49 protein-coding genes (1 of these 49 cut by a window edge) are annotated in these 57,671 nt (G+C 60.2%); 31 read left to right on the top strand and 18 right to left on the bottom strand.

All coding sequences use genetic code 11. The features are described from left to right. From F6V25_RS13065 to F6V25_RS13085, 5 genes are all read left to right on the top strand, one after another. Positions 1-1,478: the 3' portion of a porin family protein gene (locus F6V25_RS13065; RefSeq protein ID WP_151128991.1), read on the top strand. Its footprint begins 577 nt before the window's first position; only the last 1,478 of its 2,055 coding nucleotides appear in the window; the start codon falls outside the window, past its left edge; it ends in the stop codon at positions 1,476-1,478. An 8-nt stretch (positions 1,479-1,486) separates the two neighbouring features. Continuing rightward, the gene (locus tag F6V25_RS13070) at positions 1,487-2,437 is read left to right on the top strand and encodes an ABC transporter substrate-binding protein (RefSeq protein WP_151128992.1); all 951 of its coding nucleotides are present in this window, start codon (positions 1,487-1,489) and stop codon (positions 2,435-2,437) included. A 64-nt stretch (positions 2,438-2,501) separates the two neighbouring features. Beyond that, the gene (locus F6V25_RS13075; RefSeq protein WP_149307711.1) at positions 2,502-2,888 is read left to right on the top strand and encodes a response regulator; all 387 of its coding nucleotides are present in this window, start codon (positions 2,502-2,504) and stop codon (positions 2,886-2,888) included. A gap of 144 nt (positions 2,889-3,032) precedes the next feature. Continuing rightward, positions 3,033-3,884 (top strand): OmpA/MotB family protein, encoded by an 852-nt coding sequence (locus F6V25_RS13080; protein ID WP_151128993.1) that lies wholly within the window; start codon positions 3,033-3,035, stop codon positions 3,882-3,884. Beyond that, on the top strand, positions 3,884-4,741 hold the full coding sequence (locus F6V25_RS13085) for a Smr/MutS family protein (protein WP_246167042.1): 858 nt from the start codon (positions 3,884-3,886) through the stop codon (positions 4,739-4,741). Before F6V25_RS13080 ends, F6V25_RS13085 begins: the two co-directional genes overlap by 1 nt. 123 nt (positions 4,742-4,864) lie before the next feature. On the opposite strand, the gene F6V25_RS13090 is transcribed toward F6V25_RS13085, so the two are convergent. Beyond that, the gene (locus F6V25_RS13090; RefSeq protein ID WP_151128994.1) at positions 4,865-5,566 is read right to left on the bottom strand and encodes a cytidylate kinase-like family protein; all 702 of its coding nucleotides are present in this window, start codon (positions 5,564-5,566) and stop codon (positions 4,865-4,867) included. Positions 5,567-5,745: 179 nt separating this feature from the next. On the opposite strand from F6V25_RS13090, the gene F6V25_RS13095 reads away from it, so the two are divergent. From F6V25_RS13095 to F6V25_RS13110, 4 genes are all read left to right on the top strand, one after another. After that, positions 5,746-6,036 carry a Dabb family protein gene (locus F6V25_RS13095; protein WP_149307708.1) on the top strand — a complete coding sequence of 97 codons (291 nt, stop codon included), beginning with the start codon at positions 5,746-5,748 and terminating at the stop codon, positions 6,034-6,036. A 261-nt stretch (positions 6,037-6,297) separates the two neighbouring features. After that, positions 6,298-7,893, top strand: a complete 1,596-nt coding sequence (locus F6V25_RS13100) for an acetyl-CoA hydrolase/transferase C-terminal domain-containing protein (protein WP_149307707.1) — start codon at positions 6,298-6,300, stop codon at positions 7,891-7,893. Between the two features lie 164 nt (positions 7,894-8,057). Then, the gene (locus F6V25_RS13105; RefSeq protein WP_151128995.1) at positions 8,058-8,762 is read left to right on the top strand and encodes a DUF4388 domain-containing protein; all 705 of its coding nucleotides are present in this window, start codon (positions 8,058-8,060) and stop codon (positions 8,760-8,762) included. 12 nt (positions 8,763-8,774) lie between these two features. After that, the gene (locus F6V25_RS13110) at positions 8,775-9,470 is read left to right on the top strand and encodes a roadblock/LC7 domain-containing protein (RefSeq protein WP_151128996.1); all 696 of its coding nucleotides are present in this window, start codon (positions 8,775-8,777) and stop codon (positions 9,468-9,470) included. A gap of 159 nt (positions 9,471-9,629) precedes the next feature. Here the strand turns inward: F6V25_RS13110 and xerC are convergent, their stop codons facing one another. Genes xerC through F6V25_RS13125 form a run of 3 tightly spaced genes read right to left on the bottom strand, consistent with a single transcriptional unit; the run spans position 9,630 to position 12,814 of the window. After that, entirely contained in the window at positions 9,630-10,529 is a 900-nt protein-coding gene (gene xerC, locus F6V25_RS13115) for a tyrosine recombinase XerC (RefSeq protein WP_151128997.1), read from the bottom strand. 33 nt (positions 10,530-10,562) lie between these two features. Beyond that, on the bottom strand, positions 10,563-10,985 hold the full coding sequence (locus F6V25_RS13120) for a hypothetical protein (RefSeq protein WP_151128998.1): 423 nt from the start codon (positions 10,983-10,985) through the stop codon (positions 10,563-10,565). Continuing rightward, positions 10,982-12,814: a bifunctional homocysteine S-methyltransferase/methylenetetrahydrofolate reductase gene (locus F6V25_RS13125; protein ID WP_151128999.1), complete on the bottom strand. Its 1,833-nt coding sequence runs from the start codon at positions 12,812-12,814 to the stop codon at positions 10,982-10,984. Before F6V25_RS13125 ends, F6V25_RS13120 begins: the two co-directional genes overlap by 4 nt. Before the next feature lie 106 nt (positions 12,815-12,920). Here F6V25_RS13125 and F6V25_RS13130 point away from each other — a divergent pair, with 106 nt between their 5' ends. The 16 genes from F6V25_RS13130 (at position 12,921) to F6V25_RS13200 (ending at position 37,343) form a co-directional block, all read left to right on the top strand. After that, positions 12,921-13,529 (top strand): DedA family protein, encoded by a 609-nt coding sequence (locus F6V25_RS13130; protein WP_151129000.1) that lies wholly within the window; start codon positions 12,921-12,923, stop codon positions 13,527-13,529. 101 nt (positions 13,530-13,630) lie between these two features. Further along, the gene (gene pgeF / locus F6V25_RS13135) at positions 13,631-14,431 is read left to right on the top strand and encodes a peptidoglycan editing factor PgeF (RefSeq protein ID WP_151129001.1); all 801 of its coding nucleotides are present in this window, start codon (positions 13,631-13,633) and stop codon (positions 14,429-14,431) included. A gap of 163 nt (positions 14,432-14,594) precedes the next feature. Continuing rightward, positions 14,595-16,124: a YifB family Mg chelatase-like AAA ATPase gene (locus F6V25_RS13140; RefSeq protein ID WP_151129002.1), complete on the top strand. Its 1,530-nt coding sequence runs from the start codon at positions 14,595-14,597 to the stop codon at positions 16,122-16,124. A gap of 322 nt (positions 16,125-16,446) precedes the next feature. Next, positions 16,447-17,664 carry a cytochrome c3 family protein gene (locus F6V25_RS13145; protein WP_246167043.1) on the top strand — a complete coding sequence of 406 codons (1,218 nt, stop codon included), beginning with the start codon at positions 16,447-16,449 and terminating at the stop codon, positions 17,662-17,664. Between the two features lie 132 nt (positions 17,665-17,796). After that, positions 17,797-19,509, top strand: coding sequence for an Lcl domain-containing protein (locus F6V25_RS13150; protein ID WP_151129004.1), 1,713 nt, complete (start codon positions 17,797-17,799; stop codon positions 19,507-19,509). Positions 19,510-19,568: 59 nt separating this feature from the next. Next, entirely contained in the window at positions 19,569-21,635 is a 2,067-nt protein-coding gene (locus F6V25_RS13155) for a beta strand repeat-containing protein (protein ID WP_151129005.1), read from the top strand. A gap of 155 nt (positions 21,636-21,790) precedes the next feature. Next, entirely contained in the window at positions 21,791-22,942 is a 1,152-nt protein-coding gene (locus F6V25_RS13160) for an NHL repeat-containing protein (RefSeq protein WP_151129006.1), read from the top strand. Between the two features lie 63 nt (positions 22,943-23,005). Beyond that, positions 23,006-23,578, top strand: a complete 573-nt coding sequence (locus F6V25_RS13165) for a cytochrome c3 family protein (RefSeq protein WP_151129007.1) — start codon at positions 23,006-23,008, stop codon at positions 23,576-23,578. Between the two features lie 37 nt (positions 23,579-23,615). Further along, complete coding sequence (locus tag F6V25_RS13170) at positions 23,616-25,592, top strand: hypothetical protein (RefSeq protein WP_151129008.1); 1,977 nt, start codon at positions 23,616-23,618, stop codon at positions 25,590-25,592. A 1-nt stretch (position 25,593) separates the two neighbouring features. Beyond that, positions 25,594-26,727, top strand: a complete 1,134-nt coding sequence (locus tag F6V25_RS13175) for an NHL repeat-containing protein (protein WP_151129009.1) — start codon at positions 25,594-25,596, stop codon at positions 26,725-26,727. Positions 26,728-26,769: 42 nt separating this feature from the next. Beyond that, positions 26,770-28,533, top strand: a complete 1,764-nt coding sequence (locus F6V25_RS13180) for a cytochrome c3 family protein (protein WP_191966188.1) — start codon at positions 26,770-26,772, stop codon at positions 28,531-28,533. A 674-nt stretch (positions 28,534-29,207) separates the two neighbouring features. Then, a complete protein-coding gene (locus F6V25_RS13185) occupies positions 29,208-29,990 on the top strand; it encodes a cytochrome C (RefSeq protein ID WP_151129011.1) in 783 nt (260 codons plus the stop codon). 25 nt (positions 29,991-30,015) lie between these two features. Then, complete coding sequence (locus tag F6V25_RS13190; RefSeq protein WP_151129012.1) at positions 30,016-34,764, top strand: PKD domain-containing protein; 4,749 nt, start codon at positions 30,016-30,018, stop codon at positions 34,762-34,764. 163 nt (positions 34,765-34,927) lie between these two features. Next, positions 34,928-35,080, top strand: coding sequence for a hypothetical protein (locus F6V25_RS17025; RefSeq protein WP_191966189.1), 153 nt, complete (start codon positions 34,928-34,930; stop codon positions 35,078-35,080). Continuing rightward, positions 35,077-35,373 (top strand): hypothetical protein, encoded by a 297-nt coding sequence (locus tag F6V25_RS13195; protein WP_151129013.1) that lies wholly within the window; start codon positions 35,077-35,079, stop codon positions 35,371-35,373. The genes F6V25_RS17025 and F6V25_RS13195 overlap by 4 nt, the downstream gene beginning before the upstream one ends. A 35-nt stretch (positions 35,374-35,408) precedes the next feature. Further along, positions 35,409-37,343, top strand: coding sequence for a tetratricopeptide repeat protein (locus F6V25_RS13200; protein ID WP_151129014.1), 1,935 nt, complete (start codon positions 35,409-35,411; stop codon positions 37,341-37,343). Between the two features lie 17 nt (positions 37,344-37,360). Here F6V25_RS13200 and F6V25_RS13205 read toward each other — a convergent pair whose 3' ends face one another. The 3 genes from F6V25_RS13205 to F6V25_RS13215 all read right to left on the bottom strand — a co-directional run bounded on the left by F6V25_RS13205 (position 37,361) and on the right by F6V25_RS13215 (position 40,411). Further along, complete coding sequence (locus F6V25_RS13205) at positions 37,361-38,107, bottom strand: glycosyltransferase family 2 protein (RefSeq protein ID WP_151129015.1); 747 nt, start codon at positions 38,105-38,107, stop codon at positions 37,361-37,363. Between the two features lie 111 nt (positions 38,108-38,218). Then, complete coding sequence (locus F6V25_RS13210; RefSeq protein ID WP_151129016.1) at positions 38,219-39,481, bottom strand: hypothetical protein; 1,263 nt, start codon at positions 39,479-39,481, stop codon at positions 38,219-38,221. Between the two features lie 81 nt (positions 39,482-39,562). Then, positions 39,563-40,411 (bottom strand): hypothetical protein, encoded by an 849-nt coding sequence (locus F6V25_RS13215; RefSeq protein ID WP_151129017.1) that lies wholly within the window; start codon positions 40,409-40,411, stop codon positions 39,563-39,565. A 291-nt stretch (positions 40,412-40,702) separates the two neighbouring features. Between F6V25_RS13215 and rplU the strand changes: the two genes are divergently transcribed. The 3 genes from rplU (at position 40,703) to F6V25_RS13230 (ending at position 43,633) form a co-directional block, all read left to right on the top strand. Beyond that, entirely contained in the window at positions 40,703-41,011 is a 309-nt protein-coding gene (rplU, locus tag F6V25_RS13220; protein ID WP_151129018.1) for a 50S ribosomal protein L21, read from the top strand. A 40-nt stretch (positions 41,012-41,051) separates the two neighbouring features. Next, positions 41,052-41,306, top strand: a complete 255-nt coding sequence (rpmA, locus tag F6V25_RS13225) for a 50S ribosomal protein L27 (protein ID WP_149307681.1) — start codon at positions 41,052-41,054, stop codon at positions 41,304-41,306. Between the two features lie 200 nt (positions 41,307-41,506). After that, a complete protein-coding gene (locus tag F6V25_RS13230; protein ID WP_191966190.1) occupies positions 41,507-43,633 on the top strand; it encodes a methyl-accepting chemotaxis protein in 2,127 nt (708 codons plus the stop codon). 39 nt (positions 43,634-43,672) lie between these two features. Here F6V25_RS13230 and F6V25_RS13235 read toward each other — a convergent pair whose 3' ends face one another. The 6 genes from F6V25_RS13235 to F6V25_RS13260 form a co-directional block, all read right to left on the bottom strand. Beyond that, positions 43,673-44,962 carry a M16 family metallopeptidase gene (locus F6V25_RS13235; protein ID WP_151129019.1) on the bottom strand — a complete coding sequence of 430 codons (1,290 nt, stop codon included), beginning with the start codon at positions 44,960-44,962 and terminating at the stop codon, positions 43,673-43,675. Next, a complete protein-coding gene (locus tag F6V25_RS13240; protein ID WP_151129020.1) occupies positions 44,959-45,378 on the bottom strand; it encodes an HIT family protein in 420 nt (139 codons plus the stop codon). Before F6V25_RS13240 ends, F6V25_RS13235 begins: the two co-directional genes overlap by 4 nt. A 19-nt stretch (positions 45,379-45,397) precedes the next feature. Continuing rightward, entirely contained in the window at positions 45,398-46,144 is a 747-nt protein-coding gene (locus tag F6V25_RS13245) for an acyl-[acyl-carrier-protein] thioesterase (RefSeq protein ID WP_151129021.1), read from the bottom strand. 7 nt (positions 46,145-46,151) lie between these two features. Beyond that, the gene (locus tag F6V25_RS13250; protein ID WP_338045599.1) at positions 46,152-47,324 is read right to left on the bottom strand and encodes an ABC transporter permease; all 1,173 of its coding nucleotides are present in this window, start codon (positions 47,322-47,324) and stop codon (positions 46,152-46,154) included. Positions 47,325-47,484: 160 nt separating this feature from the next. Beyond that, on the bottom strand, positions 47,485-48,174 hold the full coding sequence (locus F6V25_RS13255; protein WP_151129023.1) for an ABC transporter ATP-binding protein: 690 nt from the start codon (positions 48,172-48,174) through the stop codon (positions 47,485-47,487). A gap of 3 nt (positions 48,175-48,177) precedes the next feature. Beyond that, complete coding sequence (locus F6V25_RS13260) at positions 48,178-49,383, bottom strand: efflux RND transporter periplasmic adaptor subunit (RefSeq protein ID WP_151129024.1); 1,206 nt, start codon at positions 49,381-49,383, stop codon at positions 48,178-48,180. Positions 49,384-49,807: 424 nt separating this feature from the next. On the opposite strand from F6V25_RS13260, the gene cobM reads away from it, so the two are divergent. The 3 genes from cobM to pdxA are packed head-to-tail and all read left to right on the top strand — an operon-like array spanning position 49,808 to position 52,656. Beyond that, positions 49,808-50,587 (top strand): precorrin-4 C(11)-methyltransferase, encoded by a 780-nt coding sequence (cobM, locus tag F6V25_RS13265; protein WP_151129025.1) that lies wholly within the window; start codon positions 49,808-49,810, stop codon positions 50,585-50,587. A gap of 1 nt (position 50,588) precedes the next feature. Beyond that, on the top strand, positions 50,589-51,665 hold the full coding sequence (locus F6V25_RS13270) for a cobalt-precorrin 5A hydrolase (RefSeq protein WP_151129026.1): 1,077 nt from the start codon (positions 50,589-50,591) through the stop codon (positions 51,663-51,665). Further along, on the top strand, positions 51,658-52,656 hold the full coding sequence (gene pdxA / locus F6V25_RS13275; protein ID WP_151129027.1) for a 4-hydroxythreonine-4-phosphate dehydrogenase PdxA: 999 nt from the start codon (positions 51,658-51,660) through the stop codon (positions 52,654-52,656). Before F6V25_RS13270 ends, pdxA begins: the two co-directional genes overlap by 8 nt. 77 nt (positions 52,657-52,733) lie before the next feature. On the opposite strand, the gene flgM is transcribed toward pdxA, so the two are convergent. The 5 genes from flgM to F6V25_RS13300 form a co-directional block, all read right to left on the bottom strand. Then, positions 52,734-53,018: a flagellar biosynthesis anti-sigma factor FlgM gene (gene flgM, locus F6V25_RS13280; protein ID WP_151129028.1), complete on the bottom strand. Its 285-nt coding sequence runs from the start codon at positions 53,016-53,018 to the stop codon at positions 52,734-52,736. Positions 53,019-53,085: 67 nt separating this feature from the next. After that, positions 53,086-53,502, bottom strand: coding sequence for a bacteriohemerythrin (locus tag F6V25_RS13285; protein WP_151129029.1), 417 nt, complete (start codon positions 53,500-53,502; stop codon positions 53,086-53,088). 10 nt (positions 53,503-53,512) lie between these two features. Beyond that, entirely contained in the window at positions 53,513-54,940 is a 1,428-nt protein-coding gene (locus F6V25_RS13290) for a M16 family metallopeptidase (protein WP_151129030.1), read from the bottom strand. After that, positions 54,937-56,424: a M16 family metallopeptidase gene (locus tag F6V25_RS13295; protein ID WP_151129031.1), complete on the bottom strand. Its 1,488-nt coding sequence runs from the start codon at positions 56,422-56,424 to the stop codon at positions 54,937-54,939. The genes F6V25_RS13290 and F6V25_RS13295 overlap by 4 nt, the downstream gene beginning before the upstream one ends. A gap of 96 nt (positions 56,425-56,520) precedes the next feature. Continuing rightward, complete coding sequence (locus F6V25_RS13300) at positions 56,521-57,603, bottom strand: MlaD family protein (protein WP_151129032.1); 1,083 nt, start codon at positions 57,601-57,603, stop codon at positions 56,521-56,523. Positions 57,604-57,671: the final 68 nt, after the last annotated feature.

Consider the following 57,671-nt stretch of genomic DNA (forward strand, 5'->3'; position numbering starts at 1 on the left):
GGGGAACCGATCAACTCCGTTTTGCCGACTACTATTTCAGCGATCCGCAGAACAGGATCGTCTCCCTCAATCGGCAGGTCAACCAGGTTACGCGGGAGGGGAGCGTCGGCGCCGACGCCCATCTGGGGTTCTTCGACATAGCCTACGGATTCCGTATCCGGGACTTTTCAAACCAGGCCCCGGACACGCGCTATCCCTTTGCCGTAACCGGCAACGGGGCGCTCACGCCGGGCACCCAGGCGACCAACGTCGTCTCCGACAGCCGGGTGACGTCCCATACGGTCAGGGTTTACACCGACATGAGCGGCGGCCTGGTGGGGACGGCCGCCTATGTCCTGACCCAGAGGGAAAGCAATGCCGACCGGGGGGATGCGCGCCCCTCGTCCAAACCGTCCCAAACACTGCATTCGGTGGCGGGAGACCTGACCTATACGCCATTAAAGGAGTTGTCGTTCGCTCTTAAATACCGGCGGCTGCAAAACGACCGGGAATCGCCCTCGACGGTTTCCTCCCCCTATTCGACCGCATCGGGGGCGCTGGCGGTGCGGCCCGGCATCGACTCGGTCAAGGATACCGTTATCCTGTCCGGCACATTCCGGCCCAACCAGCAGGTGACGTACCGCCTGGAGTACCGCGCCGTCCTGGAATCCCGCGACAACGTGCCCAACAGCGACCTCTCGCCCAGCGACCCGACGGCGATCCACGACGAATACCGCCGAACCCATACCGCCCTGGCCACGGCCTCCTGGAGGCCGCTCCCCGGGTTCAGGATGAATGCCACCTATACCTACCGCACGGCGGATAATCCGGAATGGAAGGTCTCTGCGTCGGAAAGCCACAAGGGCGAGTTGTTTGCCACCTATACGAAGAACGGCGCCTGGGGGACCACCGCCAGCTTCATCACCACGTATGAGCAGAGCGAGGGAACTGCCTCCACCATCGCCCCGGCGCCGGTTGCCAGTTATGCCCTGCCTCGTGAGAACCGCTCGTATTCGGCCAATACGAGTTTGTGGCTCAGTCCCGTGGAGCACTTGACCATCACCGCCAACTATTCATACTTGGAAGCCGTGACGGACCAGTCAATGCTTTTTGCCAATATCATCATCGAGCCGGACCCGCTCGTGGCGACCACCTACCGGTCAACGGCACATGTGTACGGTATCGACGCCGTGTATGCCGTGGCGGAGCCGCTGGACCTCTCGGTCGGTGTTCAGCAGGTACGTTCGGCGTCCCGATTCGATGTCCCGGTCAGGACATTCACCCTCGCAAACGTGACGGGCAGCTACAATACCGCGGGCATCGGCGCCCTGACCCGGCTGGATACGGTTGAAACCGGCGTGACGGCCCGGGCCGACTGGCGTATCAGCAAACATGTCGGCTGCTCGATGAACTACAGTTACCGGAATTACAACTCCGGCGATGCTCTCTACGACGGCTCGGTCCATACGACCATGGTGTCGTTAACTTCACGGTGGTAGCGGACGGTATGCGTCAACGAATTCTCTCCATAACGCTGATGATCCTCTTTCTGTCGTGCTGGTGCTGGCTTCCGGATTGCCACGCCGCCGGCAAGGTCATCGCCGCTATCATGAGCAGCGACCAACCCCGTTATCGCGAGGCGCACCAGGCGTTCATCAAATCCCTGGCCGCTTTGGGCTATACCTCGGCCAACGTGGAGGTCATCCTGCAGGTGCCGAACCCCGATCCGCTCTCCTGGTCCAATACGATCAGGAAATTCAATGCCTACCGTCCCGATTTGATCGTAGCGTACGGGGCGCCGGCAGCATTCGTGGCCATGAAGGAATCGGACGGGATTCCGGTGGTTTCCGTCGATATATTCGTCTCCGACGGGCCGCATCGGGGGATGTGCGGCGTCAGTTCGCGGGTGCCGCTGGTCACACTGATAAAGACCCTCAAGGACAGCCGGGAACACATCAAGCCGTACCGGCGGGTGGGCGTCATCTACAACTCTCGTGAGAACGGCTCGCAGAGGCAGCTTGAGGAAATCAGGAAAATTGCGCCCCAGTACGACATGGTCGTGGCAGAGGCCAACGTTGGCTCATCCGCTGCCTTGGAATCGGCCCTTCCTGCCCTGCTCGACCATTCCGATGTCATCTTCGCCACGGAAAGCGGCATTGTTTCCCGCCAGTTCGCTAAGATCGTCGCCCGCGCCAGGGCACGTAACATCCCGGTGCTCTCCACCATGCCCGGCGCCGCCGAGAGGGGCGCACTCATCTCCCTGGAGATCCATCCGGAAGAGCAGGGGCACCTGGCGGCCGACATCGCCACCCGTATTCTGGAGGGTGCCCGGCAGAGCCATCTTTCCCTGATCTCGCCCCGCCGTATCGAGCTGCTCATCAACATGCGCGCTGCTCAGGATTTGGGGATCAATCTCCCCTTCACGGTCTTGAGCAATGCCACGCGCGTCATCAAGTAGCGTCCTGCGAACCCCGCGTTTTTTTACTTCATGGGCACGGTAAAATCGACTATATTGTAAAACTATGGGTAGAATATTACTGATCGATGACGACCAGGCCTTCACCGAGTTCCTGGCCGGGTACATACATGGCGCCTATCCTCTTCTGCGGGTGGATATCTGCAACAGCCCGGTGACGGCCCTGAACTCCATCAGGGCCGGCGGGTATGACCTGTTGCTGATCGACCTGGAAATGCCGGCCATGGACGGCTTGAAACTGCTTTCGTTCGCCACCCAGGCGGGAATGGACAAAAATCGGGTGGTGATCCTCTCGGGGCGTGATGCCGACTTTCTTCATGACCTCTGCCCCATGGGTACCTGCCTGGCGGTACTCAACAAGTTCGAGGCCCGGCAGAAAACGGTGCTGGACATGATCTTCAGCTCGCTCAGCAAAAAAACTGCCGGCCGGTAGCGCCGTTAATCCCTGCATACTCCCGCTCCCTGTGCAATCCTCCCCGCAAAATCATAATTGCAAAACCTGTCGAGAAGTATAAAATCGAGAAAAGCGCCGCCCAAAACAGTGGGTCGGCGCAGAGACACCCCAAGGAGGTCGCGTGTGCTGAGACGAATCATCTATCTGGCAGTGGCAGGTCTGATGGCCCTGGTGTTGAATGGCTGTGTTTCCCAAGGTACGTATCAACTGAAGGAAAACGAGGCCAAGGGGCTGGCGGGCGAGCTTGGCGACCTGAAGCAAAAATACGGGCAGCTCAGTTCGGACAACAGCACGTTGAAGGCCGAGTTCGACAAACTGAAGGCCGAGGCTGCCGGGCTTGCGCAGGAGCGGCAGGCGCTCACCAAGGACAAGAATGAGCTGGAGCAGGTACTCAAAGCCAAATCCGACACCCTTTCCAGGAATATCAGCGACCTGCGCCAGAAGATAGCCGATCTGGAAGGGGAGAACGGACGGCTCAAGGGCGAGATCGCCACCCTCCAGAAGGCCAAGGAAGAGAAGGTCAAGGAGGTCAGCAGCACCTACGAGCATCTGCTGGAGAACATGAAGAGCGAGATCGCCCAGGGGCAGGTGACCATCTCGGAATTGAAGGGGAAATTGACCGTCAACATGGAGGCCGCCATCCTGTTCGATTCCGGCAGGGCCGATGTCAAGCCGGCCGGCATCGCCATTCTGCTCAAGATGATCCCGACCCTGAAAGAGGTCAAGGACAAGTCGATCCGCATCGAGGGGCACACCGACAACGTGCCGATCAGGTCGGCCCAGTTCCCCTCGAACTGGGAGCTTTCCGCGGCCCGCGCCATCAACGTCGCCAAATACCTGCAGCAGCAGGGCCTCGACCCGGCCAGTCTCTCCGCCGCAGCCTTTTCCGAGTATAAGCCGGTGGCCGACAACACGACCAGGGAGGGGCGCGCCAAAAACCGGCGCATAGAGATCACCCTGGTGGCCAAGGACTGATGGGTAAGAAGCAACGCCACGAAAAGCCGGCAGCGGCCGCTCAGTTTCGCGCCACCCCGTTCGCTGCCCTGAAAGAGGTGGCTCTCTCCTCGAAGGAGCCGGCCCCTACTGTGGTGCCGCCTCCCCAGCCGCCCCCTCATGAAGCGCAGTCGGTCGAGGAGGCGGACGACCTGTTTCTGCGGGCCATGGCCGATGTAAAGGTTGTGCGCACCCGGGGAGGCGGTCCCGCCAAAGCCGGGACGGGACGCGAACGCCCGGTCTCCGTCGGCCCGGCCGACGATGGGGAGGCAGAACTGTTCCGGCGTGCCATGGCCGGCGTGAAGACGTTGTCCGCGCCGCCGGTGGACGCGGCAAAGCCCACAACGGCCCGGACCGGTGCCTGCACGCAGGTCCAGCCGCCACCCCCCCCCACCTCCGGCGCCGACCGGGAAGCAGCTGAACTGTTTTTGCAAGAGATCGGCCGTTTGAAGCTGGAAACGAAATTTGCCGATTCACTGCCCGCCGATGAAGAGTTGAAACCGTTATCGGGCAATCGTCTGCGCCAGGTGAAACAAGGGGTTATTGCCGTAACCCATCAGCTCGACCTGCACGGGCTGACCCGTGAAGAGGCCCTGGCGGCGCTGCCCCGTTTTTTGAACACGGCGCGCCGCAAGGGGCAGAAGGCTGCCCTGGTCATTACCGGCAAGGGGATCAATTCACCGGGGGAACCGGTGCTTCAGCAGGCGGTCGCATCCTGGCTGCGGGACGCCGGGCGCGAGACGGTTCTTGAATTTGCGCCGGCCCCGCGCGAGATGGGCGGAAGCGGCGCCTTTGTGGTTTTTCTCCGCCCCCTGCCGGAACCACCCGCCGCGGCGTGACCCCTCCACCCGGGCCGTTCCCCCCACGGCGGCGTTACTACCAACAACCCCCACATGCGAAGAGGGGTGCTTACCGGCACCCCTCTTCATTTCTTGCACCACGCCTCCTCCGCCTTGGCGCCGTTACCGGGCCCCCAGATACTCCGCAATGGTGCGGGCCATGGTTTCCACGTTGTTCTTGTCGTTATTGAATACCAGGTGGTAAAAGCCCAGGTCGTGGGCATCCCGGTCCAGAAAATCGCGGATGAAGTTATCCCGCTGTTTCTGCTGTTTGGCGATGATCTTTTCGGCCTCTTCTGCCTCAACCCCCATCCGGCGCGTTATGGAGCGCACCTTGAACCCCGGGGAGGCGAACAGGCGGAAATGGAAGCAGTTCTTCAGAGGCTGGGTAACAATCGAACTGCCCCGGCCGACGATAATCATGTTGCCCTGTTCCGCCAGGGAAAGCACATGGCGGCACAGCACCCGGAAATGGTCCTTCTCGCTTTTCCAGCGCGAAGAGAATGTGGCCAGGATCTCGTCCAGGAAACGGCTCTTCTCTCCCAGGCTGTTCAGCACGCTGGCAGACAGGTTGTGGTCCCGGGCAACCTCGTCAAGCAGCCCTTTGTCCAGCAACACCCACGGTTCCCCCTGTTTCTTCTCCATGATCTCCCGCAGACGTTCCGCCATGGGGTATGCCTCGCAGCCGAATTCCCGTGAGATAGTAATGGTCTGCCGCACCTTGTGTCCGGCGGGGGATGATGCCTCCATGTCACGCTTGCGGTTGAACTCAAGCAAAGAGCCGAGCCTCATTTCCACGGATGGTATCAAGAGTTTTTCCGGCATGGCGACCTCCGTAGCCTCAAAATGGTCTGTCTGGCATCAACTGTAGCACAGCACCGACGATCCGCAAGTGCGGCACGGATGCGTGCGATGGCGCCATTGACACGGGAAGCGCGGCGAGGTATACGGATAAACATTCCTTCGAGGCCACCGCCAGCCATCAGTCAAGGAGCTGCCGAACCATGATCACCCATATCATTTTTTTCAAGCTGTCCGATGCGAGTCCCGAGAATCTTGCCGTTACCCAGGGGAAACTGCTCAGCATGCAGGGCAAAATCCCCCAATTGCGCCATCTGGAGGCCGGCATCGATATCATTCGTTCGGAACGCTCCTATGATATCGCCCTGGTGACGAAGTTCGATTCCCTGGACGACATGCAAGCCTACCAGATCCACCCCTACCATGCCGGAGAAGTGCTCCCCCATATGAGATCGGTGTGCTCCTCCATCGTTGCCGTCGATTACCAGGATTGATCGGCTTCGAAACCTCCCGATATGCGTGCCGTGCCGGGATTGAGCGGCCATTGCGCGGTGGCGTCGGGAAAGCTGTATACATTTTAACTTGACTAAACATTCTCGCAATAGTAAAATCCAGTTCTACTCAGACTAACACTGCTGTTTTTGCTGCAATTGCCTATAATCATTATTTTAATAAGATTACCGCATGACGTTGGTAGTGGTATTTTTTCAGAACGCTATGGGGCTGTAGACACTAAATGCAAACAGGAGGTAAAAATGTCCGAGTACGGTACTTTACAAGATCGCGTGCGTCACAAGTCGCTTCTGAGCAAGGTTATGACGGCCGAAGAGACCATTCAGTTCTTCAAGCCGGGCATGAACCTGGGGTGGTCCGGTTTTACCCCCGCAGGCTACCCGAAGGTGGTTCCCATTGCCGTGGCCGACCATGTGGAAAAGAACAATCTTCAGGGAAAATGGAAATTCAACCTGTTCATCGGCGCCTCAGTAGGGGCTGAAACCGAGGACCGCTGGGCTTCCCTCGACATGATCGACCGCCGCTGGCCGTATCAGACCGGCAAGAACATCGCCGCCGGCATCAACGAGGGGCGCATCCGCATGGGGGACAAACACCTCTCCCTGTTCGCCCAGGACTTGGGGTATGGCTTCTACACCAAGGACACCGAAAGCGGCAGACTCGACCTGGCCATCATCGAGGTCTCGGCCATCACCGAGGACGGCAGCCTGGTTCCCACTTCCTCCTGTGGCGTCATCCCGGAGATCCTGATGATCTGCGACAAGATCATCATTGAGGTCAACACCGGCGAGCCGTCATTCGAAGGGATCCACGACCTGGTTTCCTGCGGCACCCCCCCGAACCGCCAAGTGCTGAACATCACCAAGGCCGGCTCCCGTATCGGCTCCACCTCGATCCCCTGCGATCCGAAGAAGGTCGTGGCCGTGGTGGAATCAAAGCTCCGCGACCAGGGGCGCGCCTTTGCCGAGCAGGACGATACCTCCGAGGCCATCGCCAACCACATCATCGATTTCTTCACCCAAGAGGTCAAGATGGGGCGCCTGCCGGACAACCTGCTGCCGATCCAGTCGGGTGTCGGTTCCATCGCCAACGCCGTAATCGGCGGCTTGGCCAAGGGGCCCTTCTATAACCTGTCCGTCTATACCGAGGTACTCCAGGACACCATGCTCGACCTGTTCGATTCGGGCAAGCTGGACCACGCCTCCTCCTGTTCGCTCTCCCTCTCGGCAACACCCGGTTTCCCGAAGTTCTTCGAGAACATGGACAAGTATTTCGACAAGATCACCCTGCGGCCGCTCTCCATCTCCAACGCACCGGAGCCGATCCGGCGCCTGGGGGTCATCGCCATGAACACCCCGGTGGAGATCGACATCTATGCCCATGCCAACTCGACCCTGGTCGGCGGTACCCGCATGATCAACGGCCTGGGCGGCTCCGGCGACTTCCTGCGCAACGGCTTCCTCAAGATGATGCATACCCCGTCGAGCCGTCCGAGCAAGACCGACCCGACCGGCATTTCCTGCGTGGTGCCGCATTGCTCCCACATCGACCATACGGAGCATGACCTGGACTGCGTGGTTACCGAACAGGGGCTGGCCGACCTGCGCGGTCTCTGCCCGCGGGACCGGGCCAAAGTCATCATCGACAAGTGCGCCCATCCGGATTACAAGCCGATCCTCACCGAGTACTTCGAAATGGCCAAGGCCGACTGTCTCAGGCGCAAAGTCGGGCATGAACCCCAGTTGTGGGATCGCGCCTTCAAGATGCATCTCAATCTGGAGAAGAACGGCACCATGAAAATCAAAAACTGGGACATGAAGGTCGATCTCTGCGAATAGCAGCGACTCCATTCCCGTAAACGACCCCGCCGGCACCGCCGGCGGGGTTTTTTCATGTTTCCCGGCTATTTGCTGCTTGAACTTGTCACGCAGTTATGCTTTAAATAACCAGATTTACCTGCCTGGCACCACTATGAAACAATTTCACTCCCGGGGCGGTAGCGATGGCTGATACGATAAACGGTTTCCAGGGCTCCGTGGCGGGTCTTTCCCTCACGGACGTCATCCAGCTCAAGGGGTACAACAAGTACACCGGCTGCATCACGGTCGAATATGGCGAGCAAAAAGGGGCCATCTATTTCGCAGACGGCGAGATCATCCATGCCGAATTGGGTGCGGAGACCGGCGAAGAGGCCATCTACCGGATCATCAAATGGCCCGGCGGTACCTTCAACATCCGCCCCGAAATGACCTCCAACGTCTGCACGATCCACTACCGCACCGATTTTCTGCTTCTCGAGGCCCTGCGCCGCATGGATGAAGAAAACGCCGGAGCGCCCGAATCGAACGGCGAACCTGCGCCGGCCGTGGCGCCGCGGCGGACCATGAGCAAGGTCGCGGCGCGGCTCCAGGACATTGAGGCGGTGACCTACGCGGTGTTGCTGGATAAAGAGGGCAACCCGCTCCAGGACAACAGCATCGAAGCCGTGGCCCTGGCCGCCAAGGGGCTCTTTCTGGCCACCGCCGGCAACCGCTTCGGCGAACTCATGGGGCTAGGAGAGATCAAGGCATCGGCCGTCCAGACGAAACAATATCACCTGCTGATGTACGATTCCAAGCAACACTATCTCAGCATCGCCGTCAAACCGGAAGCCAACCTGGACAGTGTGGAGAGAGAAATCAAAGCGGTATTGATCCCCGGCAAGTAGGAGATTGGCATCATGCAGGAAATTTTGCAGTATATTAACAGCGTCGAAGGTGTTATCGGCAGCGCCGTCTTCAGCAACGGGGGCGAGGTCCTTGCACACGCTTTTCCCTCATTGATCGATGCCGCCTCCCTCAAAAAGGCCGGAGCCTTGGCGTTGGAGTGCACCTACGGACTACAGGTCGAGCAGACCCTCGATATCATTGACCTGCGCTACGCCGATGGCCGCATACTGGTGAAGGGCTTCCCCGGTGCCATGCTCTGCCTTTTGTGCGCCAAGAATATCAATCTCCAGGTTCTGTTCATCACCCTCAACCTTGCTGCCAAGAAACTGGAATCGCTCCTGCCGGAGCAGAAGGAGTCCGGGGCGCCGGGACGGCAGAACGGGATTCCGGCCGATCAGGGCGCCGCTGCCGATATCCTCAAGCTGCGCGTCAGCCACCTTGCAAACAGGGAGGCCAGCAGCAGTTTCGATTCGTTCGGCATGATCGCCATCAGTCAGCCTACCTCCAAATATATCGGCGACTTCTACAAGGCATCGTTCAAGAAGCTGAAGCTGGTCAATGAGGCTGCGGGCACAAGCGGGACCTTCCCGGTCATGGTCATGAACGACATGGGCCAACAGTACGACGGTACGATCATCGTCGGGCCGGGCATCGAAAAGAAGCTTAAGGTGGGGGAAGGGGATCAGGTTGAGGTGGCGCTCGGCTGACGGTCGCCGGACAGCGCTGAAACGGTAAGGGGGGCGGGATTTCGCCTCCCTTTTTTTGTCCGCGGGGGGCTCGAAGGGCGTACTGCCGCCAGACGGCTGAATGGGGTGCGGCATATCGGTTGCAATTGCCGTCGCCGCGGGGGCGCAGGCGGGCGGAGGTTACCCGGGGCTCTTTGCTTTGGGATGGGCCTTGTCGTAGACCTCCATCAGGCGGTCGATGCCGACGTGGGTATATTTTTGGGTGGTGGAGAGGGAGGCGTGGCCCAAAAGTTCCTGGATCGCCCTGAGGTCGGCTCCCCCCTCAAGCATGTGGGTGGCGAAGGTGTGCCGCAGGGTGTGGGGCGAGATGTGTTTGAAGGCGGCCACGCGCAGAACGTGGGTATCGACGATGCGCGTCACGCTGCGGCGGTTGATGCGTTGGCCGCGGGTGTTGAGGAAGAGCGCTCCGCTTCCGGCCAGTTCCCCGCGCTGGGCCAGATACTCCCGGATGGCCTGAATGGCGCGGCTCCCCACCGGCACGATACGCTCCTTGCCCCCTTTGCCCATCACCCGTACCATGCCGCCGGACAGGTCGAGATCGCCGATGTCCAGGCCGGTCAGCTCGGAAACGCGCAACCCGCTGGAATAGAGCAGTTCCAGGATGGCCCGGTCCCGGAGGACGTACTTCTCGTCTGCCGTGGGGGCTTCCATCAGGGCGGTGGCCTGGTCGATATCCAGATGAAACGGCAGGCGTTGTTCCCGCTTGGGCGTGGCGGTCAATTCGGCCGGATTCTTGTCGATCTCCCCCCGACGCAGCAGGAAGCGGAAAAAGGTCCGCACGGCGGCCAGCTTCCGGCCGATGGAACTCTTCTTGGCCGTTTTGCCGAGCAGGGCCAGGTAGCGCCGCAGCAACAGATGGTCCACCTCCCCGGCGGAGACGTCATCGCCCCGTTCCTTGGCCGCAAAGGCCGCCAACTGTTCCAGATCGCGGCGATAGGCGGCCAGGGTATGGGGCGAAACGTTGCGCTCCGTTTCCAGGTAGGCGCAGAAGGCGCTTATTTGTTCGGCAAGACGTCCCATGGCATCCCCGGGTACAACAGCGAAAATCGTCTCTCACTCAAAAGGCGGCAGGCCGCTCTTCACCTTCCAGCTCTTCTGCTCGTTGAGATCGCGGTAGACCCAATCCTGCCGGTAACTCTGGGTCTTGATGCGGTTGGAGGGGAGGATGTAGTAGTCGAACTCGGCCATGACCTCGCCGGTCCCCTTGTCCGGGAGGCATTCGGAGGTCAGGATGCGGAAATCGGTGATGGTGACGTCCCGTTTTTTGATGTCGGCGGCGGCTTTTATGAACTCGTCACGTTGCTCCGGCACCATGTAGATCATACCGGCCCCCTCGATCTCATGCCAGCGCAGCATCTTGTTGTACGCCTTCATGCTTTTTTCGAACTCCTCGCGGATGGTCGAGTTCGGTACGCTGCAGGCCGTTATCATCAGGCAGCACAACAGAAGAAGCCCCGCCTTGAACATTTGTGTCATCTCTGTTCCCTTTCCCGTGCGTGAATGTAATCGATCAACTCCAGGGCCAGTTCACATTTTCCGAAGGGTGGGATCAGGTAATAACCTCCGGCGGCGGTGAAGGTGGCGTCGATGAACTCCTTGGCAATGGCCAGCCCTTCCCGTGCGCCGGCCTCCTTCTCCAACCCTTTCATGCGGGCGCGGATCGCGTCCGGGACGGTGATGCCCGGCACCTCGTTGTGGAGGTACTCGGCATTGCGTTCGCTGACTAGGGGCATGATCCCCGGCAAGAGCGGGATGCCGCAATCCCGGGTCTGTTCGAGCGCTTCCAGGAACAGGGCCGGGTCATAGACCGGCTGGGTCTGGGCAAAGCGGGCGCCGTTGGCCACCTTCTTGCGCAGCCGTTCGGCCTGAACCGCCATATTCTTCGTATTGGGATTGAACGCCGCCCCGATGGTGAAACCGGTCCCGCTGCCGATGGGGTTGCCGATGGCGTTCACGCCGTGGTTCATGTCGGAGAGCAGCTTGATCAGGGTAAAGGAGTGCAGGTCGAAGACCGAGGTTGCCCCGGCATGGTCCCCCATGGCGGCCGGATCCCCGGTTACCGCCAGGATCGTGTGCAGCCCCAGCAGACTGGCGCCCATCAGGTCGGACTGCATGCCGATCAGGTTGCGGTCCCGGCCGGTGATGTGGATGATGACCTCGACGCCGACCTCGCGCTGAATGGTGCTCCCCAGGGCGATGTTCCCCATGCGGGGGCGGGCCAGCGGGTTTTCGGCCAGGTTGATGGCATCGACCCCGGCCTCCTTCAGGCGCCGGCTGCTCTCGATGATCCGGCGGCAGTCCATCCCCTTGGGCGGGTCGAGTTCAACGGTGATGACCTTGCGGCTTCCCCATGGGGCCAGAAACGAAGCCCTGTCGGGCCGGGAGCCGGCCTGCGCCCCTGCCGCGGCACGGGATGCCACGGGGTGGCGCGGGGCGGGCCGCTTCCCCGCCAGGGTGCGGGCGAGGGCGGCGATGTGTTCCGGCGTGGTCCCGCAGCAACCGCCGATCAGGTTGGCCCCGGTGGCGGCCAGCTCGTCCGCCATGGCGGCGAAATAGTCGGGGGTGGCGCGGTAGATGTAGCGCCCTTCGTGGTACTCGGGGAAGCCGCTGTTGGCATAGGCGGAGATCGGCTTGGCGGTCAGGGCGGCCAGGCGGCGTACCACCTTGACCAGTTCCAGGGGGCCGGCGCCGCAGTTGGCACCCAGCATATCGGCCCCGGCCGCCTCCACGGCGGCGCAGAACGCCTCCACCGTCGTGCCGTCGCCACTGCGTCCCCCCTCCAGAAAGGCCATGGAGGCGCAGACCGGCAGGCCGGTTTCCCGGGCCGCCCGTACCGCGGCGACCAACTGCTCCAGGGAGCCAAAGGTCTCCAGCAGGAGCAGGTCCACACCACCCTCGGCCAAGGCGGTGCACTGCGCCCGGAAGTGCCCTTCCATGGCGTCGGGGGTCAACTCCCGCTCTTCGCCCTTCATGCGCACCAGGGGGCCCACCGAACCGGCCACCAGTATGCCGCCACCACCGGCCGCCTCGCGGGCGATACGCGCGCCGGCACGGTTGATCTCGCCAACCTTGTGGCCCAGTCCGATGGCCGCCAGCTTGGTATAGTTGGCGCCGAAGGTATTGGTTTCGATCACCTGCGCCCCGGCGGCGGCGTACTCGCGGGCCAGATCCAGGACCAGGGCCGGGCGTACCAGATTCAAGTGCTCGAAGTTGCTGTCGAGCCCGATCCCCCTGGCGTAGAGCATGGTGCCAACGGCCCCGTCTCCGGTAAGGATTTCTGTGGTGAGTTTGTCGAGTAGAGTCATTGGGTAACCACGTTCTTAGGCTTTGGCGTATCTGCTGTTGCCCGAATCCCCGAGATGGGGTATATAGGATGCTCTCCTATTTCTGCTCCAGGATGGAATACTTACGATGCATGCTCTCATTCAATGGCTCCTCCACACCATCGGCACCATGGGCTACCCCGGCATCTTTCTGTTGATGCTCATGGAGAGTTCGGTGATCCCGGTGCCGAGTGAGCTGGTCATGCCGCCGGCCGGTTACCTGGCCTTTCAAGGAAAGATGAATCTGGTCGCCGTTATTTTGTGCGGCACCCTGGGAAGCCTTGTGGGGGCCTATGCCAACTATTTCGCCTCCCGCTACCTGGGGAGGCCGCTGATCATCAGGTATGGCAAATACGTCCTGATCCCGCCGGAGAAGTTTGAACGGGTGGAGCGATTCTTCCTCCAGCATGGCGAGATATCGACCTTCATCGGTCGGCTGCTGCCGGTGGTCAGGCATCTCATTTCCATCCCGGCCGGCCTGTCCGGCATGGGGCACCTCCGGTTTTCGCTCTACACCCTGGCCGGCGCCGGTCTCTGGTGCAGCATCCTGGCCGTCATCGGCTATGCCATCGGCGAGAACCAACAGTTGATCATGCAGTACTCCCACAGGGCCCTTGCCTGGGTCATTGGGTTCAGCAGTATTCTGATTGCCGTCTACGTATGGCGCTATCGCCGGCGCAACGGTATTAAAGCGTAAAGCCGGCGAGAAGGCAAAATAAAAAACGAAAATCGTGAAACGTGAATAGTGGAGGGGTAACCCGCTCATTATTCACCGTTCACCATTCACAGGGGTTATTCATGCAGATCAAGCGCACGGGGCGCATCCACTACGTTGCCGTCGATTTCGCCGGTTCGCCCGGATCGGTTCAGGGCTTTACCACCCGCCACGAAGGGGTGTCCCGTCCCCCCTACAACTCGCTCAACCTGGGGTTGAACACCCAGGATCAGGCCTTTAACGTTGAAGGCAACCGCAGCATCCTGACCCGCGCGTTCGACGTCAACCAGGAGGCCCTGGTCAGCGTGCGGCAGGTGCATGGCAACGACATCCTGGTAATCGACGAGCCCAACGAGGACTACAGCCACTTCTCCAGCGTGGAGAGCGACGCCATCATAACCAACCAGCCCGGTGTCATGATCGGCATCTGCGTGGCCGACTGCGTGCCGATCCTCCTCTGCGACCCCCGCAACAAGGTGGTCGCTGCGGTCCATGCGGGCTGGCAGGGAACCGCGGCCAAGTTGGTTGCCAAAACAGTGGCCGGAATGGGCTCGCTCTTCGGCAGCGACCCCAGCGAGCTACAGGCCGCCATCGGTCCCAGCATCGGGAAGTGCTGCTATGAGGTGGATGCCCCGGTCAGGCAGTCCTTTCTCCAGAGCGGGATGCCCTGGGATTCCTTCGCCGAGGCCCGTGGCGAGGGCAAGTGGCGCCTCGATATGGCCGCCGCCAACCGGGACCTGCTCCTGTCCGCCGGCGTGCCGGCCGCCGGGATACAGGTCTCCGATATGTGCGTCTGCTGCCGGAAGGACCTGTTCTTCTCCTACCGCAGGGATAGCGGGGATACGGGCAGGCAGATGGGCTTTATCATGCTCACGGCGCCATAACCGGGCGCGGGCCCGTGCCTCTCTGAAAAACCAGTGACAGAGTGACACCTCAGCACCGTCGTTTTGGACTCGCCGTCTTTGTTATCATCCGCATTCTGCCATCGTGCCCGTAAAGCTCCCGTCGCTGGGCGATTCCCGGATACCATGGGTTAAGAGGTGAGAGATGCTTGCCAAAGTCCTCAGCAGCGCCCTGATCGGGATCGATGCCATGCTTGTCGATGTGGAGGTGGACCTGGCCGCCGGCCTGCCCTCCTTTGCCACGGTTGGTCTGCCCGACGGCGCCGTCAAGGAGAGCAAGGACCGGGTCAAGGCGGCCCTCAAAAATTCCGGCTACGATTTTCCGGCACGGCGCATCACCGCCAACCTGGCGCCGGCCGACATCAAGAAGGAAGGGGCGGCCTTCGACCTCCCCATCTCCATCGGCATCCTGGCGGCGACCGGCGTGGTGAAAACCACCCGTCTGCGGGAGTACCTGCTTGTGGGAGAGCTTTCGCTGGATGGGGGACTCAAGGCGATCCGCGGCGCACTCTCCATTGCGGTCGCCGCCAAACGGGCCGGCCTGGCCGGTGTCGTCCTGCCGGTGGAGAACGCGCCGGAAGCCGCGGTGGTGGAAGGGATCGCCATCATCGCCGCCACGGCCCTTTCCCAGGTGGTGGAATTCCTCAACGGCCATGACGGGATCGACCCCTTCGCGGTGGACCTCCAATCCCTCTTCACCAGCGGGTGCGAATATGGCGAAGACTTCAGCGAGGTCAAGGGGCAGGAACACGCCAAGCGGGCTCTCGAAGTCGCCGCCAGCGGCGGTCACAACATCCTGATGATCGGTCCTCCGGGATCGGGCAAGACCATGCTGGCCCGCCGCATCCCCACCATCCTGCCGCGCATGTCGTTCGACGAAGCCATCGAGACCACCAAGATCTTCAGCGTCAGCGGGATGCTGGAGAACGGCCGGGCTCTTCTGGCGGCGCGGCCGTTTCGTTCCCCGCACCACACCATCTCCGACGTCGGCCTGATCGGCGGCGGCACCACGCCAAAGCCGGGGGAGGTCTCCCTGGCCCACAACGGCGTCCTGTTTCTGGACGAACTGCCCGAATTCAAAAAAAATGTCCTGGAGGTGCTGCGCCAGCCGCTGGAAGACGGCCGCGTCACCATCTCCCGCTCCCTCTTGACCCTGACTTATCCATCCCGGGTGATGCTGGTCGCGGCCATGAACCCCTGCCCGTGCGGCTACCTTGCCGATCCGATCCATCCCTGCGTCTGCACCCCCCTCGCCATTCATCGCTACCGTTCGCGGATCTCCGGTCCGCTCCTGGACCGGATCGATATCCATATCGAGGTGCCGGCCGTCACCTACCGGGACCTGTCCGACCGGGTAGAGGCCGAGAGTTCCCGGGATATCGCCCTGCGGGTGGCGTGCTCCCGAAAGCGCCAGGCCGAGCGTTACCAGGGGACCAAGGTCCACTGCAACGCCCAGATGACACCGCGATTCATCAAGAGGTTCTGCGAACTGGACAGCGCCGGCAGCCGGATGCTGGAACTTGTTACCGACCGCCTCGGATTTTCCGCCCGGACCTACAACCGGATCATTAAGGTGGCCCGCACTATCGCCGACCTGTCGGACAGCGAGCAGATCCGCGAAGAGCATATCGCCGAAGCGATCCAGTACCGCAGCCTGGACCGCAAGGCAACATAAACAATTCTTCTGTTTAAAAAAATGTATCAATAGTATACATTTTATAAATCAGGCTTTTATGTGTGAAACGGAGAGGTATGGGTTCGGCCTGCGAAGCAGGCTGGTACGGTACTTGCTCGTAATAATTCCGGCGAGTTAGGGATATTCAAACCTGCCACTGTTTTTTGGGGCCCTTCGGGGTTTTTTGATGGAGATAATCTCGATGAATGTTAGATTTGCGGGCCTCCTCCTGGTGATGACGATATTTCCGTGCGTCGCCCAGGCTGCCGATGTGTCATGTAAAACCGCAGAGTGCCATACGTCAATTGGCGGAACGCAGAATATGCATGAACCGGTCAAGGAGGGGGACTGTTCGGGCTGCCACAAGCAGACCAATCCGCTCCACCCGCTCAAAGGCGCCAAGAGCTTTGCCATGACCGCACAGGGGGCCGCCCTCTGCTACCAGTGCCATGATGCCTTCGGCAAGAAAAAGGTCCTCCACCCGCCGGTCAAGGACGGGGAGTGCGCGTACTGCCACAAGCCCCATGGCGGCGTCGGCCCTTTCCTGCTGGAAGGGGGGGACGATCAGACCGCCCTCTGCATGGGGTGTCACGATGCCGCCCCCTTCAAACAGAAGGTCAAGCACGGCCCGGTTGCGGTCGGAGCTTGTACCAAATGCCATAATCCGCACGAATCGAATGAAAAGGCCCTTCTCAGGGGGCCGGTATGGGAAAGCTGCCTGAAGTGCCATGCCGATTTTCTGAAATCGCTGAAAGGAGCGGCCTTCATCCATCCGCCGGTCAAAGACGGCCCCTGCACCTCCTGCCACAACCCCCACGGGTCGGCGGTACCGCAACTGCTCAAGAAAAAGATGCCTGATGTTTGTCTTGAATGCCACCCCGGACTGGCCAAAAAACTAACGGCAAAGGTGCCCCATAAGCCGTTGCAGGATGAAGGCGGCTGCGGGAACTGTCACTCCACCCATTTTTCCAAGTCAAAGGGACTTCTGGCCGGTGAGGAAAAGGACGTCTGCCTCGGTTGTCACGACACGGACAAGCTTGGCAAGCCGCCACTCAGAAATATCAAAAAGGAGATTGAAGGCAAGAAGTTTCTCCACGGCCCCATTGAGATGGGAGAGTGCAAGGCCTGCCATTCCCCCCACGGCTCGGATTACTTTCGCCTGCTCAATAAGAGTTATCCCGCCGACCTGTATGCCCCCTACAAGGAAGGACTGTACGATCTCTGCCTGGAGTGCCATGAGAAAAACCTGCTGAAGTTTGCCGAGACGACCATTTATACCAACTTCCGCAACGGCAAACGCAACCTCCATTTTGTTCATGTCGTGGACAAACGCAAGGGGCGGACCTGCCGGGTCTGCCACGAGGCCCATGCCAGCAGTGGAGAAAAGCTGATCAGCAAAGAGGGGGTGCAGTTCGGCGAGTGGAAGATCCCGCTCAACTTCAAGATCACCCCCACCGGGGGAAGCTGCGCTCCCGGCTGTCACCGCGCCTTTAAGTACGACCGCGACAAACCGGAAACGTACGGTGCGGAAACCAAGTAGGTGGAGCCGCCCCGGAGCGTTGTGGCCGTGGCTGGCTTTGTGAGAATGTATGATGTGAGGTAGTTTTTCCTGTTCTACCCTGGGCGTTGCATTTCGTTTCATTGGCAGCAGAACGTTAAAGGAGTAAGAAATATGCTCACAAAGAATGCCCTCGTAGCCCTTTTAGCACTCTTAACCATCCCCGGCCTTGCCCTGGCCGATGCCGTTCAACTCCCGCGCACCGGGCAAACCACCTGTTATACCGCGGACGGCGTCAGCACGGCATGCAGCGGTACCAGCGGTGCTGGTCAGGACGGCGCGCTTCTCGCCGGCATAGCCTGGCCAACCACCCGTTTTGTCGTCAACAGCAACGGGACCGTCACCGACAAGTTGACCGGGCTCATCTGGGTGAAGGATGCCAACCTGATGACCACGCGCGATCCGTCGTTTCCCGGCAGCTCATCCGGCCTGGTGGGCTGGCAGGATGCCCTGGCCTACGTTGCCAAGCTGAATACGGATAAATATCTCGGCTATTCCGACTGGCGGCTGCCCAACATCAACGAGCTTAAAAGCCTGGTGAACGCGGAACAGGCGGCCAATGACACCTGGCTTACCGCAACAGTCGGTTTCACCAACGTGCAGGGGCAGTCGTACCAGTGGTACTGGTCGTCCACCTTCCTGAGCGGCACCGGCACAAACTCCTCCAATCAGGCGGTCTTGACCGGCGCCTGGCAGGTCAACCTGGGGGATGGGGGGGTCGGCTATGCCGACATGGCGGCGACGACAGCCTATGTCGTCCCCGTCCGCACCGGGAGCGAAGGGACCGTCACCCTGCCGCGCACCGGCCAGACCACCTGTTTCGACTTCAGTGCGACCGCCCCCACCAGCACCTGCACGGGGACCGGACAGGATGGCGAACAGTTGAGCGGGGCCCCCTGGCCGGCGAGCCGCTTCACGGTCAACAGCGATACGACGACCGTCACCGACAACCTGACCGCCCTGGTCTGGACAAAGGATGCCACCGCAACCGTGCCCCCTGCTTGTACCCTTATCCCGCACGGGGCCGTGACCTTCGGGGATGCCCTCTCCTACATCGCCTGTCTGAACACCGCCAGCTTCCTCGGGCACAACGATTGGCGCCTGCCCAACCGCAACGAACTGGGCAGCCTGCTCAACTACGGCTATTCCGGGACCACGCCGACGATCGGCAACATGGCCGCCTGGCTAAATGCCTCGGGATTCAGCCTGCCCCAGGCGTCCGGGACCACCACGGCGGACCACGCCGCGGATTTCACCTACTGGACCTCTACCAGCAAGGCGATCCTCCCGTACACGGCCTGGTCCACCTGGAGCGTGGACGCCCACGGCGTGATGTCCTCCTCCGACAAGAGTTCGACGACCCACAACGTCTGGCCGGTACGGGCCGGCCAATACGGGAGCTTCGTCACGGTCAAGCTGAAATCGTCCACCACAAACGCCGCAGTCACCCCGGCCGGCGCCCTGACCCTGGCCCCCGGGAGCAATGTCCACGTGGAATTCACCACCTTAGCCTATGACGTCCTGCTCAACAACGCCTGGCAGCGTCCCGGCAATGGGATAGCCAACAGCTTCGACCTGACCAACGTCACCTCTGACCAGAATCTGATGGCCGTCTTTGCCGCGCCGAACGGCGATCTGAGCGGAGACGGCAAGGTAACGGCAGCCGATGCGCTGTTGGCGCTGCGCGCGGCGGTACTGCTCGATCCAACAACCAACGCCACCCTGGCAAAGGGGGATATGAATAAGAACGGAACTATGACGGCGCCGGATGCACTTCTGATTTTGCGTTTGGCGGTCGGTCTCGTCAATCCGGCCATTGCCTATTGATCACGATATTTGGGGGTATTTTTACATAACCGGTCACACAGCACATCAAGGAGATACACATGAAGAAAGGGTTACTTGGGATTTTGCTGGCCACGCTGACGCTTGGCCTGTTCGGCTGCGGAAGCGGCGATTTCGGTGCATCGACGACATCCGTCAGCGGTATGGCATCCAAAGGGCCGATCAACGGGGCCAAGGTTGCGATCTTTTCCGTGACCACCTCCGGCCGCATCGACAAACAACTCGCCACGGGGACCACCGCTTCGAGCGGGGCCTTTTCCGCGGATCTTGGGGCCTATACCGGGGCCATATTCGCAACCATGTCCGGCTCGACAGCCACGTACACCGACGAGGCGACGAACACCGCCAAAACGCTGGGGACGCAAAAGCTGCACGCAGCCACGGTCGTGACCGGTTCCGGCCCGATCAACCTGGCCATTACGCCGTTTACCGAGGTGGCCTATCGTAAGGCCGCCAGCCTGAGAAAGGCGGATATCGCCAAGGCCGATGCCTTGGTCAGCAATGTCTATCTGTCGGGCACCGACGTCATCAAGACCCTTCCGGCAAATGTGCTGAGCGGCGGCGGTGCGGCAAGTTCCGCGCCCTCCCAGATAAGTTACGGCCTTGCCCTGGCGACGGTTTCCCAGTTGCTTAAGGACCAGTCCGGCGCGACGCTGGAGAGCGTCATTACCCAGATGCAGAATGCCATCACAGGGTCCGACCCCACGACCGCAACCCTGGATACCACCTTCAAGAGCGGCGTGTACGCCACCGCCATCTCGGAGGTCAGGACCAATGCCAATCTGCAATCGGGAATCGTCGACACCCCGCTGAACATAACCCTGGCCGCTTCGCCGACCTCGGTGGTGGCCAATAACACCGATACCATCACCCTTACGGCAACGGTGACCAAGTTCGGTGGCGTGGTGGTGCCGAACACTGCCGTCAAATTCGCCGTCCGCAGCGGTACCGCTACCCTTTCCAGCGCCCAGGGCACCACGGACAGTACCGGCAAGGCGACCATCACCGTCAAGAGCGGCACCATCCAATCGGCGGTGGTCATTACGGCCAGCGTGGCAGCCACGAGCAGCACCGACCTGACCACCTCGACCAATGTCGCCTTTGTCCAGGACCCCAACGACCCGGCCTCGGTTTCGCTCACCGCAAGCAAGGTCGCAGCCACCGCCAACGGGATCGACTCGATCACCCTGACGGCCAAGGTCACCCGGGTCGGCACCGGGCCGGTACCGACCGGTACGACGGTCACCTTTGCCGTTGCCGCAGGTACGGCGACCCTGAGCGCTCCCACGGGCACCACGGACAGTAACGGCAATGCCTCGGTCACCCTGACCAGCACCACCGTCGGTTCGGTAACTGTCAGCGCCAGCGCTGCCACGTCAACCGGCGGCAAGGTCACCGGCGCCACCAATGTCGAATTCCAGACAGACCCCAACGCCCCGGCCAGCGTCACGCTCAGCGCCTCGCCGACCACTGCTACGGCCAACAACACTCCGATCACCATCACCGCCACGGTCGCCAAAACGGGCGGCGGGGCGGTCGCAGACGGGACTCCGGTCACCTTTGCCGTCACCAGCGGCACCGCCTCCCTCAGCACCACTTCGGCTACCACGGTCAGCGGCACGGCTTCGGTCACCCTGACGAGTACCACCATCGGGTCAGTGACCGTGACCGCCACGGTTGCCGGCCCCAAAACAGGGACAACGACGGTGAGTTTCACCACGCCGCCGGCGCAGCCGACCATTGCGACCGTCAAACTGGCCACCACCGGGACGCTCCCGAGCGGCACGACCATCGGTTCCATTCAAACGACGATAAGCTATTCAACCACCAAAGGGCTCACCTTTACGCCGCCGGCAGTAGCCACCGGCGTCGGCGTCGGTTCAATCATTAATGCGAACAGCGCGACGAGCGGGCAGGTGATCGTCAGTCAGGCCAATACCACCGGCATCCAAACCGGGGAATTTGCAACACTGACCTTCAGCATCGCTACCGGCAATATCCCCACGGCGAGTGATTTTGCCGTGGTGTCGGGCACCGCTACCGATATAACCGGCTTAGGCCAACTGTCCGGCATTTCGGTTATTATCCAGAGCGTCACCATTCAGTAAGGCGTCCGACGTTGTTTGGACACAGGGCATCGGTGAGGGGCAACCAGAGTAGGTGCCCCTCACCGGCGGCCCCGAGTGAGGGGCCGTCGGTTGCCACGTCCATGAGTACGATTATCTGCGGTATCCCTATTGCAGCCACGAACAAGGAGTGAAACATGAAAATCATACGGTTTGCAAAATTGAGGAAGAGCATCGGAGTTTCTTTATTCGGCATGGCGTTCGCCTCCTGCCTTGCGGGGTGCGCCGGGAAGGCCGCTCCTCCGGGGACGGTGTTTTTTCCGCCGCCCCCCAATAAACCAAAGGTGCAGTTTCTGACGTCGATTGCCGATTCCACCGATGTGGAAGGAAAGCAGGGCGGATTTTCCCTCGTAGTCACCGGCAAGGAAGGCGAACAGAGTATCCGATCCATCAGCAAGGCCTACGGCGTGGCCGTTTCCAAAGGCAAAATCTATGTGTGCGACACGTCGGGCGGGCAGTTGGTCATCATCGACCCGGTCAATAAAAAGTTCGATTACCTGAAGGGGAATTATGGCGACGGCAAACTGAAAAAACCGGTCAATGTCGCCCTTGACGACGACGGAAATATCTATGTGGTCGATACCATGCGCAAGGAAGTGCTGGTGTATGATTCTATGGGTAATTATTTGAAATCATTTGGCAAAGAGCTTGAAAAAGCGAAGCCGGTGGACATCGTCGCCTACAAAAACCGCCTGTACCTGCTGGACATCTTCCAGGGGGATATCAAAGTGCTGGACCGCCGGACCGGCCGCCTGCTCACGACCATCGGCAAGGACGAGGGGAGCAGCAAGGGGTTGAGGATGCCGGTCAATTTCACCATAGACAAAGCCGGATTCATGTACGTGACCAATGCCGGCAACGGCAAGGTTATCAAGCTCGACCTCGACGGCCATATCCTCGGCTCATTCGGCAAACTGGGAGACGGTTTCGGCGACTTTACCCGGCCCAAGGGTGTTGCTGTCGATGATACGGGGCTCATTTACGTGGCCGATGGCGGGCACCAGAACGTCCAGCTGTTCAGCTTTGTCGACAATAAGAGCCGCCTGCTTATGTTCTTTGGCGACCCCGGCCTGCCGGTCGGGTCCATGAACCTACCGGCAGGTATTGCGGTCAGCAAAGATAACCTAGCCTATTTCCAGAAGTTTGCGGCGCCCGATTTCGAACTGGAGCAGGTTATCTACGTGATCAATCAGTATGGCCCGGCAAAATTGGCAATCTATGGCTTGGGCAAGATGAAGGGCGACACGACGGAGATGGTCGCCCCCACCTCGGCCGACAAAAGCAAGTAGCGGGTTTTCGTTTTCGGCAGTGGGGAATAGACCATACTACGCATATTCAGGGGATCGGGCTGGATGGGAAAATTGTTATGCCATATTGTTGTAGCGATGTGCTGTGCAGGCATGCTGACCGGCTGCGATCCCCTGGCCCGGCACAAGGTCGTTTCGACCATCTTCGACGGCGTCCCCAGCATGCCGGAGCCCCAACAGTTCTGCCAGGAATATCATGAAGTGAAGCTGGCTGAAGAGCGGGAAGCGGCAGCGGCGCAGCAAAGAAAAAATTCGGCGACCAGCGATTCCCGGCATGAGCCGTACGATCAGAAACGTTGTAACGACTGCCACGACAAGACGAAGGAAGGAGGACTGATCCGTCCGCCCAACGAACTGTGCTTCATGTGCCATCCCGATCTGACGAAAGGGGCTTTTACCCATGGTCCGGCTGCAGTCGGCGACTGCCTGGCCTGCCACGTGCCCCACTCCTCCGCATACGGGCCATTGCTCAAGGTCAAGGCGGAGGATGTGTGCGTCACCTGTCATCGGGAAAAGCGCCAAGCCAAAAGTATGCATGACAATGTCGCGGCAAAGGGGATGATCTGTATTAATTGCCATAACCCGCACTCGGGGAACGCCCCGTATTTCCTCAAGTAACATGGACAACCGGATGCGGGTGGCAGCGTTGTGCATAGTGATGATTCTGCTTCCGCTTTCCAAAGCCTTTGCGGAGCCGCGCGGTTTGCTCCTCCTGGGGGATCTGCAGCAGTCATTGGGCGTGACGTACGATTACCGGGGGCGCCAGAGCAGCGTGAACAGCCAGGGCACCTATACCGCATCGCATCAGCTGGAGGAAAAATACCACTTCGACATCGATTACGGTGTTCTGGACCGGAACTGGCTGAACGGTACCTTCAGCTCGGATGTCAGCCTCGAACAGCGTGAGTTCAACGACAGCGGCAACGCCAGTAAGACTGCCAGCACATCAAAGTACCAATACAATCTCACGGGGGTTGTGTTGAACAGGTCCCCCTACCCCATATCGTTTCACAGCCGGCGGGAATTGAGCACCGTACATGAGGCATACACCCCGGGGTATGACCTTGACACGAACAATAACGGCGTCAGGCTTAACCTCCTCAACAATTTTCTGACAACCAGCGTGAGCTATGAGAAGAACAGCACCGAAACCAGCGGTTTGACCCATGACAGCACAAACACCCAGGACGGCCTCAACCTTCAGGTGGCCAATCAGTTTCGGGATACCAGCACCACCCAGTTGAACGCCAACTATTACAGCGAACGGACCGATTTCAAGGATTCGACGCCCCAGTACACATCCAAAAACTATGACGTGGGGCTTATGAACTCCATCAATTTTGGCGGGAGGCAGAAACATTCCCTGGCGTCAACGTTGCAGTTTTCCGAATCCCATGCCGCAGGAATCCCGTCCCGGCGGTTCGACTGGACGGAAAGCCTGCACCTTGTCCCCGGCAAGGCGCTGAAAATCGACATGACCTACTGGAATTCCAGCTCAAAAACCCTGAATTCCCGGGGGAGCTCGCAGATCGACAAATCCAATACCGGGAATATTGCGGTGACGCATCGGCTGTTCCAAAGCCTGGAAACCCGTTTGTTTGCCCGTTTCAGGCAAAGCGACTTTGCCACCGGCCAGGAAAATGTTTACGCCGGTTCCTTCGGCTTCACGTACTCAAAAATATTGCCGAAAACAAGCACCATGCGGATCGGCTACAGCAGGGAGTACGGCATTACGGACCGCAAAGGCACGGAGTCGTTGAGTACGGTCCGTGACGAAAGCCATACAGTAGCGCTATACGGCGAGATCATCTCCCTGAATACGAGCGGCGCGGTAGACCCGCTCTCCATCAGCATCCGGAGCGCATCGATCAGCAGCCCGTTTCACACGCTACCTTACAACGAAGGCCCGTTGGCTGATTACACGGTCGACACCCTGGGCCGGGTCACCATAACCCCCGGCAGCCAGATCCGCCCCGGCGACACCGTATTGATATCATACGACGTTTTGCTCAATCCGAACGTGAAATACGCCACCACCACCCAGAATATCTTCAGCAGCCTCTCCCTGTTTTCCAATCGCTACCGCCTGTCCGGAAGCCTTTTTACCGTGGACCAGCAGCTTTTGTCGGGGAATGCCGATTCAGCTTCGCTTGCCAACCAGCGCACCGCGGTTGTCCGTCTTGAAACCGACCGGGGCGACAACACCTTCAGCCTTGAATACGACAGTACGGAGCAGAGCAATATCACGTACTCCTATGTTGAGGGCACCTGGCGTTACAACCATCGTTTCCAGACGTTGACCTTGGGGCTGTACGCCCGGGACCGCTATGTCATGCATGACGCCGTGACCACGGCGAGCAGCCATAGCGCAGCCTATGCGGAGAATATTATCGACACGGGGGCGACATACCAGCAGCCGCTTTTCCGGGTGGCCATGCTGGGGGTGACGCTCAACTACCTGAAAAGCACCGGGGGCATTTTGGAGCGTGACCTGATCTATTTCAAGACGACACTGCGCGCGCGCTTCAACAAATTGCTGTTCAGCCTGACGTCCCAGGTAAATTGGAACATTACGGGATCAATGTCCACGCGTGACGATATTGTGCGCTTTGAACTGACGAGGTTTTTCTGATATGCGGAAACATCGAGATCTGCCGTGGCCGTCTCTCGGCCGCTTTGTGGGGGCGGCTTGTTGCGCCGCCGCGCTCGTCTGCATCATGTCGGCCTGTGCCACGCGCGGAACGCTCTATAGCGAACTCCCCCCCAACCCCTTGCAGTGGCCGCAAAAGGCGTACGGCCCGAGGGTCCAGTGGGTGAAGAGCATTGCCAACTACCATGAGGCCGGCATTACAAAAAGTTTCTGGAAAAGGGTCTGGGAGTTGGTGGCCGGCGAGGATACGCGGAGCATCGTCAGGCCGTACGGCATATTTTTCGACGACAAGGAGCGGCTATTCGTCGTGGATGTCGGTTCTGCGACCGTCCATGCCATCGACATCGGCGCAGGGCTCTATACGATCATCGGGGATCAGGACGATTCGCCGTTGCGTTCGCCCATCGGCGTCACGGAGGATGATGGCGGCCACCTGTACATAACCGACTCCGTGGTCCGCCAGATTTTCGTGTACGACATTGCCGGCAAGGCGCTGAAGCCTTTCACGACGAAAAAGCTGGGCCGGCCGACCGGCATTGCCTATAACCGGGTAAACGGGCTGCTCTATGTCTCCGATACGTCGGAGCACCAGATCGTGGTCTATGATTTGAGCGGCGCCGAACGGCAGCGCATCGGCTCTCCGGGCAATGAAGCGGGGCTGCTCAATTACCCGACCGACATCTCCGTTGATGCCAAAGGGCAGGTGTACGTCACCGATGCCTTGAATTACAAGATCAAGATATTTTCCCCCGAGGGGTATCTGGTAAGCCAGTTCGGCACTGCCGGGGACAGCGCGGGCGACCTGAATAAGCCCAAGGGGATCTCGGTGGATAGCGAAGGGCATATCTATGTCTGCGACGCACTCATGGATGCGGTCCAGGTCTTCGACGACACCGGCCGCCTGCTGCTCGTGTTCGGGGACACCGGCACCCGCAAGGGGGAATTCTGGATGCCGTCCGGCATCTATATCGACCGGCGCAACTATATCTTTGTCGCCGACACCTATAACAGGCGGGTCCAGATCTTCCGCTACATAAAGGACGGCTTTTCGGACCAGGACGATGTGGAGGTCGAGGGTGACCCGTACTCCTCAAAAGAGCGGTTTCGGGAAAAGTGAGAGGTTACGATGCGGCATAGCGGTGAAAAGCGCAGGAGCGGTTTGAGGGGTATCATTGCCGCGGGCATGGTGACGTGCCTCTGCCTGGCTCTCGGCAATAACGACGCCATCGGCAAGGGGAGCGTGGTGAACTCGCCCCACAACCTTTCCAGCAGCGGCGGGAGCGGCAAGCACGGCATCAAATCCACCGAGGAAGACCGGATCTGCATCTTCTGCCACACCCCCCACCACGCGTTGACGGCGGAGCCGCTCTGGAGCCGTGAACTGCCGCCCCAAGCGCAATACAAACCGTATGACTCCTCGTCCCTCAAGGCCCAGCCCAGGCCGGACAAGCCGACCGGCTCATCGCGGCTCTGCCTGAGCTGCCATGACGGCACCATTGCCCTTGGCCAATATGCCGGCAAGCTGGACATCAGCCTGTCCCAGAAAATGCCGTCCGATGCCGACCCGACCAGGAATTCCAACCTGACGACGGACCTGTCCGACGATCACCCCATATCGTTCGCCTATACCGACAGCCTGGCCCAGGAAAACGGCGAACTGAAGAGCCCGGTGAATCTGCCGCCGGAAATCAGGATCGACCGGGTGCTGAATTTTCAGTGCACCGCCTGTCACGATGCCCACGACAACCAGTACGGGAATTTTCTCGTCATCGACAACAGCCAGCCCGGTTCCCCGCTCTGCACCGCCTGCCATGTCAAGAAAGGATGGGCGACCCCCAGCCGCTCCAGCCATAACGACACCACCACGATGCCCACGGGGTGCATGAGCTGCCATTATGTCCACAACGCCCCCGGCGCGGTCCGGCTCCTGAAAAGCGCCCGGGAGGAGGACAACTGCTACCTCTCCTGCCACAACTCGACCAGCACCACCTCGTCCAACGTCAAATCCGTTTTCGACTCCACGATCTACAAGCATCCGATCGAGGCGACCACCGGCGTCCATGACGAAACGGAAACCTTGCCCGCCACCTTCTACCATGTGGAGTGCGTGGATTGCCACAACTCCCACCAAGTCAACAGCCAGAATGCGCCCCTTGCCAACCCGCCCGCCATAGACGGCAGGTTGACCGGGGTGAACGGCATAGACAAGAACGGCGCCACGGTCGCCGCAGTACAGTACGAATACGAAGTCTGCCTGAAATGCCACTCCGGCAGCAAGGCCTCCCAGTTCGCCGTAAGCGTCCCCCTGCCGAATCGCGTCATATCCGAACCGGACCAGCGCTTAAGCTTCAGTGTCAATAACCCCTCCTTCCACCCTGTCCTGGAGAACCGCCGCAGCCAGGGTGCGAGCCTGAGGGGGACGTACCAGACCGACATGATCAGGATCTACTGTTCCGACTGCCATAACAGCGACCAGAGCACCAAGGCAGGTTACAGCGGCCCGAACGGTCCCCACGGGTCGAGCTACTCCCATATCCTGATCGCCCGCTACGAGGTGGACAGCTATCCTCTTCCCTATTCCGCCGCCAACTATGCCCTCTGTTTCCGTTGCCACGACGACGCGTATGTCCTGAGCACCAACTCCGGATTCCCCAATCACAAATCCCACGTCAATCCCGATTCCGTACAGGACCCGCTCCATGTCGGGAAAGAGGTCCCCTGCTCCGTCTGCCACGATCCCCACGGCGTCTCATCCAGCAAGGGGGCGACGGCAACCGGCAACAGCCATCTGATCAACTTCGACCTGCGTTTTACCGGATCGACGCCCATACCTTCCTATACCACCACCACGGCACGCCACGGCAGTTGCACCGTCAGTTGTCATACCAGCGGATCGCCGGACGCCAAGACCCATAGCTATTAATTGTTGCGTTTCGTGGGCTCAAAGGCCGTTTTCGGGATACATGGCGTGAAACTTGCTGAATTTCTCACCGGGCTCTTTCCTTAACCATTGCTGGGCCGGCTCGTCAATGCTTCGGCACCCCACTGCCGAAGCGCCATGGACAGGCCAACAACACATGAAAGGGGGCAGAGAGGCCTCCCGGCGCCGTTTTGGCCGGGGTTGATGTCACTGCTGAAAAAGCACACGATGGGCCCGGGGGGGTTCTCCCGGGCCCATTCGTCATTTGGGGCTCCGCGAGCGTAACCGGTTAAAAAACGGACCCAATCCGTGGAAACGCCAAACCACCATCCGGATTCAATCACCCCTGCCGCTGTCGTCTTCCCGTGATCCGCCGTCGCCATATCCAAAATCCTTGGTCAATATTCATATGATACCGTGATGTTATACACATGGCCCGGCCCGTGTCGAGGGGGTAAGAAAGTGTGCCAAGACACTAAAACTAGGGTTGTTTTTGTGTGGCACCCATATTGCAAATCATGTCCGTGCCATCAGCGCCGTCCTTGTGGGGAAGGGCGAAAATGGTCTTGCCGGGGAGGGAAATCCCGTCCGGCGGGCGGAAAGGAGAGAGCCAGATTATTTCCAACGCACCAGCCCCTCAGGGGGCACAATTCAACCTTCGAAAAGGAGAAAGAAGAATGAAGAAAATCTTGACCGTACTGTGTATCGGCGCCCTTGCAGCTCTCGGCGTCAACTCGGCCTTCGGTGGCTTGCTGCCCCAGTCGGGGGTCAACGGTTCGCTGCACGACATGAACTATTATGCAACGGCAAACGGCGGGAACTCCCAGGTTGATAACCAGGACCGGGTATGCGCCTTCTGCCACACCCCTCACCATGCTCTCGAAGATTCTTCGGCCGACTATCTGCCCCTGTGGTCGCACCAGTTGACCAACCAGACCTTCAGCCCCTATCAGAGCGCCACTCTGAACGGCGCCATCATCGATCCCCTGGCCGGCCCGTCGCGCCTCTGCATGAGCTGCCATGACGGCGTTATCGCCGTTGACCAGCACTACCAGTTCGGCGGCACCTACACGATTTCCGGCGACGGCTTCACCCAGAGGGCTGTCGGTACCGGCGGCGACCTGACCAACGACCATCCGGTCGGCTTCAGCTACATCCAGGCACGTACTGATGACAACGGCGCAACCGGCAACAACATCGCCGATCCGTCTTCCCATTTCGCCACCGGCGTAACGGTCAGCACGACCAACAGCTACAACACGATTACCCGCGGCACCACCAACAAAACGATTCAGGACACCCTCTACAACGGGGCAATCATGACCTGCGCCACCTGCCATGACGTCCACAACAAGGACAACGCAGTCAACGCCGTGGCGCATGACGGCAAACAGTACAACTACTTTGTCTATGCCCCGCAGAAGGATTCAGCTCTCTGCCTGTCCTGCCACATTAAATAACGACCGCTGCGAAAGGAGAAGCTAGATGCTTAAAAGATGCATAATCATCTTGACTTTGTTGGTGGCCATGGTGCCGGCGATGGCAAACGCCTCGACGGCCTGGTGGCTGACCACAAAGCTCATTGCTACCGACTCGGCGGCTGGGGCCATGGTCGTTGACGGGACGGCGCTTGCGAAAATCAATACCGCCTACCTCAGCACCTATGCAGACGCCAAGGATGTTGCCGTTACGGTAACGCCCGCCGCTGGATTCGAAATCAAACGTGTATACTTGAACGGTGCGTATGTTAAAGTTCCCAACGCAGCCGGAAGTACCTTCACGGTTGGTTCGTACTCCTATCCGGGGAACAATAACCAGAACCTGCAGGTCACCCTCGGCACCAAGGCCTACGCCGTTGTTGCCGCCGGTGGGGCCGGCGGGACCGCCGGCGTCGTCAGCGCCGTGGACGCCTCCAGTGCAACCATCGGACCTTACACCAAGGTTCCCTATGGCGGCACCAAGATTCTGAAATTCGCACCCAACAAAAAAGCCGACGGCACCTACGGCAACGTGACCCTGTCGTATTCGACCGGCTCGCAGCCGGCTAACGTCGTCGTGTCGGCCGCCGATGCGAAGAACGCCGTTACCGTCAGCATCAGCCCGGTTAACGCCGATCTGACCGTCACCGGCACTTTCACGTCGGTAACCGCCAACGCCGGCATAGCCCAAACCATCATTGGCCTTAACCAGACGATTACCCTCGACGGCTCTGCCAGCGCGGCCACCACTGGCAGCCTGGCATACACCTGGAGCGTAATTGCCAAGCCAGGCAAACAAGCAATAACGCTGGACCCGGTTGCTAAACCCACATTCACCGGCTACTCGGCCGGCACCTACAAGTTCCAGCTCTCCGCCAGCAACGGTACGGACACCGCCCTGGCCTACACCACGGTGACGGTCGCCACGACCAAAACCGCTGCCGTGCAGAACCAGTGCGTAAACTGCCACAATGCGCTCTTTCCAGTCCAGAGCCAGGCAATTTACACCTCCTGGAGCGCTTCCAAGCACGCAACCAACCCCTACAACGACTTTAAAACCGGCCTGTGCGCCACCTGCCACAAAGGTGCCGACACCGGCTCGCACCCCGGTGCAGCCATCAGTGCCACCTTTGATCAGACGATCAACGGTGCCACCGTCAACCTGTGCGATAGCTGCCACAATCCGGCCGGCTCTCCTTACGCTCAGGGCGACCACTCCGGCAACTACAAGGCGTCCAACCACTTCGCCCTCGGCAAAACCGAATTCCTGAACGGTTGCGCCACCTGTCACAAGGACCACGCCTTTGTGGCCACCGAGACGGACGGCAAGAGCGACACCTGCTTTAACTGCCACAAAGACCTGCGCGCCGTACTCGGTTCGTGGGCCAACTTCAGTATCTACACCTCGACTTCCTACACGGTGTTTAAAGCTCCCCACGGCGGCGGTTCGCCGGCCGGTGGTACTTGGTACGACGGTATCCCGGGTAAAGCCCAGTACATGGTCGGCGGCGCCGTCTGTACCGACTGCCACGGCCACAACAACGCCATCAACGCCGACTATGCCGAAAGCGGCCACGGCGATGTTTCTGCCGCTCCGTTCTCCGGTACGGACCCGAACAACTTCGCCGAAGAGACAAACAACGGCACCGCTTCCAGCAGCAACTGCGGCCGTTGCCACAACACCTACGGCTTCCTGAAGTTTGCCAACCAGTCTTCCGGGATGGCCCGCTTGCGGCTGCCCATACCGGGCAACGCGAGCGAAGTTCAGCCGAACCAGGTCCTCATCTGCATCACCTGCCACAAGAATGCTGAAGGTACGCTGCGCAACGACGCTGCTATCTATGCAACCGGTTACGTTGCCCAGTACGTTCCGCGCCCTAGAACCAGTGGTACTTCCATCGGCCAGGGCTACAACAAGGATATGGCAACCCCTGTCGCAACCGTCTACGAAAACTTCGGCGACAAGCAGAACTCCAACATGTGCGTTACCTGCCACAGCGGCCGCGCCAACGGCCAGCTCATCAAAAATGTGTTTGCCGGTGTTGGCGGGACCAACGTATGGAATGGTTATTCTTCCGTTCAGACCGGTCTTTATCAGCACGCAGCCAATGCCGTTCTGACGGTCAAAGGCCGCGGCGCCTACGAATTCAGCAACTACAGCGCCCTCGGTCTGACCAGAAGCCACTGGAACATCGTGGGCGACGGCACCCAGGGCCCCTGCGTGGGCTGCCACTACACGTCACCCAATTCCCACAACCTGAAACCGGTTGACTTCACCAACGGCAAGATCGTCTCCACGGTCTGCGTAACCTGCCACACCAACAGCTCCTTCGGCGATGTGCAGGCTGCCAAGGACGATTACACCGCCCTGGTGCAGACCCTCACCAACCTGATCAAGATCAACAACATGGCTTGGGGTGAGAGGGAAGAGCACGACATGAGCTTTATCCCGACCAAGCTCGGCCGTAGCGCTACAAAAGACTACACCGCCGCTCGCGGCGAACAGAACTACGGCGCATGGTTCAACTGGCAGCTCGCCACCGTGTACGACCCGGCTGCCTATCTCCATAACCCGGCCTACATCCGGAAAGTCCTCATGGACACCATCGACTACCTGGATGACGGCACAATCAACAGCTCCGTCACTCCCGCCCTGTTCAGCAATATGACCAGCAGCCGTTATAACGCTCCGTTGACGGCTACCCAGATTGCCCAGGACAACTACTTCCGCGTTGACGGCGGCTGTAACGTATGCCACAGCAAAACCATCGACCCGCTGTCCGGCAAGACCATCCTGCCTGAATACCTGGCCAGCGGCCATGCCAACAACGCCCATGGGCCTGCCTGCACCGGCTGCCATCTGCCGACCAGCGCTTCGGCAGTCCATCCCGACGGCACCACTGCCGACAACAGCATGCAGAAGATGTACACCGATGCCGGCCTGCAATGCATCGGGTGCCACAACGGCAACTACTCGAAACAGTTTGACGGCGTAGTTCACTTCGCCAACGCCACAACGGCAACCTTCAAGAACATCTCTGCCGGCTACGTAGGCTACAAAGGTAAAGGGCTTGTCGTCTGCGCCAACTGCCACTTCGAATTCGATCCCCACGGCATCGGCGCAACCACGACCCAGACCTTCACCGCCTACACCAAGGGCGACACCGGCAACAGCTACGACTATGCTACTGTGCTGGGTGCCTGGGCTGATTCCGGCCACGGCAGCAAATCCGGCGCGGCTTGGGTTCCGACCTTCGGCGCGAGCGGGCACGACTGGAGAAATTCCGGTTCATCTGTGGACTTCTCCGCCAACATTCCGAAGAACGACTGCGTCCGTTGCCACACCGCGGACGGCTTCGAGCAGTTCTTCACCAGCAAGTTCGTGAATGTGAACAACGTAGGAGCGGGTGACGGCGCCCAGAGATTCAACTCGCCGCTGGCCTGCAACGCCTGCCACCAGCCTGACGTTAAAGGGTCCGCAACCTTCGCCCGTTACACCGGCGTAAGCGGCGTATCCACGTTCTACAACGTCAGCTCCGCAGGGATGAAGAGCCGCATCTCCTTCAAAACACCCGATGCCGGCGACTCCAACCTCTGCAGCTCCTGCCACAGCGGTCGCGTAACCGGCCGTAACATCGCAGCCCTCGTTGGCCAGCCTGGCGCCAACTTCGGCAACATGGGATTCCAGAACTCCCACTACATGGCGGCAGCCGGTCTCATGTACGCCCAGGTCGGTTTCGTTAACTTCACCGGTCTGAGCACCCCGAGCACCGCCAGCTACAACACCTTCTACAACGTCAGTTCGGCAAAATGGAGCACAACCACCTGGGCCAAATCGCTGCTGCCGAACAGCGACGGCAAGAACCCGCTTCCTGCCGGTTCCGGCGCCATTGCCGGTGGTCTCACCAGTACGCACCGCAACCTGGGCACCAGCGCCATGCTTGGCGACAGCCACAATCCCTCCTTCTTCGTCGCGGGTAACCTCGACCAGGAAGGTCCGTGCGTGACCTGTCACATGCAGGGCCGTCAGGCCGGTTCCAAGAACACCAGGGACACGGCTGCCGGCCACAGTCTGGAAATCAGCCAGGCTGCCTATAATCAGGTCTGCGTAAACTGCCACACCAGCGAGGGGACCAGCGATCTGACGCTGCCCGGCGCTTACAAAACCAGCTTCCTCGAGCCGCAGAGCGAGGTATTCCAGAATGGCCTGAAACTGGCATTCATCAACCTGAGCACCAACTACCACATCAGCTACAGTTCAGCCTATCCCTACTTCTACGACAACAAACTGGGTGGGCCTGCTGCTGGTAACGCTGCTCAAGTCAAGGACTGGACCCGTGGTGCTGCTCTGAGCCAGGTCCAGGCTGCCAGACTGATGGGCGCTGCCTTCAACCTGAACGTCCTCATGCGTGACCCGGGCGCCTATGTCCATGCCCGCAGCTACGCACGCCGCCTGATCTACGACGCCATCGACTTCCTTGATGATGGTATCGTGGGCAATCAGTCGGTCAGCGCAACCGCTCTTGCAGAAAGCGCCAAGCCTGCAAGTGCATTGTATGGCGTATATGGCAAGGGTACTGCTGCTTATGTTGCCGACCAGCCTTCGGGTAAAAACGGCCTCAAACACAGCAGCCTTTCAACACTCGACACCGGTACAACCGAAAGCATGGTCTACCTGATCGGTTGGAGCCGGACGAGCGGCGAATGGAACAGCAGTACCGGGACAGGTGGCGTATACGCCTCCGAACGTCCGTAGGTTGAACAAATGTAGTTTTTCGATGTAATGCTGTACTATGTGCCCCGCCTCGCAAGAGGCGGGGTTTTTTTTAGTACCTTCGCAAAGCGGATTGATTACCGGCCGATTAATTGTTACATGTAAAATGTCATCATGTCCGCCCCGTTGCGCTCAGGAACAGCACGTGCTGTCTAAACCCGAATTTCAAGCCAAAGAGATGGTGGCACAATGTGAAAAGGTGATGGCTCTGGCTATTGAACTGGTTTTGCGGGTGCGTCCGTGCAAGGGCAATGTTTGGGCATGCGATGCCGACGCAGGAAAAGAGGTGCGCTCATGAAGAGGATAGTTGCGATCTGGTCCCTGATGCTTGGCTGTGCCCAGCCGGTCTGGGCTGGTCATGGCACCATCCATGAAACGGACACGGAAATCGTCATCGAGTATAGCGGGGATGCCAATGACAAAGCCGGGGACCAGGAGAAGAAGACGCCGCCCGGCAGCACGGAGCAGACCGAGGAGCTCCGCACGGGAACCCGGAGGCAGGAAGAGTCGGAGAAGCGGCAGGAGAAGATGCAGGAAAGGCAAAGGGCTCGCCGGACCTCCGGTCAGCCCGGTCCCGCGGCGAAGGAATAAATGAAGTGCCGAATTTCTCAGCGAGGATTACCTGAATGAATGTTGCCACGGAAAAGACAAGCACCGGGCCGGGAAAATTGACTGAAAACCGGTTGTTCGATGCCGTGCTGCTCGGTATGGCGGTTGCGGCGGTCGCTGCATTTTTGATAAATCAGATTTACGACCTGGATGTGTGGTGGCACCTGGTGATCGGCAAGGACATCCTTGCCCGGTTGGCGGTCCCGGATCGCGACCGCTTTGCCCTGGCTGCGCTCGGCAGGCCGTACCACGACAGCCATTGGCTGTTCCAGGCCGTGCTGGCCGGCGCCCATCGTCTTGGCGGCATGGCCGGCGTACAATTGCTCATGGTGGCGGTCTGGGGCGGGGCTTTATTCGTCTGCCGCCGGGCCATCCTTCGCTGGACCTCGTCCGGCACAGGCTCGATCCTGCTCTTTTTCGCAGCAATGGCCTGCATCGAACGGTTCCTCCCGCGGCCGGAGATGGTGACCTTGCTGATGATCTGCCTGTTCTACCTCCGCTTGCAGGAAGAATGCATCAGGACACCAGGCGACGTGGCGTTGTTGGGAGGAGCCCAGGTGATCTGGGCCAATTGCCACGGCCTGTTCGTGCTGGGGCCGTTCATGGCGGGATGTTACTGGATTGTTGCGGTCTGGAACAGGCTGCGGGGGGCAAAAAACGATGTGGCCCCGCTTACGCGCCTGACGGCACTGCTGCTGGCGGCTACCCTGGCCACCCCCTTCGGGGTGCGCGGCTGGGAATACGCCGTGCTGCTGTTCCGGGAGGCGGATACGTCCTCTGCCGTCGCCCTCAAGAATGTGGGCGAACTCTCCCCAACCTTGGGCCGGGCCGCCATGTCGGCCCCGGCGTTCTGGTTCTTTGCGTTTCTGCTCGTTGCGGCCTGCGGTGTGGCAATCGCCGCTGCGGTGCGCCGGGGGTGTGCCCCGCAGCGAGTGCTCATCGTGGCCGCCATGGGCGTTGCGGCATTGAGCGGACGGCGTAATATGGCGCTTTTCGCCCTGGTTGCCGCTCCGTTTGTGGCCGAACATCTGCGCTTTGTCCTACCGGCCAGGCCTCGGGAGGGGCTTGCGGTCGCCATACGGTCGGCGGCGCTGCTTGCCATGGCGGCGATGGTCTGGTTTTCGCTCTCGGGGCAGTATTACCTCAGGATGGAGATCCCCTCCCGTTTCGGCCTGGGGGCGACGCCATCGTTTTTCCCCCATGATCTGCCCCAATTCATACGTAAGTCAGGCTTTCGCGGGCAGGTCTTCAACTCCAATAATCTGGGCGGTTTTTACCTGTATCATTTCTACCCGCAGCAGGTGCCCTTGACCGATGGCCGCTGGGAGATATACGAGCGCACCATTCTGGACGGGATTCAGCGCGCCCCGGCGGACCCCCTGTTGTGGCAGCAGATGGTGCTGGGCTACGGCATCACCGGCATCCTGCTGCAACATACTTCCTCGGAAGCCCAGGCGCTTCTGCCGGTACTTCCCATGGACCCCCGCTGGCGGCTGGTGTATTACGACTATGCCGCCTCGTTCTGGATGCGTACGGATGTTCCAAACCTCCCGCCGCCGGTCGATCTCACCAGCCGTGCGCTCCCGCGATTCCCCGGCCGGGTGGATGATTGTCTGATTCTGGATGCCTTCCTGGAGAGGGTCGGCGCGGCTTACCCCCGGCTCGAAAACTTGCAGCGGATGCTTTCTTTCGGTTGGAAACAGGACCAGGCTTTGGAACGAATCGGAATGCTTCAGATCAGGATGCGGCTTTGGAAGGAGGCGGAACGGACGTTTATGCGTTTGAACCGGGAATACCCGGCAAACCTGACGGCATTGAATGAATTGGCCTTTATGGCGTATCGGCGCGGCGATGTGATGTCTGCGGAATATCTTCTTCGAAAAGCCCTTGATCTGAATCCCGATAACCAGGAAATGCGGCAGAACTATCAGCGGATACGGGGCAACAGGTAGGCGGTGTGTCGCCTGCGTTACGCCTTGTGCCGAAACAGGCAGGAACGAAATATGCCCCAGAGTTGCAGGCGGAACAGGAGTGCGGTCTTCAGGACACCGCAGCCGTACACGACGCTCCGGCGAAAATTGATGGATGACGCATCGGTGAAATATTTGGTGGGACAGCTCACTTCGCCGATCCGGTAGCCGAAACGGACCACCTGGGCCAGCATCTGGTTGTCGAAGACAAAATCGTCGGAATTGTTCTCCAGGGGAAGATTTTCGAGAACACTACGGGAAAAGGCCCGGTAGCCGGTATGATATTCGGAAAGCTTCTGGCCGAGCAGGATGTTTTCCACAAGGGTCAGGAAGCGGTTTGAGACATACTTGTAGAGGGGCATGCCCCCTTTGAGGGCGCCGGTGCCGAGGATGCGCGACGCAAGCACAACGTCGAATTCTCCGTAGGCGATCATGGACGCCATGGCGGGTATCAGCCGGGGCGTGTACTGGTAGTCGGGGTGCAGCATGACGACAATATCGGCTCCCCGCTCCAGCGCCGTACGATAGCAGGTTTTCTGGTTGCCGCCGTAGCCGGTGTTGCGTTCGTGCACGATGGTCCTGATGCCGAGCCGGCGCGCCACCTCGGGGGTTTCGTCCCGGCTGGCGTCGTCGACAAGGATCACCTCGTCGACAATATCGAGCGGAATCTCCCGATAGGTTCTCTCCAGGGTTTTGGTGGCGTTGTAGGCGGGGAGGACCACCGCTATTCTGTTGCCGTTCAGCATGCCCGGTTTCCCGTTGTCCCTTCTCTGGGTTGAAAAAACAAAGACAGAAGAGTCATTCTCCTGTCTTTGTGCGTTCTTCACCTGCTCTTCAAGATGTCCTCTGCTCCCCTGTTAATTCCTCACGACTGAAACAACGCTCCACGTTGCAATACTGTCATAGGTGGTTGTCAGCAATGGGCTTTGGGAGGTGACATATGTGTTGGTGACGGTTTGGCCGGCAAGGATAACGCCGGTGGTAAAGGAGTCGCTGGCTACAACCGCGCCGGTGCTGGTGGTCGCCTTCCAGTTCACGGTTACGGCCGCACTGACCGTATCGGTGTTCTTGATGGTGGCGGAAATACCAAAGTAGGTATTGGGCGGATTCAAGGATGGACTCGGCTGGAAAGTGAGTACCAAAATCTTGCCGCTGGCGTCTTTCGGGATACTCTTGGTGACGGTGGTAAAGGTGATGGGCGTGCTGCCCACCGTCACGGTCGTAAGCGTAGAGGTCGCCTCCGCTGCGGAGGACGTCTGCCGGACCCGTAATAACTGGCCGGGATCGACGGTGCCGGCGGTGCTTGTGTACTCGGTCCAGGTGGTGCCGCCATTGGGCGAGGTCGAATATTCGCCGTTGACGATGCTGATGGCTGTAGAGGCGGCAAGATAACTGGGAAGCGTGAAATTGTCCGATACCAGTTGGGTGCCGAGGTCCACATCATTCTGAGTCGTAAAGCTGAATGTCGTCCCTGTGTGGGTGGTAAAGGTAATGGGGGAAAGGCCGCTTACGGTTACCGTCGTAACAACGTCGGTATTTGTGGCTGCGGACGATGTCTGCCGCACCTTCAATCTTTGCCCGGGTTCAACAGTGCCGGCGGCGCTGGTGTATGAGGACCACGTGGTCCCCCCGTCGGTAGAGATCGCATATTCTCCGTTGCTGATGCTGATGGCGGAAGAGGCGGAAAGAGATGCAGGAAGCTTGAGTGAGTTCGACTCGATCAGCGTCTTGAGAAAAACGGAACTCTGGGTCGCGAACATGAGTGCCGACGAAGTGATGGAGGTGAATGTGGTCGTGTAGCCGCCCACGGTAACGGTGGTGATGGTGGCGGTGCTTATGTCGGATGCGGAGGTCTGCTGGATGGTCAGTGTCTGGTTCAGCTTGATTTTGCCGGGGACGCTGGTATAAGCTCCCCCGTCGATTGAGTATTGGCCATTAACGATGGAGATGTCGGCTTCAAACTGATTACCGAGGATGGTAATGGTGTTCGAAGTGATGGTTGCACTTTGGGCGACATTTGTCTGGGTCGTAAAGTAAAAATCCATCGGCTTGGTCAGATTCCCGCAACCGGCGACCAAGAGCAAGAATAGGCTGACAACAATGAGGTGCATACAACGCATATGGAGTATTGTCCTCTTTTACGGCTTCCAGGCGATGGGCGCCCCATGTCGAACTGGGTGTCACCCATCGCCTGAAATGGTTTACTTGGCTACAGGGCCTGCCGAGAAGATAACGCTGTCAAAGGTCCGGTTGAGGCTCTTGCTGGTGAAGTTCTTCATTTCCATGCCGGAGGCCAGTTCCATTTTTTGGCCAACGGTAACGGCTGTTACCGGAAATGCAACCCAGGTCTTTTTGCCGGCATTTTCGATGTTGACATAGGTATATCCGCCACCGTCCATGGTCTCGACAACCGTGCCGGAGATTGTGCCGCTCATCTCCGCACCCCCTGCCATCGACTTGTGACCCGCCGGCATGGATTGGGCTATGGCATCAACCTTGGCCTGCTGCTCCGGGGTCATTGCAGCTTTTTCTCCCGCATTGGGAGCAGCGCCTTTTTCCAACAGGTATTTCTGGTTGGTCGAGGGGTGGTCATGGGGTAGTTGTGCGTTTTGCCCTATTTTAGGATGCCCTTCGGGCAGTTTGGCGTTCGGGTCAACCTTGGGAAGGCCTTCCATTGGTTGCGCAGCATCCATGACCGGCCCGGAAGAGAAGATGATGTTGTCAAAGGTCCGCTTGAGGGTGTTGCTGGTGAATTTACCCATCTGCATGCCGGGTCTGAGCTTCACTTCCTGCCCCACTTCAACTTTCATGGGAGGGACCGCCACCCAGATCTTTTTGCCGTCGCTGTCCAGTCCGATGTAGGTATAGCCACCGCTGTTCATGGTTTCGAATACCTTCCCGGCAAGTATTTGAGGCGCGGCCTGCTCGGCGGAGCCGGTCGGTTGCGCCGTCGGTACTGCCGCTTTCTGCTGGGTAGCGCAACCGGACTGAAGGAGCATGGCAAGTGCGAGGGAGCATCCGATGGCAAGCGAGTTTCTGCAAACATTCATTTTTTGCACTCCTGTGTAATTAATGGATTCTGCCGGGGCTTTGTCCATTTGCCCCAAGCGATCTGCCCATATTGTTACACTATTTTGCCTGGTTTGAAAAGCTGTAAGTTTCCATAGTAGCGGGTATTTTGCTGGAATTGCCCCTTGGGGCTGCCTCGATTTGCGGCACCACAGTCGGTGGCGGGTAGCGGGCACCGGGGGGAATAAAAAAATATAAAAAACGCTTGACTTGTAGATCAAGTTTTCCTATAGTCCAAAACTCTGCAAAATTGAATTAGATGGAGACCACATATGTACGCAGTTATCAAGACAGGCGGCAAGCAGTATAAGGTAAGTGAAGGTGAGTTCCTCAAGGTTGAAAAACTTGATGGCAACATCGGCGATAGCATTGAATTTGCTGAGGTTCTCATGGTCGGCGGCGAAAAGGTTGCCATTGGTGCTCCGCTGGTTGTCGGCGCCACGGTAACTGCCAAGATAGCGGCTCAGGGCAAGGACAAGAAGATTCTCGTGTTCAAGTCCAAGCGTCGTAAGGATTCCCGCAAGCTTCGCGGCCACCGCCAGGAGCGCACGGTGCTCAAGATAGAAAAAATCAGCGCATAATACACGATATTTTTCGATATTTTTCCCAGGAGACACGGAAATGGCACATAAGAAAGGTGTAGGCAGTTCACGCAACGGCAGGGATTCGGACGGCCAGAGGCTTGGTTGCAAAAAGTTCGGCGGCGAATCCGTTACAGCCGGTAATATCATCTATCGTCAGCACGGCACCCAGATCCATCCCGGCAACAATGTCGGCTGCGGTAAGGATTATACGCTGTTCGCTCTGATCGACGGCATCGTGACCTTCGAGCGTATGGGTAAAGACCGGAAAAAGGTTTCTGTATATCCCAACTAATCGACGTTAAATCAGTTCCCAAAACCCGGAAGATAAGCCTTCCGGGTTTTTTTGTGTCCACGACAAATAACAGAACAGTGTTTAAATATATTGTTTGCACTCGCTGTTATTTTGCTGTATACTGCAAAAAATTTAGTATAACAAGCTATTTAGCTGTTAGTCGTCCGCTATAAAATACCTCCCCGATTCCAGAGGCTCCCATGTTCAAATCAAAATTGACGCGCAAAATCCTGACCATGATCGGCGGCATACTCTGTATCGGTTTTGCCGGCCTGGGCGTTCTTTCGATTTACCTTGAATACAGTGCCACCATGGACCTGGAAAAACATAATGCCCGTCAGATTGCGGCAACGGTGAGCCATGACCTGCTCAACCTGATGACCATCGGCGATATGAAGAATTTCGATACGTACGTCAAGGACATCAAAGCCAAGGGTGGAATTCAGGAGATCCGGCTGTTCAACGGCGATGGCAAGGAGTGGGGCGGCAACGGTGCGCCAAGCGAGGAAGTTCGCGCGGCCTTAAAAGCGGGCAAGAACGTCGAACGTCTGGATACGAAGGATGGCCGGCATCTTTTGACCCTGGCGTTGCCCCTGGAGAACGAGCAGCGCTGCCATAGCTGCCACGATGCCACCGCCCGGTATCGGGGGGGATTGATGCTGACCACCTCCCTGGAAGAGGGGTATGCAAGCGCTTTCCGGCTGACAATCGTGCTGTCGGTGGTCGGCTTCTGCTTCTTCTTTGCGATCCTCGCGGCCCTATACCTCTTTTTTAGCCGGACGCTGGTACTCCAAGTCAGGGAGTTGCACGAACAGTTGGCCGAAATGGCCAGTGGCGAGGGAGATCTGACCCAGGTCCTGCGCGTCCGTTCCGACGATGAACTGGGGAACCTGGGTACGGAGGTCAACCGGCTGACGACGAAGATTCGCGAAACCATCTCGCTCCTGTACCAGCAGGCCTGCATGATCGGCAGCGGCGTCTGCGAGCTCTCCTTCGGCACGGATCGGACCCTGAGCATGAGCCAGGACCAGAAGGAGCAGGCTTCGGCGGTGGCGGTGGCATCGGAAGAGATGACCATGACCATCAACGATGTGGCCGGCAACACCCACCGGGCGGCAACGCTCTCGTCGGATGTCGATGTGGCCGCGAGCGACGGCATGGTGGTGGTGGAGGAAACCTGGAATTGCATGCGCCAGATCAGCGAGAGCGTGAACAGCACGTTGGAGACCATCCGCCAGTTGGAGGCCTCATCGGCTAGTATCGGGGAGATGGTGGTCCTGATCGAGGATATCGCCGACCAGACCAACCTGCTGGCGTTGAACGCCTCCATCGAGGCCGCCCGCGCCGGCGATGCCGGGAAGGGGTTTGCCGTGGTGGCCAGCGAGGTCAAGGGGCTGGCCGAGAAGACCACCCGGTCCACCCGGGAGATCGAACGGATTGTGGCCAATATCCAGCAAGCCAGCCGGAAGGCGGCCGCCATGATCGTTACTGAAACGGGCCTCGTCCAGACCGGTCTGACCAGGGCTGAAGAGGCACGACAGCGCCTTGAGAACATCAAGAGCCATGCCGTCGAATCGCATACCATGATCGAACAGATTGCGGCAGCTTCCGAACAACAAAGCGCCACCACCCAGGAAATTTCGGAAAATATCCAGATGGTTTCCGCCACGGCGAACGAAACGTTTGAATTGACCCAGACGACCAACGAGGCCTTTGGGACCTTCTCGGATCTGGTAGAGCAGATCTACGGCACGGTGGGCAAATTCTCGGTCGGCAACTATCACGATACCGTCAAATCCCATGTCCGCGAGATGGAAGGGCAGGTGCTGGCTGCAATCGAGGCGGCGTTGCGCGACCGGACGATCACGCTGGAGGCCCTGTTCGACAGAAACTATGTCCCGGTCCCCAATACCAACCCCCAAAAATACACGACCAAATTCGATGCCTTTTTCGACCGCGTGATATCCTCCTTCCAGGAGAAGGCGGTCGGCAAGGACAGCAAGCTCTTTTACGCCATCTGTGTGGACAGCAACGGATATTGTCCGTGCCACAACCTGCGTTACACGAAGCCTTTGACCGGAGACACGGAGACGGATAAAAGCAATAACCGCACCAAGCGGATTTTCAATGACCGTACCGGCATTCGCTGCGCCCAGAACACCGATGGTTTCCTGCTCCAAACCTACCGTCGCGATACGGGCGAGATCCTCAACGACATGTCTCGTCCGCTTCTGATCGGCGGCAGGCATTGGGGTGGCATCCGCATCGGCTACCTGTCGCCGTGCGAATCGGTCATCAAACTGGACAGGAAAACAACGAGGCCGTGAGCCGGCTGTCGGTTCGGGCCGGCTGCACCCGGCCCTGCATCAAAAACGTTCCGCGTAGCGCTCGATCAACCCCCGTGCCGTTTTCTTCATGCCGGTCTTGTAAGGCCCAACGGCCACCAGGTTCAGATTTTGCGGCGCAAAGAGGGTGCGGGCCGTCTCCTGCAGTATCTCCGCCGTGATGTGGCGCGCCTCTTCCTGGTCCTCCTCGATATTCCGTTTGACCCCCACCAGTTCTCCCCAACCGTAGCGCACCCCCATCTCGTACGCCGAGTCGCGGCTGTAATCCAGGTCAAAGATGTAAGATTGGCGGAACCTGTCCAGCTCTGCCGCCGTGATCGGTTCGTCCGCCATGCGCCGGAGTTCGTCAAGGGTGACCTCGATCGCCTGGGGCAGGTTCGCGGGGGCGGTGGAGAGGTCAAAGGTCAGGCATCCGGTCTCGTCATAGGCCCCAACGGCCCCATCCACGGAATAGACGATCCCCAATTCCTCCCGCAGCCGCAGGTGCAGGCGCGAGCTGCCGCCGCCGGCCAGGATTCGGCGCAAGAGGCGAACGGCCATGAAGTGTTGGTCGTTGCGGGGAAAGCCCAGGAAGGAAAGCTGCAGATTTACCTGGCTGTCGGAGTCGCGCACGAATCGGATCTGGGGGGTGGTGTTGCGCTTGGTGACCATGGGGGTCGGCGGCGCTGTCGCCCCGCACCAGCCGTCAAAGACCACGCTGGCGGCGGCGAAGATCTCGTGGCTGCGCACCGGCCCGGCAACCACGACCACCGTGGAACTGGGTACATAGTAGCGTTGCAGGTGCGTCGCCAGGTCTGCCCGGTCTATGGCGGCAATGCTCTTCAGGGTGCCGATGGTCGGCATGCCCAGGGGGTGGCGCGGCCAGAGGAGGCGGCTGGTGATGGTATCGGGATTGACCTCGTCTCCCTGCTCGTTCAGATCCTCCCGCGCCTCCTCCGCAATGATGCGCTGTTCGACCTCAATCCCCTCCAGAAGCGGCCGCAGCAGCATGGAGGCGAAGATCTCCAGGCCGTGTCGCACATGGTCCGGGTGGACGCGGGAATAGTAGCAGGTGGATTCGGCGTCGGTGGCGGCATTGGGAGCTCCGCCGACCGCCTCGAAGGCGGTTTCGATCGCGAGGGACGAGGCATAATCTGCCGTGCCGCGGAAGAGGATATGTTCCAGAAAGTGGGACAGTCCCTCCCTGCCGGGCGGGTCGTTGCGCCCCCCGACCTTGACATAGATCGCCAGTTCGGCCGCGTGCAGGTGGGGCATCTCGACGCACACAACCCGCAGGCCGTTGTTCTGGGTGTGCAGAAACGGCCGGATCATGCCAGCGCCCCCCGGATTCGCTCGATGGTTCGGCGGTACCCTTCCGGCGCCAGGAGTACGTCGTCATGGGGCTCGGCCCAGATGGGGCGCGGCCAGAGCGGCTCCGAGGCGAAGCGGGGCACCAGATGCCAGTGCATATGGGGGACCATGTTGCCCAGGAGTTCGTAGTTGATCTTGTCAGGCCGGAAGGTTGCGAACAACGCCTCGGCCACCCGGCTGATCTCTTCCATCAGCTCGCCCCGCACTCGGCGGTCGAGGTGGAACAGCTCGGTAACGTGGGTTTTGCTGAACAGCAGCGTGTAACCGGGGAAAAACTGGTCACGGTTGAGGATGACATAGGAGTGTTCGAGTTCGGCGATGCGCAGATCGGCATCGCTCTCCCAACGGTTGCACATGGGGCAGGGTGATAGGGTCATGGATAGCTCCAATAGTTTCTCATTTATTCCAGCGGGTGCGTAGGCGCGCCAGTTCCTTGCCGTCCCGCCGGCTTGCGATCTGATGCAGGCAGCAGGTTGCCGGTCCCGTATCCGTAACGGCGCAGCGGGACATAATGCTGTCGCCGTGGCGGACCTCGGCCCGGAAGGCGATCTCCAGTTCGGTCAGGCTGCCCGCCGCTACGGCATCGGGCACCGCTTCCAGCGCCCATCCCGCATAGATGGTGTTGTTGACGTGGTGGTTCATGTCCAGGTCGCTGCGCAGTACCCGGAACCCCATCTCTGTTGTGGCGGCCACGGGAAAGGGGGGCAACGGCGCGAAGTCGTCATCGATCGACCGTTGGGGTACCAGCGGATAGGGGGGGAGATTCCCCTCCAGCCGGACCGGGCGGCGGGTGGTAACGTTCATTACCGCCCATGAGGTAGTCGCCCGCGCCACGCAGGCGCCATGGCGGTCGCACAGTTCGAACTCGCGGCAGGTGAAGAGTCCCTGGCGGGTCGCCGGCCAGGTACGGAGCGTCACGGTTTCCCCGGCGCGGGGATAGCGTTCCACCAGCAGATGGATGCGTGACAGCACCCAGGTCAGCCCCAGCTTTTGCAGGTCGGCCAGGGAGACGCCCAGCAGTGCCGCATGCATCCCCGCCGTGTCCTGCAGGTAGTTGAGCAGGGTCGCCACCCGCAGATTGCCGCAACTGTCCAGTTCGTGGTAGCGAACCGGAAAATCTTTTAGGAAAATGTTAGGTTCCATTGGTCAGCTACTCGTAGCGCAGTGCGTCGATGGGATTGAGCCCGGCCGCCTTGCGGGCCGGGTAGAAGCCGAAGAAAATGCCCACCGCACCGGAGAAGATGAAGGCGATGCTGACGGATTCGACCGAGATGAGCGTCGGCCAGGACAAAATCCGGGAGACGACCATGGCCCCCGCCCCCCCCAGGCAGATACCGATCAGGCCGCCGATCATGGTCAGGAGCACCGCCTCGGTCATGAACTGGAGGAGGATGTCGTTCTTTCGCGCCCCGATGGCCATGCGGATGCCGATCTCACGGGTCCGCTCGGTAACGGACACCAGCATGATGTTCATGATGCCGATGCCGCCGACGAGCAGGGAGATGGAGGCGACTGCGCCCAACAACAGGGACATGGCCTTGGAGGACTGCTCGGCCACGGCCAGAATCTCCGAGAGGTTGCGGGTGGAAAAATCCGGTTCCTTGCTGCCGGTGATGCGGTGGCGCTGCTTGAGGAGGTCGTTGACCTCGTCCTCGGCCTTGCTCAACAGGGCTTCGCTCCGGGCCTTTATCATAACCGCTCCCACGGTGTTGGGGAATTGGGACCCGACCAGCTTGCGCTGGGCCGTGCGTAGCGGCACAAAGATCACATCGTCCTGGTCGCTCCCCTGGGGGGATTGCCCCTTGCGCTCCAGCAGGCCGACCACGGTGAAGGGGACCTTCTTGATGCGCACCATTTTGCCCACCGGGTCGGTGGAGCCGAACAGGTTTTCGGCCACGGTCTGCCCCAGGAGGCACACCTTGGCGGCGCCGTCCACGTCCTGCTGGCCGAGGCTGCGGCCGCTCGTCACCGGCCACTCGCGGATATCGAACATCTCGGGCGTGCTCCCCATAATGATGGTGGACCAGTTCATGTTGCCGTAGACCACTTGGCCCGTGCTGCGCACCGTGGGAGCGGCGGTCTCCACCGAGGGGCACTCGGCCATGATGGCCTTGGCGTCGTCGCTGGTCAGGGTCTGGCTGGCGCCGCTGCCGATGCGGATGCCGCCGCTGGTGGTGGAGCCGGGGATGACCAGGATGATGTTGCTGCCGATGCTGGCGATCTGCTGGGAGATGACGTGGCGCGCCCCGGCCCCCACGGCCATCATGGCGATCACGGCCGCGATGCCGATGATGATCCCCAGCATGGTCAGAAACGAGCGCATCTTGTTGGTGCGCAGGGCCCGCAGGGCTATTTTCAGGGTTTGGAGAAGGTCCACGTGTAATCCCTTGATCTCGAAAACGCGCCTCTCGCGCATCCGTAAAAAGCTCCAGCAAACAATGCTCGTGGGGAACGTGACGAGTGTAACGCCGCAGATGAGCTTCTTACTGATTCGTCATGGTATCCCCGATAATCTGCCCGTCTCGGAAGGTGATCCTGCGTCCGGCATAGGTGGCCACATCCGGCTCGTGGGTGACCATGATGATGGTGATGCCGCGCCTGTTCAGGTCGGTGAACAGGCCCATGATCTCCTCACTGGTCGAGCTGTCCAGATTGCCGGTCGGTTCGTCGGCCAGGATCACCGCAGGGCTGTTGACCAAGGCCCGGGCGATGGCTACCCGTTGTTGCTGCCCCCCGGAAAGCTGACTGGGGTGATTGCCCTCCTTGCCCCCCAGCCCAACCTGCTCCAGGGCCGCCAGCGCCTTGTGGCGGCGCTCCTTCGCGGGCACCCCGGCATAGACCAGGGGGAGTTCCACGTTCTCCACCGCAGGGGTGCGCGCCAGCAGGTTGAACCCCTGGAAGACAAAGCCCAGCTTCTTGTTGCGGATGCCGGCCAGCCGGTTAAGGTCCATGCCCGCCACATCGAGGCCGTCCAGCAGGTAGGTGCCCGAACTGGGGTGGTCCAGGCAGCCCAGGATGTTCATGCAGGTGGACTTGCCGCTGCCCGATGCGCCCATGATGGCCACGAATTCACCTTCGGCGACGCTGAAGGAAATGCCCCGCAACGCCTCGAATTGCTGGTCGCCCATGGTGAACACGCGGCGGATATCCTTGAGGGAGATGACTTCGCCCATGGTTTAAAAACGCGGACCCATGGGAGAACCGCCGCTCTTTTTCTTGGCGTCGCCGCCCACCTGTTCGACGATGACCGCATCCCCCTCCTTCAGCCCCCCTTCCGTCAACTCGATGGCGCCTGCGTCGGAGATGCCGGTCTTTACCATGACGGGGACCGGTTTGTTCGCCTTGAGGATGTAGACCCGCTGCCCCCTGTCCCGGCGTTGGCCCTTACCCGTTTCCTGCTGTGCGGGGCGTGCGCCCTTGGCCGCGCTCTCCCCCGTCTTCGGCTTGAAGCGCAGGGCGGCTGGCGGGAGCTTGAGCACGTTGTCCCTGCGGGCCACCTCGATGGATACGTTGGCGGTCATGCCCGGTTTGAGTTTCAGGTCGCTGTTGTCCACATTGACCACCACGATATAGGTGACCACGTTCTGGGTGATGATCGGGGCGCTACGGATCTGGACCACCTTGCCCTTGAAGGTCTGCTCCGGGTAGGAATCCACATTGAAGGAGGTGGGCTGACCGAGGGTAATGCGGCTGATGTCGGCTTCGTCCACGCTGACCTCGATCTGCATCTTGGTCAGGTCCTGGGCGATGGTGAAAAGGGTCGGAGTCTGAAAGGAGGCCGCCACGGTCTGCCCCACATCCACCGCACGGGAGATGACGGTGCCGTCCACCGGCGAGCGGATGACCGAGTAATTCAGGTTGGTGCGGGCCTGCATGAGCGCCCCGCGGGTCTGGGCCACGCTCCCCTCGGCCGCCTTGATGCCTGCCTTGGCCGATTGCCACGCGGTTTCGGCCACATCGTAGTCGCTTTGGGAGATGATGCCGTCGGCCAGCAGCTTGTTGTTGCGCTTCATGGTCCGCTCCGCGTCGGCCAGTGTGACCCTGGCCTTCATCAGGTTGGCTTGGGCGTTGCGGTAATTCCCGTCGGCCTGCTCCACGGCGGCCCTGAAGAGCGAGGGGTCGATCTCGGCAATCGCTTGCCCCTTTTTGACCCGAGAATTGTAATCGACGTAGAGTTTCTGAATGGTGCCCGAAACCTGGGTACCGACCTGGACGGTGATGACGGCGCTCAGGTTGCCGGTGGCCGACACGGCGGCAACGATGCCCCCCCGTTCGACCTTGGCGGTTTTGTAGTTGATCTCGGGCGCGCGTCTGAAAAAGAAGAAGGCTGCGGTGCCGGCCGCGAGCAGGATGGCTGCCAGGATGAGGAGATATTTTTTCATGCCGGTCTCTTTCGCTTTGCAGACAGCAAGCTGGGGTGGAATGCCATTGTTGCTCGAACCGGCATCATAACAGATTACCTTCAAAAAAAAAGCCCCCTGTCCAGGGGGCAGGGGGCTTTTTCGAAACGCCCGCGGCGAATCACGCCGCAGGCTGGCTAGGGCAACCCTCTTTGCAGTGGGATACCGGACGAATTCTGAATCTTGCAGTCCACATAGTCGGGTTCTCCTTTCGTGGTATACTTATAAAAACCTAACAGGATGCTTATTATCCTAATACATCCGTAAAAATTGTCAATTGAAAAAACAGCGGCAGCCGGGGCCGGTGCAGCGCTCCAGCTTGACATGGGGCAGGTTTCGGACTACAAGTGCAGCAGGCAGCGCCACCAATGCGGTTTTGCCAAAGAAAACAAGGAACAGGTCAACCATGTCACCACAGGTTTCATTCGTCGGCGCAGGACCGGGGGCCGCCGACCTCATCACTATCCGCGGCGCGCGGCTCTTGCGCCATGCCGATGTGGTCGTCTATGCCGGCAGCCTTGTGGACCGGGAACTGGTCCGCCGCTATGCCGCCACGGCGGATGTGTACGATTCGGCCGGCATGACCCTCGACGAGGTTCTCTCCGTGGTCATGGAAGCCGTCTCGGCCGGCAAGAGCGTGGTACGGCTTCATACCGGCGACCCATCGATCTACGGCGCCATCCAGGAACAGATGGAGGCTTTGGACCGCCTGGGGGTGGCGTACCGGGTGGTGCCCGGCGTGACCAGCGCCTTTGCCGCCGCTGCCGCCCTCAAACAGGAACTGACCCTGCCGGAAGTGTCCCAGTCGGTGATCTTCACCCGCATGGAGGGACGCACACCGGTGCCGGAACGGGAACGCCTCAGCCGCATCGCCGGCATCGGCGCCACCCTGGTAATCTATCTCTCGGTGGGCATGATCGACCGGGTGGTGGAAGAGCTTCTGGCCGGCGCCTACACCCCGGAGACCGCCGCAGCCGTGGTCTGCCGCGCCTCCTGGGAGGACGAATTGATCATCGAGGGGACCCTGGCCGATATCGCCGCCAAGGTCCGGGAGGCGGGCATCGACCGCCAGGCCCTGATCATCGTGGGGGATGTGCTGGCGGCGCGCCGCGAAGGGCTCAAGGCCCGGTCGCTGCTCTACGATGACGCTTTCTCCCACGGTTTTCGCGGCAGCGCCATAGGATGACATGCACGTCGCCGTGATCGCCATAACCCGTAACGGGGCGCAGCTGGGGCAACGGTTGCGGGGAGGGCTGCCCGAAGCGGAGCTGCATGTTTCCAGCCGCTATGCCGGCCAGGCCGGAACGGCCAGGCGCCTCTTCGACCCTGCCGACCTGAAGACGCTGGCCGCCTCACTCTGGAAGGAGTACGGCGGTTTCGTCTTCATCATGGCCGCCGGCATCGTGGTGCGCATGATCGCGCCGCTTCTGGAGTCCAAGGAGACCGACCCGGCCGTGGTGGTGATGGACGATGCGGGCAAATTCGCCATCTCGCTCATTGCGGGCCATCTGGGCGGCGCCAACGAACTGGCCGAACGCTGCGCCTTCATCACCGGAGCCCGGCCGGTCATCACCACCGCCACCGATGCCAATGGTCTCCCCTCCTTTGACCTCCTGGCCAAGGAGCAGGGGTGGGTGATCGACGACATCGGCCGGGTCAAGGTGCTCAACCGGCTGCTCCTGGATGGCGAGGAGATTGCCGTCGTCGATCCCACGGGGAAGACGCGCTGCTGGCTGTGCGGTCGGGGCAAGACCTCATTTCACGACACCTTTGCCGAGGCCATGGAGAGTACGGCCCGGGGATTCCTGTTCGTAACCAACCGCCACCTTCCGCCCCAGACCCAGCCCGACAACCTGCTGATCCTGCGTCCCAGCAACCTGGTGTTGGGTATCGGTTGCAACCGCGGCACGACGGTGGACGACATCGATGATTTCGTTACGGCTCAACTCAAGCGTATCTTCCTCTCCCGCAAGAGCGTGCGCCTGGTGGCCACGGTAACGGTCAAGCGCGACGAGGAGGGGCTGATCGCCTTTGCTGAGCGGTTGGGCGTTCCCCTGGCGTTCTTCGGGAGCGACGAATTGAATGCCGTCGCAGCCCCGTCGCCGCCGTCGTCCCATGCCCTGGCGGCTATCGGCGCCTCGGGGGTGGCGGAACCGGCGGCCCTGCTCGGTTCGGGGGGCGGAAGATTGCTGCTGAAGAAGGTCAAGTCGGAGAACGTCACCCTGGCGGTGGCCGAGATCGAGGAAGAGGAGCCCCATGACTGAAAAACCCCTGATAGCGATCACCATGGGTGATCCCTGCGGTATCGGGCCGGAGATCATCGTCAAGGCGTTGGGCAATCCCCTGGTTACCACGGGGTGCACGCCCCTGGTCGTCGGCGACAGGGAAGCCGTTGACCGGGCGGTGCACGTCTGCGGTTCGCGGCTGAAACTAGTCGAAATCATTGAGCCCGAGGAGGCGCGCCACGTCCCGGAGGGCGCTGTGGCGTTAATGCCGGTTTCCCGCCTGCCCGAAGGGGATATGCAGTACGGCAGGCCCACATTGGCTGCCGGCGATGCCGTCCATAGCTATATCTGCACGGCTGCCCGCCTTTGCCTGGCGGGCCGGGTGGCGGCCATGGTCACGGCGCCCATCAACAAGGAGGCCATGAACCGTGCCGGCCATGTGTACCACGGGCACACCGAACTTTTGGCCGAACTGTGCGGGGTGGACGATTATGTGATGATGCTGGCGGGCGATGTGCTCCGGGTCAGCCTGGTGACGATCCATGAGGCGCTTCGTGCCGTTCCCGGCCTGATCACCAGGGACCGGGTGCTGAATACGATCCGGGTCACGGCGGACGGGGTGCGGCGCCTGACCGGCAAATCCACCCCGCGCTTGGCGGTGCTGGCGCTCAACCCGCACTGCGGCGAGGGTGGGATGTTCGGCAACGAGGAGGAACTGGCAATCGCACCGGCCATCGAAGCGGCGCAGCACGAGGGGATCGATGCCCAGGGGCCGCTTTCGGCGGATACCCTTTTTCATTTCGCCCAACAGGGTTTGTACGACGGCGTGGTGGCCATGTACCATGACCAGGGGCTGATACCGCTCAAAATGCTCCATTTTGACGACGGGGTCAACGTCACGCTGGGATTGCCGATTATCCGCACGTCGGTGGACCACGGCACGGCCTATGGTCTGGCAGGGACCGGCACGGCCTCGGAGAAGAGCCTGTTGGCGGCCATCAGGATGGCCATGGGGATGGCGGGGGTATGAGGGGGAATGAGGGGGAAACCGCGTGGAGGAGAACCATTCAACGAAAAAACCCCGCCGATACCGGTGGGGTTTTTTCGTCAGCCCGTAAAGGCATTCAGCATCTTGGCCGCGACATCCTTGCCGCTGATATTGTAGGTGCCCGCCGCCAACCGGTCCCTGATGGAGGCGACCTTCTCCCAGCGGATGGTCTCTTCAGTAGGGGCGGCAGACAGCAGCTTCTCGGTGGTCGATGAAAGCTCGACGCTGAATGCGTCCCCCTCATCCTGTGCCGACGTGGCATCGGCGCTCCTCTGCGCGGATGAACCTTTTATCTCTTTTCTCTGCGGCTTGGCCAGGGCTTGAACACCGGTTTCGATCTTCATGGCGGCCTCCTCTGCAAACGTACTCTTCTGCTCTTTTAAACTACATCGGCAGAGTAGGGGTAAAGCTTTAATCCAATTTGGAACCTGCCGCGGTTTCCCGGATAAAATGCCCGTATTTCTGGTCGGTTCCCTTGATATGGGAGATCGTCCAATCGATCAGAAAGTCCAGGGTCTTGCCGCTCAACTCCTCCCCGCTCGTGACGCCGGTATGCAGATCCTTGAGCTTGGCAACGAAAAAATCGTGTTCCTGGCGGTGGCCCGTAAAGCCGGGAAAGTTATGGGTAAGCATCAGGCGCTCCTCGGCGGAGAAGTGCTCGTGAACGTAGTTGATCAGGTCTTGCAGTACCTCGTCGATGATCCGGGCGCCCTCGCCCTTCTGCACTGCGTCGCCCAGCGCCTTGATCCAGCCGAGCAACCGCTTGTGCTGGCTGTCGACGGCGGGAAGATGTAGCGCCATGCTTTCATCCCACTCAGGAAGTGCCATAATTCCCCCCTTACTTTTCAGGTTGTTGCCTGAGATCCAGTTCGCGGACAGTGCCGAAGGCGGTCAGCGGTTTGTCGAATTTGGCGGCATCGCCCACCACCACCAGTTTAAACGCCTCGGGTCTCAGATGCCTTCGGGCGGCAGCCAGCACATCCTCCTTCGTCACCCGGGCGATGTTGCCCCGATAGCCTTCCAGATAGCCGGGAGCATAGCCGTAGAACTCCAGTCGCGCCCGTTGGGTCACGATGGAAGCAGGGCTGGTGAAGCCGAACATGAAGGAGTTGATGATATATTCCTTGGCAGCCTTCAACTCTTGGTCGCTCACCGGCTCCCTGGTCATACCGGCGATGATCTCCTCCATCAGGGAGACGGCCTTGCCGGTGGACCCGGCCTTGGTCTCGGTTTCGGCGATGAAGGTGCCGGTGAAGCGCCGACCCACGTCGAAGCGGCTGTCAACGTTATAGGCCAGTCCCTGATTGGTGCGGATCTCCATGGTCAGGCGCGAGGTGAAGCTCCCCCCCAGGATATAGTCCATGATACGCAGGGCGTAGATGTCGGGGGAGTCTTTGGTGACCCCCAGGTGCCCCATGCGGATCACGGTCTGGTTGACCTCTTTTTTGCCGTAGATCACCTCGGGGCGGAATTCCGCCTTCGGCTGGGGGATATCCGGCAGCGCCGCCGGAGGGGCAATGGCCGGTTTGCCGAAAACGGCGTTCAACTCCCGGAGCAGGGCCCCACGGTCGAAATCCCCCGATATCGCCAGGATCATCGCGTCCGGCCGGAAGAAGCGGCGATGGAAATCAACCATGTCCTGGCGCGTAATGGCGTTGGCCGAGGCAAAGGTAGGGACCGCGCCCAGGGGGTGGCCGGCGTAGATGGCCCGATTGAGTTCCCGTCCGGCGATCTCCTTGGGGTCGTCGTTCTGCCGCCGTAATCCCTCGATCAGGTGCTTGCGAGCGATATCGACCCGCTTCTGGCTGAAATCGGGGCGCAGCAGCACATCGCCGAAGATGCGCAGGGTCCGGCTGAAGTTCTTGGTGAGCGACGTGAGGGAGACCGTGCCCATGTCGGGGCCGATGCCGCTCTCCACCGCCGAGGCCATGAACTCCAGCTCGTCGTCCATCTGTTCCGGCGAGAGTCCGCCGGCGCCGCCGCTGCGCATGACGCTGCCGGTCAGGGCGGCCAGGCCGGCTTTGGTAGCCGGCTCATAGACCGATCCGGTGCGAACCAGGGCCGTGATGTTGATGATGGGCAGTTCCGTGTCCCGCAGCAGGTAGACCGGCATGCCGCAATCCAGCACCACCCGTTCGGCGGTGGGGATCTCGAAGCGCAGCTCGGGGAAGCTCATGGTGCGGGGATCGGCCTTTCCGCCATCGGCGGCGGAAACAGCCGCCCAGGCCGTAACAAGGAGCACGAGGGAGAGGATCAGTCGTTTCATTTGCCGTCACCCCCCTTTTTGCTAAGGAATCCAACCATGCGGTTCTCCTCGGTGAAATACTGTCTGGCCACCCGCTGGATATCGGCGGCGGTGACCGACGCCACCTTGCGGCGGTACTCGGTCATGTAGCGCCAGGTGCCGGCGACCGCCTCGTACTCGGTCAGGTTGCGGGCCAAGCCGCCGTTGGTGCCCATCCTGCGGGCCTCTTCATACTCGATCTTGTTGAGGACCCGCTGCAGGTCCCGTTCGGCGACCGGTTCGGTCTTGAGTAGTTCCAGTTCATGGAGGATGGCCTCCTCAACCTCCCTGGTGGTATGGGGGGCGCGGGGATTGGCGCTGACAAGGAAGAGGTTGGGGTAGCGGCTGCCCGGGGCATCGAAGACCCCCACCTCCGTGGCGATCTGCTTTTCGATGACCAGCTTTTTGTGCAGGCGCGAGGTCCGGCTGTTGCCCAGGATCATGCTGATCACGTCGAAGACGTAATCGTCGGCCGCATTGATGGCGGGCTTGTGGAAACCGACCATCATGGTCGGCTCGGCCTCGGCCATCAGTTCGATGCGCCGTTCCCCCTCCTGCTTCGGTTCTTCGGCCGTGACCGGTGCCGGGAGCTTTCCGGGCTTGATGGCGCCGAAATAGCGTTCCACCAGTCCGATGGTCGCCTTGGTGTCAATGTCCCCCACGATGGCCACGATGGCGCTTTGGGGGCCGTAGTAGGAGTGGAAGAAGCGTTCGGCCTTGGTGCGGGTCAGGTTCTCGATATCCGACATCCAGCCGATGGTGGGATGGGCGTAGGGATGGACCAGGAAGCCCGAGGCGACGAAGGTCTCCCACAGCTTGTTCTCCGGGTCGGCGTCGGTGGAACGACGGCGCTCTTCCATCACCACGGCCCGCTCCGAATAAAACTCGCGCAGCACGGCGTTCTGCATGCGGTCGGACTCGATGGCCGCCCACAACTCCAGTTTGTTGGCCGGCAGGTTTATCAGGTAGGTGGTGCCGTCGCGGCTGGTGAAGGCGTTGTACCCCACGCCGCCGTTTTTGGCGTACAGTTCGAAGAACTCATCCTTGATGACATAGCGGGACGCCTCCGCCTCCAGCGCCGCCAGCTGCTTCTCCAGGTCGGCTACCTTGGCCTTGTCTCCCTTATCCCCCCTGGCCTTCTCCGCGATCATCGCCTGGGCGGTCTGTTCGATCTTGTCCAAAAGCGGTTTTTCCGCGGCATAGTTCTTGGTCCCCAGGGTGGTGGTACCCTTGAAGAGCATATGTTCCAGCATGTGGGCGATGCCCTGCTCGTCGCTCCGTTCGTCCACGCTCCCCACCCGGAACCGGATCCAGGCCGCCACGGTCGGGGAGGTATGGCGCTCAACCAGCAGGAGTTTCATGCCGTTCTTCATGGTATGCTCGACAACCTTGTCTTCCAATCCGGCGGCAAAGAGGCTGGTTGAGCACAGACAGAGCGCTATGAGAAACAACCACATCCGTTTCATAGGTTTTCACCTCTGGTTTTTCTTTTAGTTCGACACGGTGCCGGTCTCCTGATCGGAGGCCGGAACCGTGTCTATCATGGTAAGATGATGGGCGATTTAAAACAATGAGAATTTGATGTATTTGCGGGGGTGCTCCTTGAAGTCCTTCACCAGGGCGTCCAGGTTGTCCACCATGCGGTTCATGCGCTCGTACAGCTCCTTGTCGGTCACCAGCTTGCCGGCCGTCCCCTCGCCGCTCTTGATCCTGGCGGTGACCTCCTCGATGGACTTGACCGAATTGTCGGCCCTGGTCAGGAGCGACAGCCCCTTGTCGTAGAACTCCCGGTCATTGATCAACAGGCCGAGGGTGCTGTCCTTGGAGGTGATCTTCTTGTTCAGTTCCCGTACATAGTCGGCGGCATCATTGCTCTTTTGCGCCAGGGTGACCAGCTTGTCGTAGAGCGCCTTGTCGTAGATCAGCTTGTTCAGGGTGCCGTCGGACTCCTGGATGTCCCGGAGCGTCTGGTCGGCCCGGTTGAGGATGCTGACCAGTCTGTTGTAGGGCTCGGGGTTGCGGTTCAGCTTGCCCAGGGTCCCCTCGCCGCGGTTGATGGTGACCGCCAGCGCGTGGAGTTCCCCGGTCAGGCTGACGATGTTGGTGTAGAGGCTGGCGTCGGTGGTCAGCTTGCCCAAGGTCCCCTTGCCCTGGGTGATATTGTCCACGATCGTGTTCAGGCGGTCGAAGGTGGTGCCGGCTTTCTGCAGCACGTCGTCCAGTTTCGTGACCGGCGTACCGCGCAGGACGGCGACCGGTTTTTCAAAATATTGTTGCGACGGGGTGATGTCCACGTACTTTTCCCCCATGAGCCCCCGGGTCTTGATGGTGATCTTCGAATCGGCGCCGATCTTTTTCAGCGCCTCGTCATCGATCTCCAGATGGATATCCACCTCATTGGTTTTCTTGGGATCGGCAAAACGGATATCGGTCACGACCCCCACGTCCACCCCGGCCAGCCAGACCGGGGCGCCCTCCTTGAGGCCGGCCACATCGTCCATCACCACCTGCAGTTTCCCCTTGGGGACGAACATCTTGGTCTTCTGTCCCATCACCAGCACCCCGCCGGCAACGCATATCATCGCTACGAAGATGAACACGCCGGCGCGTACCTGGGCCCAGCCTATCTTGTTGCTCCGTTCCATATCGAATCCCGCCTGTTCCGGTTTAAAATCACAATCTGCCACAGAGCCACAGAGACACGGAGAAAAAC

The sequence above is a fragment of the Oryzomonas japonica genome, assembly GCF_008802365.1.
GTDB lineage: Bacteria > Desulfobacterota > Desulfuromonadia > Geobacterales > Pseudopelobacteraceae > Oryzomonas > Oryzomonas japonica.

Bases quoted from the DNA above. Each gene is read 5' to 3' on its own strand.
- pdxA (WP_151129027.1), top strand. From the start codon at position 51,658: ATGACTGAAAAACCCCTGATAGCGATCACCATGGGTGATCCCTGCGGT.
- pgeF (WP_151129001.1), top strand. From the start codon at position 13,631: ATGCAGATCAAGCGCACGGGGCGCATCCACTACGTTGCCGTCGATTTC.
- rplU (WP_151129018.1), top strand. From the start codon at position 40,703: ATGTACGCAGTTATCAAGACAGGCGGCAAGCAGTATAAGGTAAGTGAA.
- F6V25_RS13145 (WP_246167043.1), top strand. From the start codon at position 16,447: ATGCATGAACCGGTCAAGGAGGGGGACTGTTCGGGCTGCCACAAGCAG.
- F6V25_RS13235 (WP_151129019.1), bottom strand. From the start codon at position 44,962: ATGATCCGGCCGTTTCTGCACACCCAGAACAACGGCCTGCGGGTTGTG.
- F6V25_RS13190 (WP_151129012.1), top strand. From the start codon at position 30,016: ATGCTTAAAAGATGCATAATCATCTTGACTTTGTTGGTGGCCATGGTG.
- F6V25_RS13250 (WP_338045599.1), bottom strand. From the start codon at position 47,324: ATGCGCTCGTTTCTGACCATGCTGGGGATCATCATCGGCATCGCGGCC.
- F6V25_RS13155 (WP_151129005.1), top strand. From the start codon at position 19,569: ATGAAGAAAGGGTTACTTGGGATTTTGCTGGCCACGCTGACGCTTGGC.
- F6V25_RS13290 (WP_151129030.1), bottom strand. From the start codon at position 54,940: ATGAAACGACTGATCCTCTCCCTCGTGCTCCTTGTTACGGCCTGGGCG.
- F6V25_RS13240 (WP_151129020.1), bottom strand. From the start codon at position 45,378: ATGACCCTATCACCCTGCCCCATGTGCAACCGTTGGGAGAGCGATGCC.
- cobM (WP_151129025.1), top strand. From the start codon at position 49,808: ATGTCACCACAGGTTTCATTCGTCGGCGCAGGACCGGGGGCCGCCGAC.
- F6V25_RS13210 (WP_151129016.1), bottom strand. From the start codon at position 39,481: ATGCGTTGTATGCACCTCATTGTTGTCAGCCTATTCTTGCTCTTGGTC.
- F6V25_RS13160 (WP_151129006.1), top strand. From the start codon at position 21,791: ATGAAAATCATACGGTTTGCAAAATTGAGGAAGAGCATCGGAGTTTCT.
- F6V25_RS13075 (WP_149307711.1), top strand. From the start codon at position 2,502: ATGGGTAGAATATTACTGATCGATGACGACCAGGCCTTCACCGAGTTC.
- F6V25_RS13175 (WP_151129009.1), top strand. From the start codon at position 25,594: ATGCGGAAACATCGAGATCTGCCGTGGCCGTCTCTCGGCCGCTTTGTG.
- F6V25_RS13255 (WP_151129023.1), bottom strand. From the start codon at position 48,174: ATGGGCGAAGTCATCTCCCTCAAGGATATCCGCCGCGTGTTCACCATG.
- F6V25_RS13205 (WP_151129015.1), bottom strand. From the start codon at position 38,107: ATGCTGAACGGCAACAGAATAGCGGTGGTCCTCCCCGCCTACAACGCC.
- F6V25_RS13230 (WP_191966190.1), top strand. From the start codon at position 41,507: ATGTTCAAATCAAAATTGACGCGCAAAATCCTGACCATGATCGGCGGC.
- F6V25_RS13200 (WP_151129014.1), top strand. From the start codon at position 35,409: ATGAATGTTGCCACGGAAAAGACAAGCACCGGGCCGGGAAAATTGACT.
- F6V25_RS13285 (WP_151129029.1), bottom strand. From the start codon at position 53,502: ATGGCACTTCCTGAGTGGGATGAAAGCATGGCGCTACATCTTCCCGCC.
- F6V25_RS13300 (WP_151129032.1), bottom strand. From the start codon at position 57,603: ATGGAACGGAGCAACAAGATAGGCTGGGCCCAGGTACGCGCCGGCGTG.
- xerC (WP_151128997.1), bottom strand. From the start codon at position 10,529: ATGGGACGTCTTGCCGAACAAATAAGCGCCTTCTGCGCCTACCTGGAA.
- F6V25_RS13260 (WP_151129024.1), bottom strand. From the start codon at position 49,383: ATGAAAAAATATCTCCTCATCCTGGCAGCCATCCTGCTCGCGGCCGGC.
- F6V25_RS13295 (WP_151129031.1), bottom strand. From the start codon at position 56,424: ATGAAACGGATGTGGTTGTTTCTCATAGCGCTCTGTCTGTGCTCAACC.
- F6V25_RS13120 (WP_151128998.1), bottom strand. From the start codon at position 10,985: ATGACACAAATGTTCAAGGCGGGGCTTCTTCTGTTGTGCTGCCTGATG.
- F6V25_RS13095 (WP_149307708.1), top strand. From the start codon at position 5,746: ATGATCACCCATATCATTTTTTTCAAGCTGTCCGATGCGAGTCCCGAG.
- flgM (WP_151129028.1), bottom strand. From the start codon at position 53,018: ATGAAGATCGAAACCGGTGTTCAAGCCCTGGCCAAGCCGCAGAGAAAA.
- F6V25_RS13195 (WP_151129013.1), top strand. From the start codon at position 35,077: ATGAAGAGGATAGTTGCGATCTGGTCCCTGATGCTTGGCTGTGCCCAG.
- F6V25_RS13125 (WP_151128999.1), bottom strand. From the start codon at position 12,814: ATGACTCTACTCGACAAACTCACCACAGAAATCCTTACCGGAGACGGG.
- F6V25_RS13105 (WP_151128995.1), top strand. From the start codon at position 8,058: ATGGCTGATACGATAAACGGTTTCCAGGGCTCCGTGGCGGGTCTTTCC.
- F6V25_RS13130 (WP_151129000.1), top strand. From the start codon at position 12,921: ATGCATGCTCTCATTCAATGGCTCCTCCACACCATCGGCACCATGGGC.
- F6V25_RS13070 (WP_151128992.1), top strand. From the start codon at position 1,487: ATGCGTCAACGAATTCTCTCCATAACGCTGATGATCCTCTTTCTGTCG.
- F6V25_RS13110 (WP_151128996.1), top strand. From the start codon at position 8,775: ATGCAGGAAATTTTGCAGTATATTAACAGCGTCGAAGGTGTTATCGGC.
- F6V25_RS13140 (WP_151129002.1), top strand. From the start codon at position 14,595: ATGCTTGCCAAAGTCCTCAGCAGCGCCCTGATCGGGATCGATGCCATG.
- F6V25_RS13245 (WP_151129021.1), bottom strand. From the start codon at position 46,144: ATGGAACCTAACATTTTCCTAAAAGATTTTCCGGTTCGCTACCACGAA.
- rpmA (WP_149307681.1), top strand. From the start codon at position 41,052: ATGGCACATAAGAAAGGTGTAGGCAGTTCACGCAACGGCAGGGATTCG.
- F6V25_RS13100 (WP_149307707.1), top strand. From the start codon at position 6,298: ATGTCCGAGTACGGTACTTTACAAGATCGCGTGCGTCACAAGTCGCTT.
- F6V25_RS13090 (WP_151128994.1), bottom strand. From the start codon at position 5,566: ATGCCGGAAAAACTCTTGATACCATCCGTGGAAATGAGGCTCGGCTCT.
- F6V25_RS13165 (WP_151129007.1), top strand. From the start codon at position 23,006: ATGGGAAAATTGTTATGCCATATTGTTGTAGCGATGTGCTGTGCAGGC.
- F6V25_RS13270 (WP_151129026.1), top strand. From the start codon at position 50,589: ATGCACGTCGCCGTGATCGCCATAACCCGTAACGGGGCGCAGCTGGGG.
- F6V25_RS13150 (WP_151129004.1), top strand. From the start codon at position 17,797: ATGCTCACAAAGAATGCCCTCGTAGCCCTTTTAGCACTCTTAACCATC.
- F6V25_RS13085 (WP_246167042.1), top strand. From the start codon at position 3,884: ATGGGTAAGAAGCAACGCCACGAAAAGCCGGCAGCGGCCGCTCAGTTT.
- F6V25_RS13215 (WP_151129017.1), bottom strand. From the start codon at position 40,411: ATGAATGTTTGCAGAAACTCGCTTGCCATCGGATGCTCCCTCGCACTT.
- F6V25_RS13185 (WP_151129011.1), top strand. From the start codon at position 29,208: ATGAAGAAAATCTTGACCGTACTGTGTATCGGCGCCCTTGCAGCTCTC.